Raw genomic sequence first — 55,970 nt, 5'->3', positions numbered from 1 at the left:
TCCCCGATCCAAAGGGCATCAGTGACCGCAAGGGCCGGGGCCACGCTGGGGGTTTCGCCGGAGTGAAGCCGCGCGATGATCTCTGTGATATGCGCCGGGCGAACACAGCATCGCGCGACATCGTGGATCAGAACATGCGAGACATCGCTGCCGTTCGCGGCCAGATACTCAAGCCCGTTGCGCACCGACCCGGCGCGGGTGTCGCCGCCGGTAGTGATCTCGATACGATCACATGGTGGCAAAAGCCCGAGGTCATCGGGGTGAAGCACCACGAGAATGCGATCAATCAAAGGAGTGGCGCGAAAGGCATCCAGCGTCCAGTCGATCACCCGGCGACCGCCAAGCGGTTGCCATTGCTTGGGGCCTGGCCTGCCTGCACGATGGCCTCGGCCTGCGGCAACGATAAGGGCGGCAATTGTCATGCCCTTGATTTAGGCCGCGCCGCGCGCAAGCGCAATGGCCGTGCGGATGCCTAAAAAATAGGCATCCACCCTTTTGGTGTCGCTAATTTAGGCCTGTGATCATTGTTTCAGCCAGGATTCAAAGTTAGAATAGCTCCATTGCACAAGGATTAGGCATGTGACCCTGCACCTGACGGATCAACCGATGACGACACCGGTTTTACTCGCCCCTCTGGCGGGAATCACCGATTTGCCATTTCGCAGTGTCGTGTCGCGCTTTGGCGCGGGTCTTGTTGTCAGCGAAATGATCGCCAGCCAGGAAATGGTTCAGGCGCGGCCCTCTGCGCGCGGCAAGGCCGAGCTTGGCTTTGGCATTGAAAACACCGCCGTGCAACTGGCCGGGCGCGAGGCGCATTGGATGGCCGAGGCCGCCCGCATGGTCGAGGCAAACGGCGCGCGGATGATCGACATCAACATGGGCTGCCCTGCCAAAAAGGTCACAAGCGCGGCGGGGGCAGGCGCCAGCGGATCGGCCCTGATGAAAGACCTTGATCACGCGCTGACCCTGATCGAGGCGGTGGTTGGCGCGGTCAAGGTGCCGGTCACTCTCAAAACCCGGCTCGGCTGGGATGATGCGCTGTTCAACGCGCCGGATCTGGCCAGGCGGGCCGAGGCGGCGGGCGTGCGGATGATCACCATTCACGGGCGCACCCGGTGCCAGTTCTACAAGGGGCGCGCCGATTGGGCGGCGATTGCCAACGTAAAACAGGCGGTTGGCATCCCGGTGATTGCCAATGGCGATATTACCGGGGTGCCAACTGCGCGCGAGGCGCTGCGCCTGTCGGGCGCGGATGGGGTGATGATCGGGCGCGGGGCGCAGGGGCGGCCCTGGATTTTGGCAGAGATCGCGGCGGCGCTTTACGGCATGCGCGCGCCAAAGGTGCCGCAGGGTGCGGCCCTGGCCGATCTGGTGAGCGAACACTACGAGGCGATGATCCGGTTTTACGGCGCCGTTCTTGGGCTGCGCAACGCGCGCAAACATCTTGGCTGGTATATGGATGCGGTCGGCACCGAACCCGCCCTGCGCCGTCGCCTTCTGACCAGCAAACAGATCGACGAGGTGCTTGCCCTGATCCCGGCGGCGATGGCGGATGTAAATCCGGCGCAGGTGGCGGCATGATCGAACAGGATGCCATCTGGGCCTCGTTGCCGGTGCCGGCGCTGGTGCTGGATGACAAGGACATGATTGTGCGGATCAACCCGGCGGCCGAGGGGTTCCTGCTGACCTCGTCCAAGGCGCTGATCGGTCAGCCGGTCTGGGATAAACTGGCGGTGAATGCGCCGCTGGAAGAGGCGTTTGTGAGGGCGCGCGCCAATAATGCGCCGCTTTTTGTCAACGATGTCGATGTCGGCAATGGCGAGCGCGCGCCGATGCAGTGCAATTTGCAGATTTCGCCACTGGCGGGGCAGGCGGGGCATATGCTCATGCTGATAAGCCCGCGCGAATTGGCCGGGCGCATGACCCAGAACAGCAGCGTCAAGGCAGCGGCAAAATCGGCCATCGGCATGGCCGAAATGCTCGCCCATGAGATCAAGAACCCGCTGGCCGGGATCACCGGCGCGGCCCAGCTTTTGTCGATGACGCTTGGCCCCGAGGATCTTGAACTGACCGATCTGATCGTCAGCGAGAGCCGCCGCATCGTGGCCCTGCTTGAACGGGTCGAACAGTTTGGCAATATCGTCGCGCCGAACCTTCAGCCGGTGAACCTGCATGATGTGCTGGACCGGGCGCGGCGCTCGGCGATGCTTGGGTTTGCGGCGCATATGGCGCTTGTCGAGGATTATGATCCCTCGCTGCCGCCGGCGCTTGGTGATGCGGATCAGCTTTTGCAGGTGGTCCTGAACCTGTTGAAGAACGCCGCCGAGGCGTCGGCTGGCAAGCCCGGCACGATCCGCCTGCGCACCTACTACGAGCAATCCCTGCGGGTGCGCGGCGGCGATGGCACCGAAAAGGCGCTGCCGCTTCAGATCGAGATCATCGACGATGGTCCGGGCCTTCCGCCCGAGATCGCCGAGGATGTGTTCGACCCCTTCGTGTCAGGGCGCGAGAATGGCACCGGTCTTGGCCTGGCACTGGCGGCCAAGATCATTTCGGATCACGACGGCTGGATTTCGGTAACTTCGGTGCCCGGGCGCACCGTGTTCCGGATTTCGCTGCAACGGGCATAAACCAACGGATAAGGGAAATTACGCGATGGATGGCACGGTACTTGTTGCTGATGACGACCGCACGATCAGAACGGTTCTGACGCAAGCGTTGACGCGGGCGGGGTGCAAGGTTCATGCCACATCCAGCCTGACCACGCTGATGCGGTGGGTCGGCGAAGGCAAGGGCGATGTGGTGATCAGCGACGTGATGATGCCCGACGGCAATGGCCTTGAGATGCTGCCAAAGATTGCGCAGGATCGGCCCGGTTTGCCGGTGATTGTCATTTCGGCGCAAAATACCATCATGACGGCGATCAAGGCGGCCGAGGCCGAGGCCTATGATTACCTTCCCAAACCGTTTGATCTGCCCGATCTGATGAAACGCACGGCGCGCGCGCTTGAAAGCCGGGTGCGCACGGCGCCACGCACCAATACCGAGGCCGAGCGGCCAGAGGAGCTTCCGCTGATCGGGCGCACACCAGCGATGCAAGCGTTGTACCGCGTCGTTGCGCGGATCATGAACACCGACCTGCCGGTGATGATCTGTGGCGAATCGGGCACCGGCAAGTCGCTGATTGCCAAGGCAATCCATGATTTCTCGGATCGGCGAACGTTGCCCTTCGTGACCGTCAGGCCGGGGGATCTGCGTGATCTCGATGGTCCGGCCAAAATTATGGCACGCGCCAAGGGCGGCACGATCATTCTGGATGAGATCACCGATCTTGCGCCCGAGGCACAGGGCCGGGTGGTGCGGATGATGGATGCGCCCGACGATCATGTGCCGCGTTTCATGGCCACAAGCCAGGCCCAGCTTGGCGGCGCGCTTGAGGCAGGCAAATTGCGCGAGGATCTCTATTATCGCCTGAGCGGCGCGGTGATTGACGTACCTGCCCTGCGCGAGCGGGTCGAGGATATCCCGCTTTTGGCCGAACATTTCCTGGCCCGCGACGAGCGCGACGGTCAGCCGCCCCGGCGTCTGTCGCCCGAGGCCGCAGAGCTTATCCGCGCCTATAGCTGGCCGGGCAACGTGCGCCAGCTTGAAAACGCGGTGCGCCGGATCGGGCTGACGGCCCTGGCCGAAGAGATCAGCCGACCCGAAGTCGAGGCCGTGCTTGGCAATCAGCCGCGCGCCGAGCCGGTGATGGGCCAGCCGCGCGGTGAAAGCCTCTCGGCCTCGGTCGCGGGGCATTTGCAGCGCTATTTCGATCTGCATGGCAATGCGCTTCCGCCGCCGGGGCTTTATGCGCGAATCCTGCGCGAGTTTGAAATGCCCCTGTTGGAGATTGCGCTTGATGCCACAGGTGGAAATCAGGCGAAATGTGCCGACCTTTTGGGGATCAACCGCAATACTTTGCGCAAGAAAATAACCGATCTGGATATTAACGTGACACGCCGCCGCAAGTTGATGTAAAACTGCAACAGGGCTGTGACTATTTGGGGCGTGCTGTCCCGAAGTGTCCAGATGTTGCGGGTGGCATCACGCCACCCCACAATGAGAGGGGGGGCATGCGTGGCAACGCAGACACGCAAATTGCGCACAACGCGCCTGTCCTGGGACAAGATAAGCCGTTTGCGGCGCCTGCAGGAGTTGCAGAACTGGGCCGCCCTGGGGCTTGTGGTTCTGGGGCCGATCCTTGCGCTTTCGACCTATCTGATGATGGGGCCGCTGGATCAGGGCGCGTCGTCCAACGGGCTTCGGCTGGTTCTGCTGTGCGACATGATTTACGTGCTCATGGTCGCGGGCCTTGTGATGCAGCGCGTGGCGCGCATGGTGGCGGCGCGGCGCAAGCGGTCGGCGGGATCGCGGCTTCATCTGCGCCTGACCGGGGTGTTTGCCCTGATGGCGCTTGTGCCCACGGTGACGGTGGCGGTCTTTGCCACCCTGTCGATCAACATGGGCCTTGAGGCGTGGTTTTCCGATCGTGTGGGCCGGGTGGTCGATAGCTCGGTGGCCGCCGCCGAGGCCTATCAGGAAGAGCATCGCCGCGATCTGGTCACGGATATCCGGGTTCTGGCCTCGGTTCTCAACGCCACCAAGCGCGCGGCGGTTTTCATGAATGACGGCGATATCCGTCAGGTCTTGTCCAGTGGACAGCGCGAAATTCAGCGCGGGCTGCGCGAGGCCTTTGTGATTGACGGCACCGGCGCGATCCGGGCGCGCGGCGAGCAGTCCTATCTGTTTGATTTCGAACGCCCGACACCCGCGCAGATCAAGGCCGCCTATGACGAGGGCGTGCTGGTGATCCGCGATTGGGACAATAACGAATTCCGCGCGCTGATGCCGCTTCGGGCGATCCCTGACCGGTTGCTCTACGTGAGCCGCAATGTCGATGGCGCGATCCTGAACCTGCTCGATGACACCCAGGAAACCGCCACCTTCTACAAGCAGCGCGAAAGTGAGCGCGGGCGGGTTCTGTTTGAATTTGGCCTGCTTTATCTGGGGTTTGCGGTCATTCTCATTCTCGCGGCGATCTGGCTGGGCATGTGGTTTGCCGAGCGCTTGTCGCGCCCCGTCGGGCGGCTCACAAGTGCGGCGCAGCGGGTCGGCGAAGGTGATCTCGACACCCTGGTGCGCGAAGAGGACGGTGATGACGAAATCGCCATGCTGAGCACTTATTTCAACCAGATGACCCGCCAGCTAAAGGCGCAGCGCGACACCCTTTTGACCAATACCCAGCAAATCGAACGCCGCCGTCGACTGTTTGATTCGGTGCTTGGCTCGGTGTCTTCGGGGGTGCTTGGGCTTGATGCCAAGGGGCGTGTGACCTTTGTGAACCGATCGGCAGAGCGGCTTTTGGACTGGCAGGAAGATCAGCAATCCGTGGCGCTCAGTGTGGCGGTGCCCGAATTTGGCGCGCTGTTTGAAAAGCTGCGCAAGACCCCGAGCGGCTTCGTGCAGGAAGAAATCAAGGTGTCGCGCGGCAACCGGCAGGAAAACCTGCTGGTGCGCATGTCCACCCGGATCGGTGCCGAAGGGCGGCGCGAGGGCTATGTGGTGGCGTTTGACGATGTGACCGACCTTGTTGCCGCGCAACGCATGGCGGCCTGGGGTGACGTGGCGCGCCGGATTGCCCATGAGATCAAGAACCCGCTGACGCCGATCCAGTTATCAGCCGAGCGGATCAAGCGCAAATTCGCCCGCCAACTTGAGCCGGATCAGGCCGAGAGCCTTGAACAGCTCACCGATGTGGTGGTGCGCCAGACCAATGACCTGCGCCGGATCGTCGATGAGTTTTCGAAATTCGCGCGCATGCCCGAGCCCCAGACCAAACAGGAATGCCTGAGCCGGTTGTTGCGCGACGTGGTCCTGCTTCAGGAAAGCGGCCAGCCGGATGTGCGCTTTGATGTCGATTTTGCCGAAGCGCCGCTCTGGGCCGAGATTGATGCGACGATGATCGCGCAGGCGCTGACGAATCTGATCAAGAACGCTGGAGAAGCGATTGAAAGTTATCAGGAAAAAGACGCACCCGACGGGCATGTGCCCCAGATCAAGATAAGTAGCACCTGCGAGGATCAGATGGCCGTGATCCGGATTTCGGACAATGGTATCGGCCTGCCGCAGGACCGCTCGCGCCTGTTCGAACCCTATGTGACAACCCGCGAAAAGGGCACCGGGCTTGGCCTTCCGATCGTCAAAAAGATTATCGAAGAGCATGGCGGCACCCTAGTTCTGGAAGATGCCGAGCCGTTCGAGGAAGATGCCCATCCCGGCGCCATGGCGGTGATCCGCCTGCCGCTGGTGATGGCATTGCAAGATACAGTAGAGAGCCAAGAGGCCGTATGAGGGACACATGAGTGATATTCTGATTGTCGATGACGAACGCGATATTCGCGAGCTGATTTCGGATATTTTGCAGGACGAGGGCTATACCACCCGCCTTGCGGGCAATTCCGACGATGCGATGGCGGCGATTGCCGCCGAGCAGCCGGCGTTGCTGATCCTTGATATCTGGCTCAAGGATAGCCGGATGGACGGGATTGATATCCTCAAGGCGGTCAAGCGCGACTATCCCGATGTGCCGGTTGTGATCATTTCGGGGCATGGCAATATCGAAATCGCGGTCGCGGCGATCAAGCAGGGGGCGTATGATTTCATTGAAAAGCCCTTCAATATCGACCAGTTGATGGTGGTGATCCGGCGCGGCATGGAAACCAGCCGCTTGCGGCGCGAAAATCAGGCGCTCAAGCGGCGCGACACGACGCCGGCCGAAATGCTGGGCGATTCGCCTGCGTTTCGCACGCTGATCGGGCAGTTGGACAAGGTCACCAAATCCAACGGTCGGGTCATGCTGAGTGGCCCTGCGGGATCGGGCAAGGAGCTTGCGGCGCGCTATATCCACGCCAATTCGCATCGCGCCGATGCGCCCTTTATCAGCGTCGGCTGCGCCTCGATCGAGGCCGACCGGATGGAAGAGGTTCTGTTCGGGCGTGAAAGCGACGAGGGCGTCGTGACGCCGGGCCTTCTGGAAGAGGCCAATCGCGGGGTGATCTATTTTGACGAGGTGGCCGATATGCCGCCCGGAACCCAGTCGAAGATCCTGCGGGTGCTTGTCGATCAGACATTTCTGCGGGTTGGCGGGTCGGAAAAGGTACAGGTCGATCTGCGGGTGATTTCGTCAACCAGCCGCGATCTCGAGGCCGAAATCGCCGCCGAGCGGTTTCGCCGCGAGCTGTTTCACCGCCTCAATGTGGTGCCGATCACGGTGCCGAGCCTGGAAGAGCGGCGCGAGGATATCCCGGCGCTGGCGGAGCACTTTATCCGGATGTTCAACAAGACCCAGGGCCTGCCGCTGCGCAGCGTGAGCGATGAGGCCGCGGCCTTGTTGCAGACCATGCGCTGGCCCGGAAATGTGCGTCAGATGCGCAACGTGATCGAACGGGTGCTGATCCTTGGAGAGGGCAGCGATCCGATTCAGGTGCGCGAATTGCCCGGCGAGACCGGCGCGCCGGTGGATGAGGGGCGTGTGGTTCTTTCGGGGGCGATTGCCACCATGGCCCTGCGCGAGGCGCGCGAGGCGTTCGAGCGCGAATACCTGCTGACGCAGATCAACCGCTTTGGCGGCAATATCAGCCGCACCGCCGAATTTGTCGGCATGGAGCGCAGCGCGCTGCATCGCAAGCTGAAATCGCTTGGCGTGGTCACCAGCGGCAAGGCCGGTGCCCGCAATGGCGATGAAGGCGCGGATGAGCAGGTGGCGGAATAGAGCCGTAAACGGCTCCGCCTGCGGCGCGCGCGGGTGAGGGGCGCTGCCCCTCACACTCCCCGGGATATTTTCGGCCAGAAGAAACGGCGGCTCAGGGCGTGACGATCTGCCAGTTTCCGGATTTCAGCCGGATCGCGCAGCTTTTGGAGGTCAGTGCGGGCAGGGTTCTGGTGGCGGCAAGCGGGGTTTTGCGGGCGGTTTCAGCGTCACATTGCGGCAGCGAAATCGGCCGATAGCCAGCCATGGCCATGCATTGCCCGACGCGTTTGTCACGCAGGTCTGCGTTCGCATCATAGCTTTCGCGGCGCGGCGGGCTGATCATGCGGTAGCGCCTGAAGCAATGCCCGCCAGCGGTGCAGGCGCTATAAGGCGCATATTGCGCAGGAATATAGCGGGTGCGGATATCGCGCGGCACCTCGGCGAGGGCTGAAATCTGGCATTGGGTCAGGTTGACCTCGGATTGGGCCACATCGGCGCCCTCTTTATAATAGATATCGAGCGGCGCGCAGGCGCCGAGCAGGACAAGCGCGCAGAGGGTGAGGCTACGGCAGTTGGGCATGCGGGCAGTATAGCGCAATCGCTTGCCGGGACAAAGGAATTGACCCGCCCGTACCCTTCTGTCATGCAAAACGCTCAGACAGGATGAGGCAGGAAAATGAAGGTCATCATCTGCGGGGCCGGTCAGGTGGGCTGGCAGATCGCACGCCATCTTTCGGGCGAACGCAACGACGTGACTGTCGTGGACAACAACCCCGATCTGGTGCGCCGGGCCACCGATACGCTTGATGTGCAGGGGATCACCGGCTTTGCCTCTTATCCGGACGTGCTTGATCGCGCGGGCGCGCGCGATGCCGATATGATCATTGCCGCCACCTATTCCGACGAGGTCAATATGGTGACCTGTCAGGTGGCGCATTCGGTCTTTGGCATCAACCGCAAGATCGCGCGGCTGCGCAGCCAATCCTATCTTGACGCGATTTATTCCGATCTTTACCGGCGCGATCACATGCCGATTGACGTGGTGATCAGCCCCGAGCGAGAGGTCGCCGTGGCGGCTCTGCAACGGCTTGCCGCGCCCGCCGCATTTGACACCGAGGTTTTCATGGACGGCAAGGCCCAGCTTATGGGAATTCGCCTTGAAGAGGATTGCCCGGTTCTCAACACACCCCTGCGCCAGCTGAGCGATCTGTTCTCGACGCTGCGGGTGGTCGTTCTGGCGGTGCGCCGCGAGGGGCGGCTGTTTGCGCCAGAATCCGGCGATCAGCTTTTTGAGGGCGATGAGTGTTATCTTTTTGCGCCCGTAGAGGATGTGCCACGCACGCTCGACGTCTTTGGCAAATCGCAAAAGAAACAAGAGCGCATAGTGGTCATTGGCGGGGGCAATATCGGCCTTGCGGTGGCGCAGGCGCTTGAGAAACGCAGCGGCGGGCGCATTCGCGCCAAGGTCATCGAGCGCAACCGCGCCCAGGCCGAGCGTGCGGCGGATGCGCTTGAACGCACCATCGTGCTTAACGGCGACGGGTTGAACGCAGCACTTCTGGCCGAGGCGGGGATTGCGCGCGCCGATGCGGTGCTTGCGGTAACAGATGACGACAAGACCAACATGCTTGCCGCGGTGCGCGCCAAATCCGAGGGCTGTCCTTTTGCGATCGCCCTTATCAACGATCCGACGATGATTCCGATGCTCGAACCGCTTGGGATTGACGCCTATATCAACCCGCGCGCCACCACCGTCAGCTCGATCCTGCGCCATATCCGGCATGGCCGGGTGCGCGGGGTTTATTCCATTGGCGATGCCGAGGCCGAGGTGATTGAGGCCGAGGTGATGTCGACCTCATCCATCGCCGGTGCCGCGATCCGCGATATCCGCTTTCCCGAGGGCGTGCTGGTGGGGGGTGTCAAAAAGAGCGACAGCATTGTGAAACCCGCAGGCGGGATGCGGATCGAGGCTGGCGACGTGATTGTTCTTTTCGCATTGGCAGCAGATGTGGCGGCGGTCGAGCAGCTGTTGCAGGTCTCGATAGATTTCTTCTGATCCGATGATCGCCCGGATTCTCACCTTTCCGCTTATTCTGATCCTGGCCGGCATGGCTGCGATCCTGATGCTGCTGCCGACGATTGATGCCTTGATGCGCGATGACACCAGTGTGGCGCGCGCCTTTGGCTATTCCGCCATCCTTGGCATGGCCGCGGTGATGATCGTTGGCCTTGCCATGTCGGGCGGGGATCGGCGCGAGGTGAGCGACAGCCAGAACCTGGTGTCGCTTCTGCTGGCCTATCTGATCCTGCCGCTATATCTTGCGGTGCCGTTTTATGAGGGCGTCGGCAATACCACCTTTCTGAATGCCTATTTCGAGATGGTTTCAAGCTTTACCACCACCGGGGCCACGCTGTTCGGGGCCACGGGGCGGTTGGTGGATAGCCTGCATTTGTGGCGTGCGCTGGTCGGCTGGGGGGGCGGGCTCCTGATCTGGATTTCGGCCTCGGCGGTTCTGGCGCCGCTCAATCTTGGCGGGTTCGAGGTCACGGCCCGCGCCGAGCCGGGTCAAGATGAGACGCGCGTCGGGCGGTTTCAGCGCGCCAATCCGGCCAAGCGGCTGGCCCAGGTCACCGCCGGGCTTGCGCCAGTCTATATCGGGCTGACCGGGGCCCTCTGGGTGATCCTGATGATGGGGGGCGAGCGCGCCTTTGTGGCCATGGTGCATGCGATGTCGACCATGGCCACAAGCGGGATTTCCTCGATTGGCGGGCTGCAAAACGGCGCGGCGGGCTTTGGCGGCGAATTTGCAATTTTCCTCTTCCTGCTGTTTGCGCTGTCGCGGCTGACTTTTTCGTCCGACACCATCACATCGGCGCGTCCCGGTGTGTTTTATGATCCCGAATTCCGGCTTGGGGTGACACTTGTGATCGGGGTGCCGCTTGTGCTTGTCCTGCGGCACTGGATTGCCGCCTTCGAGACGGTTGAGGCCGATAATATCGCCGTTGGATTGCGCGCCTTCTGGGGCGGGATGTTCACGGTTCTGTCGTTCCTGTCGACTACCGGCTTTGAAAGCGCCGACTGGCAGGCGGCCCGCGACTGGTCCGGTCTTGGCACGCCGGGGCTGGTGCTTTTGGGGCTGTCGCTTGTGGGGGGCGGTGTTGCCACCACGGCCGGCGGGGTCAAGCTTTTGCGGGTCTATGCGCTCTATCTTCATGGCAAACGCGAGGTTGAACGCCTGGTGCATCCCTCCTCGGTCGGGCGCTCGACCGGGGCCGGGCGGCGGATACGGCGGCATGGCGCCTATATCGCCTGGATCTTTTTCATGCTCTTCGCACTTTCACTGACCTTTGTGACGCTTTTGCTAGCGGCCTTCGGTCAGGATTTCGAATCGTCGCTGATCCTGACGATTTCGGGGCTTTCCACCACCGGGCCATTGATTATTTCGGCCAGTGAAGCGCCGATCCGCCTGTTGGATCTCAGCGCCGGTGCCAAGCTTTTGTACGGCGCGGCGATGGTACTGGGGCGGCTTGAGACGCTGGCGATGATCGCCTTGCTGAACCCGGCCGTCTGGCGCGACTAGGGCAGGGCGCGCGCCTGCTGCCGCCTGATTGCATTTTTAGGCTGGAAACTCATGCGCGGGCACTACATACTCGCATCATACGCAAGACCCTCAGGCACCGGTTCGCGGTGTGTGCAAGAATAAAGGCTTTGAAGATAAATGGCTTCTGATCGACAAAATTTGCAAGACGCGTTTCTCAATCAGGTTCGCAAGACGAAAATCCCGGTGACGGTTTTCCTGATCAACGGCGTCAAATTGCAGGGGGTTATCACCTGGTTTGACAACTTCTGCATCCTGTTGCGCCGCGATGGGCAATCACAGCTGGTTTATAAGCATGCCGTGTCGACGATCATGCCGTCGCAGCCGGTGAACCTCTACGATGGTGAAGACACCAATTGACAGAACACGCGCGCCCGGTGACACGGGCATGGGTCATCCATCCCGAAATTCCATCCGCTGACACGGATCGCGATCCTGCGCTTGCTCTCGAAGAAGCGGTCGCTCTGGCACATGCCTTGCCCGATCTCGAAGTGGTCGGCGCACAGGTGGCGCGCCTGCGCAAACCTGACGCGGGCAAGCTGTTTGGCAAGGGCAAGCTTGAAGAGCTGCGCCTTGCCATTGAAGGCGCCGAGGTCGACCTGGTGCTGGTCGATGGGCCCGTCACGCCGGTGCAACAGCGCAATCTGGAAAAAGCCTGGGACGTCAAGGTTCTGGATCGCACCGGCCTGATCCTCGAAATCTTCAGCGATCGCGCCGCCACCCGCGAAGGCGTGCTCCAGGTCGAAATGGCGGCGCTGTCCTATCAACGCACCCGGCTTGTGCGCGCCTGGACCCACCTTGAACGCCAGCGGGGCGGATTGGGCTTTGTCGGCGGCCCCGGTGAAACCCAGATCGAAGCCGACCGTCGCGCCATTGACGAGCAATTGGTGCGCCTGCGCCGTCAACTTGAAAAGGTCGTCAAGACCCGCACGCTGCACCGCGCCGCACGGGCCAAGGTGCCGTTCCCGATTGTTGCGCTTGTCGGCTATACCAACGCCGGAAAATCCACTCTGTTCAACCGCCTGACCGGGGCCGAGGTGATGGCAAAGGACATGCTCTTTGCCACGCTTGACCCGACCATGCGGCGCATCAAGCTGCCCGGCGGCGGCCCCGAGGTGATCCTGTCGGATACGGTCGGCTTTATCAGCGATCTGCCGACCGAGCTTGTCGCCTCGTTCCGCGCCACCCTGGAAGAGGTGCTGGCCGCCGATCTGATATGTCACGTGCGCGATATCTCACACCCCGAGACCGCGGCGCAGGCCGAGGATGTCACCACCATCCTCAACAGTCTCGGCGTCAAGGACACGACGCCCCAGATCGAAATCTGGAACAAGATCGACCGGCTTGACGACGACGCCCGCGCCGCCACGCTGACAACGGCCGCCCGGCTCGATCATGTTCAGGCGCTGTCAGCGATAAGCGGTGAGGGCATTGACGGTCTGATCGACGCGATCACCACGGCCCTGGCCGATGTGACCCATGTCACCACGCTGCATCTTGGCTTTAACGAGGGGCGCAGGCGCGCCTGGCTGTTTGAAAAGGATCTGGTCGAGGCCGAAACCCAGACCGAAGACGGCTTTGATCTCACCCTGCGCTGGTCCGCCCGCCAGGAGGCCCAGTTCAAGGACCTCTGATCAAATCCCGCGTTCCGGCTCTTCTTGGCAAAAATACTCAAAATCCCGCCGATGCCCCGGAACGCGCGGGTTCAATATCCCCGCCAGATCCAGCCGCCGCCAAGCACCCGCGTGCTGTCCTGTTCATAAAAAACACAGGCCTGCCCTGGCGATACGCCCTCCTCGGGCACCAGCAACTCGACCTCGGCTTCGGTCTCCGAAATCGGGCGCAGGATCGCCTCGCGCACCGGCCGGGTCGAGCGGACCTTGACCGCGATATGCCACTCGGGCCGTGACATCATCGGCTCGTCGCCAAGCCAGTTGATCTCGCGCAACGGCACCTTGCGGGTCGAAAGCATCTCCTTGGGGCCGACGATCACCTGTTTGGCCTCCACATCAAGGCGCACCACATAGAGCGGGTCGGCAAGCCCGCCGATGCCAAGGCCGCGACGCTGACCGATGGTATAGTGGATCACGCCCTCATGCTGGCCAAGAACCCGGCCATCGGCATGCACGATCTCGCCGGGATCTGCCGCGCCGGGGCGCAGTTTCTCGATTACACTGGCATAATTGCCATCGGGCACAAAGCAGATGTCCTGACTGTCGGGCTTGTCGGCGACCTGCAATCCGTATTTCGCCGCCAACTCGCGGGTGGCCTCCTTGGATGGCAGATGCCCCAGCGGAAAGCGCAGGTATTCGAGCTGTTCGGCGGTGGTCGAGAACAGGAAATACGACTGATCGCGATTCGAATCAGCCGCGCAATGCAACTCTGCGCCATTCAGGCCGGTCTTGCGCTGAATATAATGGCCCGTAGCCATGCAGTCTGCATCAAGATCGCGCGCGGTTTGCAACAGGTCCTTGAACTTGACCCGCTCATTGCAACGGATGCAAGGCACCGGGGTTGCGCCGGCAAGATAGCTGTCGGCGAACTCGTCGATCACCGCGTCGCGAAAAATGTTTTCATAATCCAGCACATAATGCGGAAAACCGACATCCTCGGCGACGCGGCGCGCGTCGTGAATATCAATCCCCGCACAGCAGGCCCCCTTCTTGGCCAGGGCCGCGCCGTGATCATAAAGTTGCAGGGTCACGCCCACAACATCATAGCCCTGTTCCGCAAGGTAAGCGGCCACGACCGAGCTATCGACGCCACCAGACATTGCCACGACCACGCGGGTTTCGCTTGGGTCTTTTGCAAAGCCAAGAGAATTTAGGGATTTATTCGTATCAAGCGCCATATCGGCCTCCGCTCAGGGTGATTCAGAATATAGGAAAATCCTAATTACTCTCAAGCCCCGGTTTCACCTGCCGTTAAGCCTGATGCGGTCATTTTGGTCCACATCAGAAGAAGGGTGAGAGTGATGTATCTGAAGAAAGTAGAAGGGCCAAGGGCCGTCAGCCTGCCGGATGGCACGATATTGAGTCACGCAGACCTGCCCCCCGCCGATACCCGGCGATGGGTTGCCTCGCGCAAACTGGCGGTGGTGCGTGGGGTGGCCTACGGGCTTATTACCCGCCAGGAGGCCATGCAAACCTATGCTTTGAGCGGTGAAGAATTCGACGCATGGGTCACCGCCGTGAGCAGCCATGGCGAAAAGGCTTTGAAAGTGACCGCGCTTAAGACCTATAGACAACCCTAGGGGGAGTTGTCAGAATGTTCCGGCAACGGTAACGGGTGGTTAACCATTTTTGACCAGTGTTGCTCCCAATGAAGCACTGAACTGTGGAGAACCCATATGCGCGTACTACTGGTCGAGGACGATCCGACAACCTCGAAAAGCATCGAATTGATGCTGACTCATGCCAACCTCAACGTCTACACGACCGATCTGGGCGAAGAGGGGGTCGATCTGGCCAAGCTCTACGACTATGATCTGATCCTGCTGGATCTTGGTTTGCCGGATATGAACGGTCACGATGTATTGCGTCAGCTGCGCATGGCGCGGATTGATACGCCGATCCTCATTCTTTCGGGCGCCGATGATACCGAAAGCAAGATCAAGGGATTTGGGTTCGGGGCGGATGATTATCTGACCAAACCGTTTCACCGCGAAGAACTCGTGGCGCGCATTCATGCGATCATTCGCCGCTCGAAAGGGCATTCGCAATCGGTCATCCGCACCGGCAAGATCAATGTCAACCTTGATGCCAAGACGGTGGATGTGGGCGGCAAGACCGTGCATCTGACCGGCAAGGAATATCAGATGCTCGAACTGCTGTCGTTGCGCAAGGGCACGACCCTGACCAAAGAGATGTTTCTGAACCACCTTTATGGCGGCATGGACGAACCCGAACTCAAGATTATTGACGTTTTCATTTGTAAACTGCGCAAAAAGGTCAGCGAAGCGACCGATGGCGCGAATTACATCGAAACGGTCTGGGGCCGTGGCTATGTGCTGCGCGATCCCGATCCCAGCGAGATGGAAGACCAAAGGCTTGCGATTGGCGCCTGAGGGGCGCGTGACATCTGGACCTCTGCCAGACGGGGCCTTATCACTTTGACCTGACAATTCGGAGGTGTGAAACGCCTTCGGCCTAATAGGACAAAGGGGCCCATGAGCGACACGCGCGCAGTTGACAGCCTGAGCAAAGATGAGGCGCGGCATGAGCTGGAACGGCTCGCCGCCCTTATTTCGTCGGCCAATGCGGCCTATCACACCGATGATGCGCCCGTCATGTCGGACGCGGAATTCGATGCGCTCAAGGCCCGCAATGCCGCCATCGAGGCCCGGTTTGGCGATCTCAAGCGCGCCGACAGCCCCAGCGATATGGTTGGTGCCGCGCCCTCCGAGGGGTTTGCCAAGGTCAGCCATGCGGTGCGCATGCTCAGCCTTGGAAACGCCTTTGACGACGAGGATGTGACCGAGTTCGATACGCGCATCCGCCGCTATCTCGGGTTCGGACCCGAGGCCGATCTTTCCTATACCTCCGAGCCAAAGATCGACGGCCTCAGCCTCAGCCTGCGCTACGAAAATGGCCGGTTGATGCAGGCGGCGACGCGGGGCGACGGGCAGGTCGGTGAAAACGTCACCGCTAACGCCCGCACGATCACCGATATTCCCCAAACCCTGACCGATGCGCCCGATATCCTTGAGGTCCGCGGCGAGGTTTACATGAGCCATGCCGATTTCGAGGCGCTCAATGCGCGGCAGGCCGAAAGGTCTGACAAGCCCTTCGCCAACCCGCGCAACGCCGCCGCTGGCTCGCTGCGGCAGCTCGATTCCAAAATAACCGCCGCCCGTCCCCTGAGGTTTTTCGCCTATGCCTGGGGCGAGGTGAGCGTGCCGCTGGCCGACACGCAAATGGGCGCGATTGAACGGCTTGCCGCCCTCGGCTTTCAGATCAATCCGCTCACCACGCTGTGTTCCGGCCCGGAGACGATGCTGGCCGAATATGCCCGCATCGAACAGCGCCGCGCCACGCTTGGCTATGACATCGACGGGGTGGTTTACAAGGTCAACGATCTTGCGCTTCAGGGGCGGCTCGGGTTTCGCTCGACCACGCCACGATGGGCGATTGCGCATAAATTCCCGGCCGAGCTTGCCTGGACCCGGCTAGAGGCGATCGATATTCAAGTTGGGCGCACCGGCGCACTTAGCCCAGTCGCGCGCCTGACGCCGGTCACGGTGGGTGGCGTGGTGGTGTCCAACGCGACCCTGCACAACGAGGATTACATCCTTGGGCGCGACAGCAAGGGCGGCGTCATCCGCGGCGGCAAGGATATCCGGATCGGCGATTGGGTTCAGGTCTACCGCGCCGGTGATGTCATTCCCAAGATTGCCGACGTGGATATCGCCAAACGCCCGGATGATGCCCAACCCTATGTTTTTCCCACAAGCTGCCCTGAATGCGGCTCTGACGCGGTGCGCGAAGAGGGCGATGCGGTGCGCCGCTGCATCGGCGGGTTGATTTGCCCCGCGCAGGCGGTTGAAAAGCTGAAACATTTCGTAAGCCGCGCCGCCTTTGACATCGAAGGGTTGGGCGCCAAGCAGGTGGAACAATTCTACCGCGATGGCTGGATCAGGGAACCGGCCGATATCTTCACCCTTGAGGCGCGCTATGGCGGCGGGATGCAACAGCTTAAAAACCGCGAAGGCTGGGGCGAAAAAAGCGCGAAGAACCTTTTTCAGGCGATTGAAGAGAAAAGAAAAATCCCCTTTGGCCGGTTGTTGTTCGCGCTCGGTATCCGCCATGTCGGCGAGGCCGCCAGCAACATGATTGCGCGGGTCTATACAAACTGGCGCGAGTTCACTGAGGCGATGGATGGCGCGCAAGGTTTTGACGGGCCCGAGTGGGACCGGCTCCTGGGGATCGACGGTGTCGGCGAAGTGATGGCGCGCTCGCTCGTCGGTGCCTTTGGCGAGGCCAACGAGCGCGCCAGCATTGACCGGCTTGTGGCGCATCTTGACGTGCAGGACGCCGCGCGCCCCGACACCAGCAGCAGCCCGGTGGCGGGCAAAACCGTGGTCTTTACCGGCACGCTAGAAAAAATGACCCGCGCCGAGGCCAAGGCGCGTGCCGAGGCGCTTGGCGCCAAGGTTGCCGGAAGCGTGTCGGCCAAAACCGATCTTCTTGTTGCCGGTCCCGGTGCCGGGTCCAAGGCGAAAAAGGCCGCCGAGCTTGGCATCGAGACGCTGGACGAAGACGGCTGGCTTGACCTGATTGGGCAGACATGACGGGGCGCCCCGAAATCCTGTTTCCGCTTTTTGCAGAGCTTGAGACGCTGCCCGGCGTGGGGCCGAAAACCGTACAGAATCTGGCGGCGCTTGATGTGGTGCGGCCGCGCGATTTGATCTTCACGCTGCCCTATACGGGGGTGGATCGACGCAAACGCGCCACGGTGCAGGGCGCCGACCTGCCCGGCGTGGTCACGGTCGAGGTTGTCATCGGCCAGCACCGCGCCCCGAACCGTCGTGGTGGCGCCTATCGGGTGACGGTCGAGGATTCGACGGCCACGTTTCAGTTGGTGTTCTTCCACGCCCGCGACGAATACCTTCGCAAGATCCTGCCCACAGGTGCCCGGCGTGTGGTGTCTGGCAAGGTGGAACTCTTCGACGGCATTGCCCAGATGGTGCATCCTGATCACATGCTGCCGGTGGATGAGGCGGGTGATATCCCGGATTTCGAGCCGGTCTATCCGCTGACCGCCGGGGTCACGCAAAAGATGATGGTCAAGGCTGAGCTGGGCGCGCTTGCCCGCGTGCCGGACCTCGCCGAATGGATTGATCCGGTACAAAAGGCCCAGGTCGGCTGGCCCGACTGGGCGGATGCGGTGCGCGAGGCGCATGCGCCGAAGGATGCGCAGGATTTGTCGCCCGCTCATCCCGCGCGCGAGCGTCTTGCCTATGACGAGTTGATGGCGCATCAGTTGACCCTGGCATTGGCACGTCTGAGATTGCGCCGGGCCAAGGGGCGCGCGACCATCGGCACCGGGAAATTACAGGCGAAAGTGCTGGAAGAATTGCCCTATGCGCTGACCGGGGCGCAAACCCGCGCGATTGCCCAGATCGCCGAAGATATGGCCACCCCTTTGCGGATGAATCGCCTGTTGCAGGGCGATGTCGGCGCGGGCAAAACGCTTGTCGCGTTCAAGGCCTTGCTGATCGCGGTCGAGGCCGGCGGACAGGGGGTGATGATGGCCCCGACCGAAATTCTTGCGCGCCAGCATTTGCAGGGGTTGCGCCCGCTGGCGGAAAGCGCCGGTGTGGTTTTGGAAATCCTGACCGGGCGCGACAAGGGGGGCGAGCGGCGCGCCAAACTGGCGGCCCTGGCGCGGGGCGACATCCAGATTTTGGTCGGCACCCATGCGGTGTTTCAAAAGGATGTGGAATTTTGCGACCTGCGGCTTGCGATTGTCGATGAACAGCACCGCTTTGGCGTGCGTCAACGGCTTGAGCTTGGCAAGAAGGGCGCCCAGGCGGATGTGCTTGTGATGACGGCCACGCCGATTCCGCGCAGTCTGGCCCTGGCGCAATATGGCGATATGGATGTCAGCATTCTCGATGAAAAACCACCGGGCCGCAAACCGATCAAGACCGCCTTGGTCAGCATGGGCCGAATGGACGAGGTGATCGACCACCTGCGCCGCGCGATTGCCGAGGGGCGACAGGCCTATTGGGTCTGTCCACTGGTCGAGGAAAGCGAAAGCGTCGATCTCAGCAGCGCCGAAGAGCGGTTTAGCCGGTTGCGCGCGGTGTTTGGTGAAGGCGTCGTCGGGCTTGTGCATGGTCAGATGCCCCCCGAAGATAAAGACGCCGCCATGGCCGCGTTTCAGCGTGGCGAAACCTCGGTGCTTGTCTCGACCACGGTGATCGAGGTCGGGGTCGATGTGCCCAATGCCTCGATCATGGTGATTGAACGCGCCGAGAGTTTTGGGCTTGCGCAACTGCATCAGTTGCGCGGACGGGTCGGGCGCGGCGAGGCGGCCTCGACCTGTTTGCTGATGTATCAGGCGCCGCTGAGTGAAGGCGGCGAACGCCGACTAAGCACCATGCGCGATACCGATGACGGGTTTCGCATCGCCGAGGTCGATCTGGACATGCGCGGCGCGGGCGATCTTATCGGCACCGCGCAATCGGGCCTGCCGCGGTTTCGGGTGGCCGACCTTGAGGGGCAATCGGCGCTGATGGCCGTGGCGCAATCGGATGCGCGCAAACTGTTGAACGACGACCCCGAATTAATCAGCCCGCGCGGCGCGGCGGCGCGTGTGCTCTTGTGGCTGATGGAGCAGGATCAGGCGATTCGTTTGATATCAGTGGGTTAGCCAGAGGTGTTCCGAATAGTTCACAAATGTTCTTAAAAAGTTCTTTACTTTGGTTAACGGAAGTGAGAACAAAGGGGCAACACAAGGTTTTCAAAAGGAAGCGCCCCATGTTGCACCAGATCAAGACAGCCGCCACCCGGTCGCAGGACACCTTGCTCGCCGATGCCCTAGGCGCCGCGGCGCTGATGATTACCTTGGTCGGGGCGCTTTATTTGCCTGGAGTGTTCTGAGTTTCTGCCTGGCGGGGGGACCCTGTTGTCGCCTGCACCCTTTTTGTCCCAACTTCCGGGTGCCAAAGTTTCTGCCTGTTCCTTTGCTGTTTTCGGGGTTTGCCTCATTCCCCCTGAAATGCGCGACAGGGTCCGGATACCCCGCCATACCTTGCCGCCGCCGTTCATCCGAACGCGCGGCGGTTTTTTTTATGGAAAGGTCCGCGAATCGTTTGGCCCGGCTCTCAGGCGCAGGAGCTATGGGCCTTGGCCTCTTCCAGCGCCTCGACGGCGGCCTCAAGCGTGAGCATGATCGAGGCGTGGCGGTTCTTGTAATCGCGCGCCGGGCGCAGCACCTCAAGCCCGTCAAACGGGGCGGGCGGTGTCGGGCCGTCGTGTTTCAGCATCTCTTTCAGCGCATCACGCGCCGCCGTCACCTCGGCAAGATCGCGGCCGATGATATTCTCGCCCACCACCGAGGCCGCCGCCTGACCGAGGGCGCAGGCCTTGACCTCGGCCGCGTAATCGCCGATCCGGCCATCCTTGCAGGCAATATCGACGGTCACGGTGGAGCCGCAGAGTGGCGCACGGCGCTTGATGGTCGCATCCGGCGCGGCAAGGCGGCCGTGATGGGGAATATCTGCGGCAAGCGCCAGAATGCGCGCCGAGTAGAGTTTGATCAGGTCAGTTTCGCCGCTCATGGCTTTCCCTTTCGGTTCTGACCCCATAAATAGGCTTCAGACGCGCAGATGCAAAAGGTTTTCGACCATGGAATTCGATCCGGCCACACTAAAGTATGACGCGCGCGGGTTGATCCCGGCGATTGCACAGGATGCAACCAGCGGCGAGGTCCTTATGATGGCCTGGATGAATGCCGAGGCCGTGGTGCGCACGCTTGAGACCGGGCGGGTGACCTATTGGAGCCGCTCAAGGCAGGCGTTCTGGATCAAGGGCGAAACCAGTGGGCATGTTCAGGAGCTGGTTGATTTCCGGGTGGATTGCGACCGCGATTGTCTTTTGGTGCGCGTGCGTCAGGTCGGGCCGGCCTGTCATACCAACCGGCGGAGCTGTTTTTACACGGCTGTGCGGGGCGGGGATGAAATCGAGATCATGGCGCCGATGGATAGCGCAGATTGAGTATTTGAACCAAGAAGAAGATCAGAGACCGATCATGCGGCGAATGTCGGTCGGGGTGGCGCCCTCGGTTCGATAGGTTTTGATCGCGCGGGCATCATCGCGTTTGGCAAGGCGTTTGCCATCCGCGTCGCGGATCAACCCGTGATGGTGATAGAGCGGGGTCGGCAGGGCGAGCAGGCGTTGCAGCAGCACGTGGATCTGGGTGGCCTCGAAGAGATCTTGACCGCGGACCACATGGGTTATCGCCTGATCCGCGTCATCTATCACCACCGACAGATGATAGGAGGCGCCCATGTCGCGCCGGGCGAGCACCACGTCGCCGACGCCCTGAGGCATGTTTTGCGGCATGATCGTGCCGGTTTCGCCGTTAGGCCCCTCGCCTGATTCGGTGAAAGTCAGTGGAGCGGAAAGGCGGGCCAGCGCGCGCGCCATGTCGAGGCGCAGGGCGCTGTCGGTGGGCATCTGGCCTGTGGGCGGCGCGTCCGGCCGACAGGTGCCGGGATAGATCAGCCCGTCCGGGCCGTGCAGGCAGGCGCCTTCTTGCGGGGCGGAGGCGGCGGCGCGGATATCGGCGCGGGTGCAGCGACAGGGGTAGAGCAGGCCCATATCCCAAAGCCGCAAGAGAGCCTCGCGGTAGCGCGGCAAGCGGTTTGATTGGCGCAGCACCGGGGTGGGCCAGCTCAGGCCAAGCCAGTGCAGATCGTCGAAAATCTGCGTCTCCCATGCGGGGCGACTTCGGCTTTGGTCGATGTCGTCGATCCGCAGGTAAAACACGCCCCGCGCAGCCAGCGCCATGTCATGGGCGGTGAGCGCCGAAAAGGCATGACCCAGATGCAGGGGGCCCGTCGGTGATGGGGCGAAACGAGTAGAGAAAGTCACGTCTTTTGAAGCACATAAACGTTGGACTTCAACCCCTGGCCGGGCAGGTGGGGGCCGTAATCCTTGCTTAGAAGACGGGCCGCTCCGCAATCGAGCCAGCCGTTGAGCGCGCCTTCATAGATCGGGTCGGCGAGGGCATGATCGTTATAGCTAAAGACCAGATGACTGCCGCGATCAAGCGCCTTCATCAGGATATCCAAGGTCGAGACCGGGGCCGCGCCAGTGCCGATCACGCCGATCGCCGCGATGGCCCTATAGGCGCCCTTCGGGATCGGGGTTTCGTCGGTCACGTCAAGCAATGAGAGGGTGCGATAAACGCTCTTGGCCTTGGCCTGCGCCAGCATTTCGGGGCTTGGGTCAATCCCGTCGATTACCTTGAACCCGGCCAGTTTGAGCGCCAGACCCGAGAGGCCGGTGCCGCAGCCGAAATCAAGCACCGGGATGTCAGGCTCGGGCCATTTGGCGAACAGCGCCCTGGCACAGCGGCCCGGCGTGGCATAGCCGTTTTCCGCGATCTCCGCGTCATAAGTGCTTGCCCAGTCGTTATAAAACTGGCTGGCGTCTTCGGCTGTCTCTAGCCCGTAGGCCCTATCCAGAAATTTGTCAGTCATGCATCAAGAGTGGCCGAAGAGCTACGCCACGTCCAGCAAAGACTGTTGCAGCCAGTCGCTCCAGGCGGCTTTGGCGCGGTCGGTATAGGCCTTGTAGCGGTCTTTGCGGCCACGCCGCCCACCTTTGAGGCCGTCCACCGGCCGGAACAGGCCGAAATTGACGTTCATCGGCTGAAAGGTCTTTGCTTCGGCGCCGCCGGTGATGTGGTGGATCAGCGCCCCCATGGCGCTGTCCTGCGGCGGATCGGCAAGCGGAGCCCCGAGGATTTCGGCGGCGGCCATGCGCCCGGCCAATAGCCCCATGGCGGCGGATTCCACATAGCCCTCGACGCCGGTGATCTGACCGGCAAAGCGGATATGCGGGCGCGAGCGCAGGCGCATCTGATTGTCCAGCAGGGTCGGCGAATTGATGAAGGTATTGCGATGGATGCCACCCAGACGGGCAAAGCTGGCGTTTTCCAGACCGGGGATCATGCGGAGCACGTCTTTTTGCGCGCCGTATTTCATTTTTGTCTGAAATCCTACAATGTTATAGAGCGTTCCTAATGCATTGTCGCGGCGCAGCTGCACCACCGCCCAGGGCTTGATGTCCGGGTGATGCGGGTTGGTCAGGCCGACCGGCTTCATCGGGCCGTGGCGCAGGGTTTCGCGGCCGCGTTCGGCCATGACCTCGATCGGTAGGCAGCCGTCAAAATATGGGGTGGGCTTGGGGGCGGAATCTGCCTCGCCCTCGTGGAACTCGGTCTTGTCGGCGGCCAGAAGCGCGTCAATAAAGGCCTCGTATTGCGCCTTGTCCATCGGGCAGTTGAGGTAAGCGGTGCGCTCTTCCTCGGTTTCGCCCTTGTCATAGCGCGACTGCATCCAGGCGCGCGACATGTCGATGCTGTCATAATAAAGGATCGGCGCGATGGCGTCGAAAAAAGCCAGCGATTCGGCCCCGGTCTCGGTGGCAATCGCCTTGCCCAAGCCTTCAGAGGTAAGCGGGCCGGTGGCGATGATCCAATGGCCATCTTCGGGTAGCGTGTCAATTTCGCCATGCTCAACGGTGATATTGGGGTGTGCCAGAAGGGCCGCCGTCACCGATTGCGCGAAGGGATCGCGATCCACCGCAAGCGCGCCCCCTGCGGGAATGCGATGCTTTTCGGCGGTCTGCATGATCAGCCCGTTGGCGGCGCGCATTTCCCAGTGCAAAAGCCCGACGGCGTTTTGTTCGTCATCATCCGAGCGGAACGAATTGGAACAGACCATCTCGGCCAGATCGCCGGTGCGATGGGCAAAGGTTTTCACCTGAGGGCGCATTTCGTGGAGGACGACGGGCACGCCCATATGGGCGGCCTGCCATGCGGCCTCGGACCCGGCCATGCCGCCGCCGATGATATGGAGTGTTTTGCTCATGGAGTGGGATGTAGGTGATTGCAGGGGCTTTGAAAAGGGGCGCTCATTGATCCCAATCCGGGGCCCGCTTTTCGATAAAGGCGGTGATGCCCTCGGCAGTGTCGTGATCCAGCATGTTTTCAACCATTACTGCACCGGTATGGGCATAGGCCGCATCATGCCCCATTTCGATCTGGTCATAAAAGGCGCGTTTGCCGATGCGCACGGCGCTTGCGAGCTTGCTGGCGACGGTTTCGGCCAAGGCCAGCGTGGCGGTATCAAGATCCTCGAGGGCAACGGCGCGGTTGATCAGGCCAAGCTCTGCGGCGCGGGTCGTGTCGATGAATTCGCCGGTGGTGAGCATTTCAAACGCCTGTTTGCGCGGGATGTTTCGGCTTAGCGCCACCATCGGGGTTGAGCAGAACAACCCGATGTTGACGCCATTGACGCCAAAGCGGGTGCCATGGGCGGCGACGGCCATGTCACAGCTTGCCACCAATTGACAGCCCGCAGCGGTGGCAATGCCATGCGGCGCGGCAATCACCGGCTGGGGCAGGGTGCGGATAGCGCGCATCACGCTTGAACAGCGATTGAACAGATCGGCGAAATAGGCCCGCCCGCCATCGGGCGACTGGCGCCCCGCCGTCATCTCCTTGAGGTCGTGACCGGCGCAAAACGCCTTGCCGGCGCCGGCGATGGTCACGACACGAATGTTGTGATCCCCGGCCAGTTGGTCAAACTGATCCTGAAGCGCGGCCAGCATCGCATCGCTCAGCGCATTGAGTTTTTCCGGCGCGTTCAGCGTGAGGCGCGCGATGGGGCCAGTGTCCTGGCGGTCGAGAATTGGCATCTTGTATCCCTTCATGGCTTGTGGCCATTCTAACGCACGAATGGGCAGGGAGGAAAGCATGGGCCTGAAAATGACGCGTGACGAATTGACGACATTTCTGGATCAGGAATTTCCCCAGGTCGAGGGCGATTTTGCCATCGAGGAGGTGGGCGATATGCGCGTGCGTGTGCGCCTGCTTGTGGGCGAGCGGCATTTGCGCCCCGGCGGCACGGTGTCTGGCCCGTCGATCTTTGCGCTGGCGGATGTGACGGTCTATCTTGCCACGCTGGCGATGATCGGCCCCAAGGCCCTGGCTGTGACCACCAATTGCAGCATTGATTTCATGCGCAAACCCGTTGCCGGCGTCGATCTTATTGCCGAATGCCGCCTTCTCAAGCTGGGCAAGGTTCTGTCGGTCGGGGAGGTTCTGATTTTTTCCGAGGGCATGGAGGCGCCTGTGGCGCGCGCTAGTCTGACCTATGCGATTCCGCCCAGATAGGCGCCGCCGGGGGGCTTTCCGCCCCCCGGACCCCCCGAGAGTAGTTCGACCAAGAAGAAGATCAGGGCAGGAGCCGCGAGACATAGCCGGGCAAGGCGAAGGCGGCCTGGTGCACGGCGGGGGTGTAGTACTCGGGCGCGATCCCGGCGGCGTCAAAGCGGCCCTGAAGCACATCCAGAGGGGTCGCGCGGGCCGCACCGTCTGTGCCCCAGCCAAAGGCCATCGGCCCGCCCGCATAGGTCGGGATCGTGGCAAGGTAGCAGGTGGCATCCACAAACAGCGCCTTGAAGGCCCTCATGGTGTTGTGAAGCTCCTCGCCCTGAAGAAAAGGCACGCCGTTTTGTGTCACCAGAATGCCATCGCCGGTCAGTGCGCGTTTGGCCTGGCCATAGAAGGTTTCGGTGAACAGCACCTCGCCGGGGCCGATCGGATCGGTCGAATCGACGATGATCACATCATAGCCGCCCTTGGTGGAGCGGATGAAATCGGCGCCGTCGGCGATCACCAGTTCAAGGCGCGGGTCATCAAAGGCGCCCTGGCTCAGCATCGGCAGGTATTGCCTGGAGAAATCGACAACGCCTGCGTCGATTTCCACCATGGTGACATGGGCGACGGATCGGTGGCGCAGCACTTCGCGGGCCATGCCGCCATCGCCGCCGCCAATGATCAGCACCCGGTTGACCGCGCCATGGGCGAGGATCGGCAGGTGGGTCATCATCTCGTGATAGATGAAATTGTCGCCCTCGGTGGTTTGCACCACATCATCAAGCGTAAGGACCCGGCCGAAGGTGGCGTTCTGGAACACCTTCAGCCGCTGATGGTCTGTTTCGCTATCGTAGAGCATTTCATCCACGCGCAGGGATTGCGCGTAATCGGGATGGAGCGTCTCGCGGATCCAGGTGCTCATGCCGCGACCCCGGCCTCGGTGACAACGCCTTCGCCGCGCAGCAGCTCTTTGACGCGCACATCGGCCGTGCCAAAGGCCGCCTTGAGCACGTCAACCGCAAGCCAGGGCCGTGCCTCTCCGCACATGAAGACATCGAACGCGCCATAGCCGATTTCAGGCCATGTGTGCACCGAGATATGGCTTTCGGCGAGAACCGCCACACCCGAGACGCCCTGAGGGCTGAACTTGTGGGTATGGATATGCAACAGGGTTGCCCCGCAGACATCCACGCAGTCGCGGAACGCCTGCTGAATGCGGGATTCGTTGTCTAGTCCGTGACCGTTCACAACCTCGATGATAAGATGGGTGCCCGCAAACACACTGCCGTCGCGGCGGATGAAATGATCATCACGGTCCTCGTCCAGCACATCGCGGGTCAAAATGGTATCGTCGTTCGCGGGTGTTAGTCCGCGTGCGGTGTCTTCCTCTTGGGCGCCTGTCTCCAGACCGATCCCCAGTTGGAAGAGGCTGGCGTCGTTCATGGCGCTCCCCTTCGTTCCAGCAGATTGAATCCAGTCGGTCCCTTAGCGCCCCCCCGAACAAGACAGTCGAAGTTGGGATCGGTTCCGATCAAGTGAGGCGCACATAGGGGGGGCTATCGAGTCGTGCAAGGGATTTTTTCGTGGCAGGAGCAGATTTACCCCCGACCGTGGTTTGTTGATTGGCTGAATGATTGGGGTATTATGCTACCTAATTTTTAAGTTGTTGTTAATGCATAATTTAATTGAGGTGAGGGTGGTTGACGTGATATTTTAACCGGTTATAACCCGCCCATCGTATCAGCATCGCCCACTCATGGTCGAGGCCGATCAAGACGAAAGATCAAGCACAAGGTTTTGCCTGAAATGAAAACATTCTCTGCTACCCCGGCAGATATCGACAAGAAATGGATCCTGATCGACGCCGAAGGCGTTGTTCTGGGTCGTCTTGCCTCGATCATCGCCGTTCGCCTGCGCGGCAAGCACAAGGCCAGCTTTACGCCTCACATGGACATGGGTGACAACGTGATCGTCATCAATGCCGACAAGGTACAGCTGACCGGCAACAAGCGCGAAAAGCCGAACTATTGGCACACCGGCCATCCCGGCGGTATCAAGTCGCGCACCACGGGTGAAATCCTGGAAGGGAAATACCCCGAGCGCGTCGTGACGCAAGCCGTCAAGCGCATGCTTCCAGGCAACCGCCTGTCGCGCACGCTGATGACCAACCTGCGCGTCTATGCGGGCGCAGAGCACCCACACGAGGCCCAGAGCCCCGAGGTGCTGGACGTCAAATCCATGAACTCCAAGAATACGCGGGTGGCATACTGATGGCTGACGAAATCAAATCCCTCGAAGGTCTGGAATCGATCGCAGACGGCGTCGTTGCCGAGACCGAAACCATGGTGCGCCACGAACAGGTGCGTGACGAGCTTGGCCGATCCTATGCCACTGGCAAACGCAAAGATGCGGTTGCCCGCGTCTGGATCAAGCCGGGTTCCGGCAAGGTCGTTGTCAATGGCCGTGAAATGAACGTCTATTTCGCCCGCCCGGTGTTGCAGATGATCCTGCGCCAGCCCTTTACCGTGGCCGGTGTCGAAGATCAGTTCGACGTGATGGCAACCGTCAAGGGCGGTGGTCTTTCGGGTCAGGCCGGTGCGGTAAAGCACGGCATCTCGAAGGCGCTTCAGCTTTATGATCCCGCCCTGCGCGGCGCTCTCAAGGCTGCGGGCTTCCTGACACGCGACAGCCGCGTTGTGGAACGCAAGAAATACGGTAAAGCCAAAGCGCGCAAGAGCTTCCAGTTCTCCAAGCGTTAAGCGATCGGGCCGCGTTTGCGTGGCAAAACAATTGGAAAGGCGCAGCTTCGGCTGCGCTTTTCTCGTTTTGGTGGTGCGACTTAGCCGGTAACGCCAAGCCCACGCAGATAGGTGGTCAGCCCGGCCTTTAGCATCTCTTCGGGCGCGGCGTGATCCGAAAGGCCGGCCGAATTGCGCAGGAACAGCTCGACCACGCCATGGCTCATCGCCCAGATATGCGCGGTCAGAAGGCTCGCCTCGGGGCAGCGCTCTGCGGCAATCAGCGGGCAGAGCGCGCCGCAAGCGCCCTGCATCAACGCGCGGGCGCGTCCCGCCGCATCGGCCAGATCGGGCGCGCGGTTGATGTCGATGCTGCTCTCGAACATGGCGATGTAATGGCCCGGATTGCTTTGGGCAAAGGCCAGATAGGCGCGGGCAAGCGCGTGGATCTGCGCCGCACCGCCGGGCGCCGTGGCGCGCGCCGCCTCAAGCCGGTCGGCAAAAACCAGATAGCCCTGGCGCGCCGCCTCTGAAATCAGGTCGTCGCGGCCGGCGAAATGGCGATAGACGGCGGCGGGCGTTACACCGGCGCTTTTGGCGGCCTGTGACAGGGTAAAGCCGGCCGGTCCCTTGGTTTCGATCAGGCTGAGCGCGCCATCGACAAGCGTCTGGCGCAGATTGCCGTGATGATAGCCTTGCTTAGCCATTCCAGATCTCGGGCCCGGCGGCGATGGCCGGGTCAAGCGCACCGATCGCACGCGCGTCCTTGCGGGCATAATCAATCGAGGTGAGCACGCTGCGGATCGCCGCCAGGCGCGCGCGGCGTTTGTCATCGGCGCGGATCACGGTCCAGGGCGCGTGATCGCTATGGCTCCGGGTCAGGGTTTCGGGGATGGCGGCGCTATAGGCCTCCCATTTCTTGAGGCCCTCGACGTCGATCCAGCTTAGCTTCCATTGCTTGAGGGGATCGCCCTCGCGGGCAAGAAAGCGGCGCAATTGTTCGGCGCGCCCGACGTTAAGCCAGAATTTGAACAGATAAATCCCCTCATCGACCAGCATCCGTTCAAAATCAGGTACTTGGGCAAAGAAATGCTCGCGTTGATCGTCGGTGCAAAAGCCAAAAACCTTTTCCACGACGCCTCGGTTGTACCAGCTTCGATCAAAAAATACGATTTCGCCGCCGCCGGGAAGGTGGTCGATATAACGCTGGAAATACCATTGCGTCGCCTCGGTATCCGAGGGCTTGGGCAAGGCCACAACCCGCGCGCCGCGCGGGTTCAGGTTCTCGCGAAACCGCTTGATCGTTCCGCCCTTGCCGGCCGCATCGCGCCCTTCAAAGACACAGACGATCCGCGCGCCGCTTTCGCGGGTCCAGGCCTGAAGCTTGACCAGCTCGATCTGAAGCTTTTCCAGCTCTTTTTCGTAGGCCTTGCGCGGCATGCGCTCGGAATAGGGAAAGTCATGCCCAAGGATATCGCCCTTGTCGGCGCGGCGGATCTCGTTGCGGATCTCGGCGGAAATTCCGGTTTCGAAAAAAGCGCTTATCGCGCCGTCAAAGGGCAGATCCATGTTGCGGGCCTCATAAGGGTTTTTACCCAGTATGGCCGCTCAGGGGGCAGGGCGCAATCCGGCGCGCCGAGCAACGCGGTCAATGGCGGAGATCACCATGCCGGGCACCGCATGCTGTGGCATGTGGCCAATGCCGGGCAGGGGCGTGAGCACGGCATCGCGGATTTGCGCGGCAAGTGGTGCGGAATGAATATGCAGCCCGACGGTGGTATCGGCGGTGCCATGCAGGATTTCGACCGGCAGATCAATTTCGCCGTAACGGGTATGGATCGCCTCAATCTCGGACAGCAGATTGGCGCGTTGCAGGGCATTGGCGCGCAACGAATGCCGCCGCAGCGTGAGTCCCGCACCGATATAATGCAAATATCCGTCGGGGGCGGTCTGTGGCTCGAATATCTCGCCGACGGCGGTTTCAACGCGGCTATCGTCGATAAAGGCGGTGAGAAAGGGGATCACCAGCGGCCCAAGGATCGGATGCGACAGCACCCGGTAATAGGTCGAAAGCCCGGTGTCCCAGGGCTTGGCGGCCCCCGCCAGCATCACCAGCCTGGAAATGTTTTGCGCCCGCGTCACAGCCCAGGCGAGGGCGACAGCGCCGCCATAGCTGTGTCCAAGCACGATGGGGCGTTCGGCGCCAAGCTGTTCTGCGGCTTTCTGCAACAGACCGGCCTGTTCGGTTATGGTCGCGCCGCTCTGATTGATCCGCGCGGTATAGCCAAGACCGGGGCGGTCAAATACGATCACGCGGTAGCGGCGCGCCAGTTTCGGCGCCAGACTAAAGGTCATGTCGCGGGTATTGCCCGAGGCGCCGTGGATCAGCACCAGAGCAGGCGCATCATCCGGCCCCATCACCACCGCATGAACGGCATGGCCATCGACCTGCACCATCTGCCCTTCTGGCGGAAAGGCCGCCTCGGCGCGGGCCTCATGCGCGCGGGCACGGTATTGGACATAGGCCCAGAGACCGGCCAGCAGGAGCGCGATGATCAGAAGGGATTTAACGGCCAATGTCATTCATATCAAACGGTGTGGACTGATAGATCGCATTGATCCAGTTGCCGTAAAGCTGATGGGCATGGCTTCGCCAGCGGTTTTGCGGCGGTTTTGAGGGGTCATCATTCGGGTAATAATTACAGGGCACGTTGATCGGCGTGCCCGCCTCGACATCGCGGTCATATTCCTGTTTGAGCGTGTCGCTGTCGTATTCAAAGTGGTTGAAGATATAGAGCGCGCGATGGGCCGGATCCTCGACCAGAGCGGGACCAACCTCGTCACTGTACAACAGCGTGGTGAGACCTGCGGCGGCGTCGATTTCATCCTGGCGCATCTCTGTCCAGCGGCTTACCGGGATCACGCAATCATCGGAAAATCCACGCAGATAGGGCGAGGCAGGCACAAGGTTGCGATGCCGAAAACAGCCAAAGGCCTTATGATCCAGAATATGTTTCTTGATCCCGTGAAAGTGGTTGATCATCGCCATCCCGCCCCAGCAAACCCCAAAGGTGGATTGCACATGGCTTTGGGTCCAAGCAAACACCCGCTCAAGTTCATGCCAATAGGTGACCGCGTCGAAATCAAGGTGCTCAATCGGCGCGCCGGTTATGATCAGCCCATCATACTTATCGCCCGAGGCCTCGACCTCTTCAAAGGTGCGATAAAAGCTTTCCATATGCTCGGCAGCGGTGTTTTTCGCCTGATGCTCGCTCATCCGGATGAGATGCAGGTCGATCTGAAGCGGCGTCGCGCCGATCAGGCGGGCGAACTGGTTCTCGGTCTGGATCTTCTTCGGCATCAGGTTCAGCAGGCCGATCCGCAGCGGGCGGATGTCCTGACGGGCGGCCTGATCCTCGTCCATGACCATGACGCCTTCGCGCGTAAGCACGTCATAGGCGGGCAGGTTGGCGGGGATCTTGATGGGCATCGCTTTGCGGCTCCTGTAGGGTGTCGGGGTTAGATAGGCGTATCGGCGCGCCGCTCAAGGGCGGTCGCGATCAGGTGATCGAAATCGGCGGGCGTCTTGACCGTTGCAACCTCATCGGCGCTGATGGTGATCCCCCAAGGGGCCATGGCGCGATAACGCGGCTCGCGATGGGCAAGGGCGCGGGCATAGGTCCAGCGGATAAAGCTGTTTGGATCAACATCGCCCGCTTGCAGGTTGTTTTCGCTCAGGTATTCATCCCATGCCCGGTCCAGGAACTCGGGCTGATAGGCCATCGGTTTCGGCGCGCGATCAAACCGGCGGATCAACTCCTTGGTATGCGCCTCGTTGCCCTCGATATAGATCAGCAGGCAATGCTTTGACAGTTCGCACAAGAGCGGATCATGCGGGTCATTGCCATCCACCCATTCGCAGATCGAGCCGCCGGTATCGCAGATGAAATGCGGATAGCCATAAAGCGCGTCGGCACGAGAGATGAAGTGCGCGGTATCCATCAGGGCCGCGATTTCGGCCTGGCGAAACTGTTCCTGACGGCGGCGGTATTCGTCTATCGGCATGCCGCCCCTGGCCGGATCGCCCGGCTTGCCAAGATAGGTCGAGACCGGCGCCAGATTGTCGAAGGTGATGTTCGAGCCGATATAGATCGAATCCGTCAGCAGCAGATCGCGCAGGAACGGCACCTGCATGGCATGCGCCTTGGCGTTATCCGCAATCAGCTCGCCCATGTAACGGGTGCCGATGCGGTAATCTATCGAGTAGTGAAACCAATCACCGCCCTCGCGCAGCATGTTCGAGAGATAAGTCTTGCCGAGACCCGACATGCCATAAAACAACACCCGTTTGTGGGTGGCATTCTGCCAATCTTGTGCCGTTTCATAGATCATTGCCGGTCCCCTTTGGGATCGTGCTACAAACTGCGGTTGCCGGGGTCAATCCAAAGCGGCTTTGCAACGAAAAAACCCCGCCCTGTGATACCGGGGCGGGGCATGAAGGTTCAATCACGCAAACGCTTAGTAGCGATAGGCAACCTTGAAGCCGACGCCAATCGCGTCGTTGTTCTTGAACTTGGTGCGTGGCAGTGCGCCAATGGTGGTTACCGCATCGCCAACGAAAGTATAGTTGATACCACCCGACAGGATCATGCCGTTTTCTTTTTCGTAACGCCCGCCAAGGGTGAAGCCAAGCTTGCCCGATGTCGGCCCGAGGTTTGAAACCGGAGAGCCATCGTCGTTATCCTCATAGGTGACCGAAAGCGACCCGGATATTGCCTTGGTAAAGCGGCGCCCGACACCAAGCGTGTAGGTATAGGTGTCGCTTGTGTAAGACAGGAAGGGCCCACCGGTCAAAGCCTGGTATTGCTGGGGGGTGATCGTGAAACCGGACCAATTGACCCAACGCACACTACCGAAAACAAGGGTGTCCTTGGCGATACCTGACTGAAATTCGAGGTTGACCGATTCAGGGGTTTCGATGGTTGTCTTGCTGGTGGTGGTCCCAAACGCAACAGAGTTTTCGGTTGTCTTGTGCTTTGTCTTGATGGTCGAGTTATAGGTCAATGAGACCCGCAGGGCGATTTCCGGCTTTTCATAAGAAATACCAGCCGCATAGCCGACACCTTCATCTCCTGCGCCGGCGACTGAATAGCCGGCGACAAGTGGCACGGTGGAATCTGCACTGACCTTTTGCACTCTGAGGCCGCCATGAAACCCAAAGCCATTGGCCATACGATAATTCAAGAGGCCGGTGATGGCATCGGCATCAAGCGTTGCCGTGGTGCCGACCGTGGGAAAGTTACCTGCGAGAATATTTCCGATTGCCGTCGCGTTGGAAGTGCCCGCGAAGGGGACAGACGCGCCTTTATAGTTAACGTCAGCCCCAAAAGGTTGGTCATAAATAAGTGCAAAGCTGAGTTGCTCGTTGATCTGGCGCTTGTAGGCCGCACCGACCTGCCAATAGGTTTTCGTGACATTCCCGGAATGGCGTGATCCAAACGGCGTCGCCACTGTCCCTGAGACAGAAGGCCCCACCACGCCAAAGCTTAGTTCGACGTAGTTTCCTTTCTCGAAAAGGACGTTGATGGATTGCCCTGACCGGTCGATGCCTCCGGCTTGTGCGGCGCCTGCCGCAGCAACCAATGCGGTCGCCGCAAGTGTGAGTCTTTTCATTATTCCTCTCCTCCAGAAGGTTGACCGATCTTTATAGGCAGTTTTCTGCCGGTCAATCTTTGACGCGGCGTCACGGATACCACAGAAGCATCGGGTGGCCTGTTGGCCACACTTTATACGAGAAGCTTGGGACGATTGGCGTCTTTTTTGGTTTCTGACCATAGATTCAGATAGTTCGCCCCAAAGATTATCGCCGCGCCAAGGATAACCATTGCATCTATCGGCTCGTTATAGACCAAAAGGCCGATTACCGCGATCAGCGGAAGGCGGGTGAAATCGACCGGGCTCACAAGGGTGGCCGGGGCAATCGACAGGGCCGTGGTCAGGCAGAAATGCGCCACAAGCCCGGCGCAGGCGATCACCAGAAGCCAGGGCGTAGAGGGTAGCGAGGGCAGGGCGATATCGCCGTCAATCCCGGCACAGATCAGGCCAAAGACGCTCTGGCTGAGGGTCATCCAGAACAGGATACAGGTCAGCGTCTCTGTACGCGTCAACCGCTTGGTGACCAGGATCGACCCGGCAAAGCCAATGGCGGCCGCAGCGGCGGCGATGGTGCCAAGGCTCAGCGTCTCGGGGCTTGGGCGCGCGACGATCAGAATCCCGATAAAACCGATGATCGCGGCCAGCACGCGCATGCCTGTAAACCGCTCGCCCAGCACCAGAGGCGATAGCACAAGCACCCAAAGCGGGGCGGTGAATTCAAGCGCAAAGACCTGCGCCAGGGGGATCGCCGTAATCGCATAGAACCAAAGATTTTGCCCCGAAAAGTGAAAGATATTGCGAAAGAGATGGGTGGCGGGACTGCGGGTGGTGATCTGGCGATAGTGGCCGGAAATCCCGGCGACACTCACCACGAGGCACAGGCCGATCAGGCTGCGATACATCATGATTTCAAATGTATCGAGTTCGAAACTCACCGCGCGCCCGGCCACGGCCATGGAGGAAAACGCGATCACGGCGCCCAGCATCCACAAGGCGGCGCGCAAAACGGCGCCCGGATCGCGCTGCGCAGGGGGGGAGGCGATGGTCATTTATCCGCGCCACCAGATGTCAGGCATGCCAATGTCCGGGTTTTCCGGCACATTCGCATGATCCTGAGGATGGGGCAGGGACAGGCCGCCACCGGTCGCCACTTGCGCCAGACGATCGCGACGCTGATAGGTGACTTCAAACACTGGCGCGATCTTTAGTCCACGGCATTCGGCGAGCGCAGTACAATTGTTGGCATGCAGATGCACAATCGCAAACCGGCTATGAATCTTGCGAAACACCGCCTTGATCAACGGCGGGCTGTGACGTTCAAAAATACGCTCCATGCCGTGAAATTCGATCACCATCGAGCGGAACTTGCCAAGCACCTCAACAGAGCTTTCGATCAGAACCTCGAATTCGGCGCCTTCGATGTCCATTTGCAGGATAAGATCATCCCCCGTCGCGTCGCCAAGCTTGTCCGTTATCCAGCGGCCAAGGGTCATGACGGTCGTGTCGTTATGGGCGCCAGGGAATTCTTTATCGAACTCAAACAGAGGGTTGGTGACAGGCGGAGTATCGACGCTGGCATCGGCAAGAAAGGATTTGATCCCATACTCCCGCGCAAGATGCTCTTCAAAATCTGCAATATCGGACACGCCGGGCGAAAAACAATGGCGGACCCCGTCAAGATCATCGGGGATCAGATGACCGCCATCGCCCGCGCCACCAATGCGGATCAGCCGCGCCGCGACATAGGCGGCGCGAAACTCGGCTGTCAGGGCCTCCACCTCAGGGCGCTCAACCGCAGCCTGCCGAATAAAACCGTCTCTCAATAGCTTCGGTCCGACGAGTTTTCTAAGGTTCATGTCCCCCCCTGTTCAGGCGCGGCAAAATTCGACACGCGCACAGGGACGACGGGATGAGCGCCAACAGCCCCCTGGGCGACGGGCTACACCAAGGCCTTCGACAATGCGAGCTAAAATCTGGCGGTCGCCTGGCCGACCAGAGATGTCCCCGACGACGCAAGACCCATGGCGGCTTGCCGTTGGCCCGGATTCAGTTGATGACGCACTCGGCCACACTCATTCCTTCGGACAGGCCGGACGAGGGATAGAGGATCACGCGGTCGCCTTCGGCCAATCCGCTTGTGACCTGTGCCTCGATGCCGTTGTTGGGGCCAATTTCAATAAGGCGGAGCTGGGCGGTTCCCTCGACCACGACAAACACGGCCCATGCGCCACGGCTTCGAAAGAGCGCACTGGCCGGGACGATAAGGGTCTCGCTCCCCTGCCAGACGACGATCCGCGCTTCGACACGAAAGCCATGGCCAAGGCCGACATAGTCTTCGGGTGGGCTTGTAAAGGCGATGACCGCGTTCACACGCTGTTCCTCGACGCCAAGGGCCGAGAACTGCGTGATGCCGAACGGGTCGACGCGGATCACCTTGCCCGCAAGGTCCCTGGAGCCGCCCCAATCGGCAATGATCACCGGATCGCCCACCGTTACCTGCACCGCATCTGTGGACAAAAGCTCAACCACCACTTCAAGGTCGTTTTCGATATTGCCGATTTCCATGATGGGCGCACCAGCGGGCAGCGAGGTCTCGCTTTCCTGAATCACCCGCAGGATGCCGCCATCTGTGGGGGCATAGGTAGAGGGTCAGTTGCTTGTCCGTCATCTCGTTCAGGTTCTGGTCCTGAAAATAGGCCTCGCCTTCGGTCGCGCGATCCAACCCGCCGATAATGTTAAGCAATGTGGATTTACCGCTGCCTGAGGGGCCAAGCAGCACGACGATCTCACCCTCTGGAATGTCCAGATCGACACCGCGCAGCGCATGGACGGCTGACCGTCCCTCCCCATAAACTTTGGTCAGGCCCTTGGTTGAAAAGGTGTTCTTCTTCATGCAATACCCGTGGACAGGGCGTTCAATCCTAACTGAACATACCAGACGGATACGGTGAGCAAGGCTAAGTTGTCAACTTCGCGCCATCGCCGGAGACGCGACGTGAACAGGGCTGAAAGCGGCAGCGCCGCAGAGACGGCCCGGGCAGATTTCATCTGGAAGATCGGCGTTATCGTTCAATCGGAAGGCTTGCCGCGCATCGCGGGCCGGGTGTTGGCGATGCTGCTTTACGATGGGCAACAGGTGTCGTTCAGACAGCTTGCGGATGCTCTTCAAGTGAGCCGGAGGAGCGTCAGCTCCAGTGTGCGTATGCTTGAAAGCCAACGGCTGATCAAACGTGTCGCGAAGGTCGGTGACCGGCAGGATTACTTTCAGGTGGTCGACAACGTCTTTGCCAGTATGGTCGAGGCACAGGCCACGCGCGTGCGCCCTGCAGCTTTGGATATTGAGGAGTCGGTGGAGGACATCCCCGCATCTGAAACGGGCCCCGGCGAGCGCGTCGCCGCCTACGCCGCCTATTACCGCGCGATGGGCGAAGGGTTGGACACAACTGTCATGGCCTTGCGTTCGGGCGGGGTGGGGCGTGTTGCCCTAAAGCATTTGGGAAAACACCATAACCATACGACATTCAAGCATATGGAAACCATTGCATGTGCAAGGTCATTCCCACTCAATCGTGCCGGGGGGTTTGCTTGTCACGTCATAGGTGACGCGGTTGATGCCCTTGACCTCATTGATGATCCGGGTGGCGGTCTCACCGAGAAACTCGTGGCTGAACGGGTAATAATCCGCCGTCATGCCATCGACCGAATTCACCGCGCGCAGGGCGCAGGCGAAATCATAGGTCCGCCCGTCGCCCATCACGCCGACGGTGCGCACCGGAAGAATGGCGACAAAGGCCTGCCAGATATCATCGTAAAGCCCGTGCTTGCGAATCTGGTCGATATAGACCGCATCCGCCTTGCGCAGGATTTCAAGCTTTTCGCGGGTGATCTCGCCGGGGCAACGAATGGCAAGGCCGGGTCCCGGAAACGGGTGACGCCCGATAAAGCTGTCGGGCAGGCCAAGCTCGTGACCAAGCGCGCGCACCTCGTCCTTGAACAGCTCGCGCAGCGGCTCGACAAGCTTGAGGCCCATCTTTTCCGGCAGGCCGCCAACATTGTGGTGCGATTTGATGGTGACACTCGGGCCGCCCGAAAAGCTGACGCTTTCGATCACGTCGGGGTAAAGCGTGCCCTGGGCCAGAAACTCGGCGCCCTCGATCTGGTTGGCGTATTTCTGGAATACGTCTATGAACAGGCGGCCAATGATTTTTCTCTTTGTTTCCGGGTCGCTTACGCCGTCAAGCTCACCTAGAAACAGCTCTGATTCATCGGCGTGGATCAGTGGGATGTTATAGTTGTCCCGGAACATCGTGACAACTTCATCGGCCTCGTTGAGGCGCAGCAAACCATGATCGACAAAGACGCAGGTAAGCTGATCACCGATTGCCTCATGGATTAGGACCGCCGCCACAGAGCTATCGACGCCACCGGAGAGGCCACAGATCACCTGTTTATCGCCGACCTGTTCGCGGATGATGCGAATGGCTTCTTCCTTATAGGCGCCCATGGTCCAGTCGCCGGTGAACCCGGCCAGGCGGACAAAGTTTTCATAGAGCGTCTTGCCGTTCGGGGTGTGATGCACCTCGGGGTGAAACTGAACGGCAAAGAAATTGCGGTTGAGGTCAGCGGTGACGGCAAAGGGCGCATTGGGCGATGTGCCATAGACGGCAAAGCCGGGCGCGAGTTTGCTCACGTGGTCGCCGTGGCTCATCCAGACCTGTTCGCGGGCCTCAAGGAACCAACCGTTGAGCAGGTCGATGCGATCTTGGGTTGGGGTGACATAGGCGCGGCCAAATTCGGCGGTGCCGTGGCCCCGCTCGACATTGCCGCCAAGCATCTGCATCATCACCTGCTGGCCATAGCAGATCCCAAGCACCGGCACGCCGAGGTCAAACACGCCTGCGGGCGGGCGCGGCGAACCGTCGTCGATCACGCTGCACGGGCCACCCGACAGGATCACGGCCTTGGGCGCGAACTCTGACAGGAACGCATCGGTGACGTTCTGATAGGGGTGGATTTCACAATAAACATTCAGCTCTCGCAGGCGCCGCGCGATCAGCTGCGTCACCTGGCTGCCAAAGTCTATAATCAAGAGGCGGTCATGGGTTATCTGGCTCATGCTCGCCTCGTATAGCGCACCCGCGTTTTGCGCAAGAGAAAGCCGCGCCTACCAGCGATAGCTGAGACCGGTCGCGATCTCATGCTGGTGCATTCTGAGGCGCACGGGCTGGGCCACGCCGGTCAGCGCCGGGTTCGATCCGGTAATGCTGTTGGAAAACGCATGGGTATAGGCAAAGGTAAAATCCCAGCGGTCATTGATCTTGTAGCTGCCGCCAACTGAGACGTGCCATTGCGGGGTGGCGGGGGCGATGGTGTTGATGACCACCTCGTCGTTATTGGTGAATTTGGTGGAATAGCTGATCCCGGTGCGCAGCGTCAGGCGTTCGTTTTTGCGATAGATCGCGGCGAGGCGCACAACATCGACATCCTTCCAGCCAAAACCGACGCCATTGCTTGCACCAAGCGGGCCTTGGGGTGGGGCGCTGGTATTGGCGATTGCGTTCACACTACCATAATAGATCCGCTGGTATTCGCCCGTGATCGTCAGTTTCGGCAGGCGCGCGGGCGTATAGGCCGCCCCAAGCGTAAGCATGGCCGGCACGTCGAAATCACCACCCTCGGCGAATAAACCGCGATATTTGTCAAACGACGACATTTGAATTTTGTTGCGATAGGCCGCGCCGAAAGTCCATTGCGGGCTTGCTTCAAACAAAAGCCCTAGGTTGACGCCCACCCCCGTGGACCAGTCATGGCCGCGGTTCGTGACATTGCCGGGCGCGATTGAAAGACCCGAAAACGCCTCAAGCCCGGTGGCCTTGAAGCGCTGCACCGCAAGGATCGGCGAGATGCCAAAGGTCAGGCGGTCGCCAACCTTGCGGGCATAGTTCACGGTGATAAAGGCCTGTTCCAGATTGACCCCCAAAGGCGCCGACCCGGCGCCGAGGCCGGAAAAGAAGTTGGTCTTGTATTCGGTGTTCATCCCGCCATTGGCAAAGACAAAAACGCCCAGGGACGAGCGATCATCAAGCGCCCAGTTGGCGCCACCGCAGGGAATCATAAAGACGTCATTGTCGCTCTTGAACTTGCCGGGGGTGAGGGGGCCGCCGGGCTGGATCGTGACATCGCGGTTGGGGGCAAAGGTGGTAAGGCAGAATGCCGCGCCATTGCCGACCTTGACCCCGGTGGCGGGGTTTTGTGCCATGCCAAGAACGCCGGTGGACACCGCCACGCCGGCCCCGGCCATACCTTTGGATTGGCCGCCATAGCCATTGGCAAAATATCCGTTGGTTGCAAATGCCGGCGCGCTCAGAACACAGAGCCCCAGTATGGCGCAGGCCTGGGCCCCGCGGTTGATCAATGCCTTCATTGTCAATGCCCCTCGAAATGTGCGCGCTTTTATACGTATCAGTCAAATATTGCGCCGCTGTTCCAGCCCCGAGTGCGATGCCGGGGCAAAGAAAAATCAACCGCTGCCAAAACATCACATGGAAAGTCATCAATAGAACCGTAATCGCAGCGAAATCACACCGCGATCTCATCGTGCCGTGCGGCCTCAACAGGGGGAATGTCGCTTTTCCCCCGCATTCGCCGGAATCTTCTCGTATCACAGGGGCGCGAAACGCTATGACCATGTAAACCCGTCAACGCGGCGGGCGTTTGGCGACAGCAATTGATTATATAAAGGTGCCCCATGGCAGAAGCAGAAGCACGCAGCAGACGAACACGGGGTGGCGGCGGGGCCGCGCGCCGTGCCGAACGCACCGCCGTCAGCATCGAGACCGCGCGTTATATCGAGCGCAATATTCCGAACTTCGAGGTTCTGTCCGAAGAGGCGCTTGAGATCATCGAGACCAACGCCGAAACCATCCTTGAAGAGGTCGGCGTTAATTTCGTCGATAATCCCGCCGCGCTTGAACGCTGGCGCAATGCCGGTGCGGATGTCACGGGCGAGCGGGTGCGCATCCCGCGCGGATTGGCGCGCAAGCTTTGCGCGACCGCGCCGTCGCGCATCACCCAGCATGCCCGCAACCCCGAGCGCAGCGTCGAAATCGGCGGCAAGTCGCTTGTGCTTGCGCCGGTCTATGGCCCGCCCTTCGTGCGCGACATGGATGGCGGCCGCCGCTATGCCACGATGGAGGATTTCCGCAAATTCGTGCGCCTTGGCTATATGTCGAAATGGCTTCACCATTCCGGCGGCACCGTCTGCGAGCCGACCGATGTGCCGGTGAACAAGCGCCACCTTGATATGCTGCACGCCCATATGACCCTGTCGGATAAACCTTTCATGGGCTCGGTCACCGAACCAAGCCGGGCGCAGGACAGCGTCGATATGTGCGAGATTCTGTTCGGCAAGGAGTTCGTTCAGGACAACACGGTCATGACCAGCCTGATCAACGTCAACTCACCGATGACCTTTGACGATGTGATGATGGGCTCGCTTGAGGTTTACGCGAGTAACAATCAGGCTTGTATCCTGTCGCCCTTTATCGTTGGCGGCGCGATGGCGCCGGTGTCGGTGATGGGCACGCTGACCCAGGTTCTGGCCGAGGTTCTGGCCGGTATCGCCTATAGCCAGCTTATCCGCCCCGGTGCGCCGATGATCTTTGGCGCCTTTGTAACCTCGATCGACATGAATTCGGGCGCGCCGACCTTCGGCACCCCCGAGGCCGCGCATATCACCTATGGCGCGGGTCAGTTGGCGCGGCGCCTTGGGCTGCCGTTCCGCTCGTCGGGATCGTTCAACGGCTCGAAGCTGCCGGATGCGCAAGCTGCCTATGAAACCGCCAATAGCCTGAACGTGGGCCTTTTGGCCGGTGTCAACTTCATGCTGCATTCCTGTGGTTGGCTTGAGGGTGGGCTCGTGTCCAGCTTTGAGAAATTCGTGATGGATGCCGACCAGCTTGGCACACTGCACCACATCGCGCGCGGCGTCGAAATTGACGAGAACGCCCAGGCGATGGATGCGATCCGCGAGGTTGGCCCCGGCGGCCACTATCTTGGCTGCGCCCATACCCAGGCCAATTTCAAGAACGCCTTCTGGCGCAGCGATCTGCTTGACTACAAACCATTCGAAACCTGGTCCGAAGAGGGCGAGCGCGATACGATGGTTCTGGCCAATGCGCGGGTCAAGAAAATGCTTGGGGATTATCAGCAGCCGCCGCTTGATCCGGCGATTGCCGAGGCTCTGGCGGCCTTTGTGGCCACCAGAAAAGAATCAATGCCCGACGCCTTCAGCTAACCCACGCTTTCAAGACGGGTGGCACGCAACAGGCGCGCTTCACCCATCATCGCGATCAGAACATCCACATGGCGCGCGGCGGAATATCCTGCCGCGCGCTGTGTTCTGTCACGCTCGAATTGCGCCTCGACCTCGACAAGCTGTACAAGGGCCTGACCGCTGCGCGGCAGGGCGCCATAGCCAAGATGGCGGCGCAAATGCGGCCCGCGACGATAATCAGAAACCCCGATCCGCGCTGCACGGATCAAAAGCGGCGGACGGCGCAGACGGTCAAGCGTGGTAAGAATATCGTTCATGTGGCGGGCTCCCAGAGGTTGAATACCCCCTTAGTGACACGGCCCTGCCGCTGTTGCGTTTTGCCCCATGACTCCGCGCGATGGCCTGTGAGGTTGTTTACCATCTGTCAACAATGGTTGATTTTCTGGAAACAATTAACGAACCGGTAATCTTTTGCACGTTTTAATTGTGGATAACTCTGTGGATAGCTCCGGGCTGTATCTCGGGCGTGTTGTGATTGACAAATGGGGAAAGAAAATGCGCCAGGGATGTGCACCAAAACCAAGTTTGCAACAGGTTCCAACCTGGGTGCCCGAAGCGGCGCTGAACTACCTGGCGCATACAGAAACGGGCACCCCGATCCGGGCGCTTGCGTGACGGGCGAGGCGCCATGCCTCGACCGTGCTGCGCCAGATCCGCATGTTTGAAACACGCCGCGACGATATCCTGGTCGATGAGGCGCTGCGCCGCCTCGGCCAACAGGTTCTGCACCTGAAGATTGCCGGTTCTCCTGCCAAGGAGGCCAAGATGACAAGCCACATCACAGAAATGCCCGAAGATGATATCGCGCTGAGCGAGGCGCGCCTGAAATCCGAAGCGCGCCGCGTGCTGCGCCGCCTGTGCGAAACCGGCGCGGTTCTGGCGGTCTCGGTGGGGATGGACAAGGCGGTGGTGGTGCGTGACACGGGCACCGGTCAGCCATCGCGCACGGCGGTGGTGGATCGCGAGGTGGCCGAGGCGATGGCGCTCAAGCATTGGATCACCTGCGAAAGCCCGGGGCGAATCGCGCGCTATCATGTCACCGCCGCCGGGCGCACAGCGCTTGGCTCAATGCTGGCCGAGGCGGAAAATCAGGCTTCCGGCTTTGGCGAGGCAAAGGCCGAAGCCGAAACCATCGAGGCGGGCGACGGCAGGGGACAGGGCGGCAAGCGCCAGCGTTATGGCCTGTCCGAGACGCCGCTCATTGCCCTGGCACGTCGGCGTGACAAGGACGGAAGCCCGTTTCTGGGCGACGATCTTGTGCGCGCGGGCGAGCGCCTTCGCGAGGATTTCGAGCTGTCGCACATGGCGCCGCGCACCACGCAGAACTGGGACCGGTTTCTGACCTGCGTCGATGATCCGGGCAGCGGCCCGGCGCCATCGGGCTATGGCGCGGATGCCGCGCGCGCCCGTGTCACCGGTGCGCTGCGCGACCTCGGGCCGGGGCTTGGCGATGTGGTATTGCGCTGCTGTTGCTACCTGGAAGGGCTTGAGCGGGCCGAAAAGAAAATGGGCTGGTCGGCGCGCTCGGGTAAAATCGTGCTGCGGATCGCCTTGCAGCGGCTGAAACGCCATTACGCCAGCCTTGGCGATGCGGGCGGGATGATCGGTTAACCGCCGACCAGCGCCCCCACCACAAAAGCCACAAGCGCGCAGACCGTGCCGACAAGCACGGTCTCGCCGAGGGTCCGCAACAACCGCTCGCCAGTCGCGCTCCACCGTAACAGGCCGAGCAGGATCAGCGCCCCCAGTGTCGCCGCCACCGACCAGCGCGTGGTCTGCGCCGTGGCATCGAACATGAGATAGGGCACCAGTGGCACAACCCCGAAGGCGACAAAGGCCGAAAAGGTGAAAAGCCCGTTCAAAACAGGGCTTTCATCATCGGGATCCCGCAACCCCAATTCGTAATTGAGAATAAGTTCGGTCATCGCGCCGGGATGACGCGCAAGGATGTTTGCCGTTGTTCTGGCTTCACTGTCCGACAGGCCCCGCGCGGTCAGGATCCTGGTCATGAGCGCGGTTTGCCCTCCCGGATGCTCGGCAAGATCACGCAGGCCAGAGGCCCGGCGCGCGCGGTAAAGATCGTGCTGCGCGCGCAGGGACAAAAACTCGCCCAGCCCCATGCTGACGGCATCGGCAAAAAGATTGGCCAGCCCGAACACCAGCACCGCCAAGCCGCCGATCTGGGCCACGCCTTCGGCCTGTGCGCCGGCAAAGCCCGCGACGATGGCGAATGTGGTGACAATGCCGTCGGTGCCGCCAAAAACGATCTGTTTGAGATGTTCCTGCGCGCGCCCAAGGGTCTGGCCGTCGCGCCGTTCTGCCTGCCTGTCCATGATCGCGCCTCGGGGTGTTTTGCGGGGTTGCGTCAGCATAGGCTGTCGCTCTGGCGCCGCAAGCGGCAAGGCTGCGACATAGGTGCGGGCAGGGCGCGCGCGCAGCGTGATAATCCAGACTTGTAGTTTTTCGGGATTTGCATAACTTTCCGATATGAATATCACGCTTCGCCAACTCAGCTATTTCAAGGCGCTCTCCGAGCAGCGCAATTTCGGCCGCGCCGCCGAGGTGGTCAGCATTTCACAACCCGCCCTTTCCGTGCAAATCCGCGAGATGGAGGCGGCGCTTGGTGAAAAGCTGGTCGAGCGGCGGGCGCGCGACGTGGTGCTGACGCCGTTCGGCCGCCTGATTCTCACCCATGCCACGCGGGTTCTTGGCGAAATGCAGGCGTTGAACGAGGCCGCGCGCTGGCAAGGCGGGCTGACCGGGCGGTTGTCGCTTGGCATCATCCCGACGATCGCGCCCTATATCCTGCCCGCCGCGCTTGAGGCGCTGCGCAGTCGCGACATCTCGCTTGATGTCCAAGTGCGCGAGGCCAAGACCGACCAGCTTATTCAAGAGGTGCAGAGCGGCCAGCTTGACGCGGCCATCGTCGCGCTTCCGGTCGCGGCCGAGGGGTTGACGGAATGGCCGCTGTTCGAGGATCGCTTTCTTTTGGCCGGCTCGGCGGCGCGCTTGGCCGCGCTTGGCCCGGCCGTCGAGGCGTTGCGCCCGTCGGCGCTTGATCAAAGCCCGCTGTTGTTGCTTGAGGATGGGCATTGCCTGACCGATCAGGCGCTGGAGGTCTGCGGGCGCGGGCGCGGTCATGCGCAGATTGATATGGGGGCGTCTTCGCTGGCCACGCTGTCGCGGTTGGTCGAGGCGGGGTTTGGCCTGACCCTGATGCCGGAAATCGCCGCCAGTATCGAACAAAGAGCGGCGCCCGGCATGCATCTGCGTCGGTTTTCCAACCCCGAACCGGCCCGCCGCATCGCGGTTGTGCGACGGAAAAGTTCGCAGAATGAGGCGTGGTTTGCCAAATTGGCAGAGGTGCTTCAGGCGGTCGGTCAATCGCTTATCGACACGGCGCGGCGTCTCTGACCTCCGGGGAGCTTTGGGCCTGAAACACGGGTTACGCGACCCGCCCCCCATCAGGGCACGGGCCGGTAACACTCGGGTCACTTGCTAAGTGCGATGACTACCCTTTACGTGGATGCGGCCACCGGGTAACGGCGTTGCATTACTGGCACTTCCCATCGCCATGTTTTATAGTAGATGAATGTTACCAAACCATTCGCGGGGAAAATTTCGTGCGTGATCTCAAGATACCCGGGCAACGTCACCCCGAAAAGGCGCATCGGCCCGACAATGTTCAGCCCAAAAAGCCGGACTGGATTCGCGTCAAGGCGCCGACCAGCAAGGGCTATTTCGAAACCCACAAGATCATGCGCGAGCACAAGCTTGTCACGGTTTGCGAAGAGGCCGGCTGTCCCAATGCCGGTGAATGCTGGAGCCAGGGCCACGCCACCATGATGATCATGGGCGAGGTCTGTACCCGCGCCTGTAGCTTTTGCAATATTGCGACCGGCAAACCGCCCGAAGACCTTGATGCCTTCGAGCCGGGCCGCGTCGCCGATGCGGTGCAGAAACTTGGCCTGAAACATGTGGTCGTGACCAGTGTGGACCGCGATGATATCAACGACGGCGGTGCCGAGCATTTTGCCCAGACCATCCGTGCCATTCGCCATCGCAGCCCCGGCACCACGATCGAAATCCTGACGCCCGACTTCCTGCATTGCGCCCCCGAGGTGCTTGAGGTTGTCGTCAAGGCCAAGCCGGATGTGTTCAACCACAACCTTGAAACCGTGCCCGGCCTTTACCCAGAGGTGCGTGCCGGTGCGCGTTATTTTCACAGTCTGCGCCTGTTGCAGCGGGTCAAGGATATCGATCCGAGCATGTTCACCAAATCGGGCATCATGGTCGGTCTCGGTGAAGACCGCCAGGCCGTGCATCAGGTAATGGATGACATGCGCGCGGCGGGAATCGATTTCCTGACCATCGGGCAGTATCTGCAACCGACGCCGAAACACCACGCGGTGGATCGCTTTGTTCACCCGGATGAGTTTGCGGCCTATGAAAAGGCTGCCTATGGCAAGGGGTTCCTGATGGTTTCGGCCTCGCCGCTGACCCGCTCAAGCTATCATGCGGGCGATGATTTTGCCCGGCTTCAAGCGGCGCGCAACGCCAAATTCGCCTGAGGTCACAAGGCCCCATCAAAACACAAAGGCCGGTCCAAAGGGACCGGCCTTTTGCGTGTTGCAGAGATGTGAGAGAGCAGGGTTACCGGCCCCAGCTCCGCACAGGGCCGCAATCCATGTGGACGAAATTGCTGCTTGAATAACGGCCAACGCCGCCACCGCCACAGGCCACGCCGGCGCGATAAATCTGGCTGACCGAGCGGCTTCCAAGGCGCAGGTCAGCGGCCTGACCGATCATGTGACGCGAATTCTTGGCCACACCGCGCGACCGGCTGCGCAGCATCGCGTTGGTCTTCGGGCTGCGATATCCGCTTAGCAGGGTATAGGGTTCGCTCGCGTCCAAAAGATTGTGGCTCGCGGCGAGGATATCAATCGTCCGGGTGTCGATATTCTTGACGCCATCGGTGCGCCAGTCGCGCATGAACAACGAGATTTCGCGAACCGCCTCGTGCAGGTATTCGCCTTCGATCCAATAGATGGTGTCCATCTTTTCCCCGGTGCGCGGCGATGTCATGCGGATGCGGCGAATGTCGCCTGCGCCTCGCAGAAAGCCTGCTGCGTTGGAGAAAGTGGGTGCTGCTGCTACTGCGGTGGCTGCAAATGCACCCAATACCGCGCGCCGCGTCATGCTCTGCGAGCTCATAAGCTTCGTCATTGTGTCTAGCGCCTGTCCCGTCGCCTACCTAAGTTGCCACTGTACCGTGGCTTTGCCATATCATCCCCAGATGTCTGCACTTTATTGCACATCAAGAATCATCCACCAAGTCCTGATTTGACGACCTGCGTCAGCATCAAGGGTTTTCGGCAAGTTTTCGCGCAAATATTCGGGTCTGTGTCCGAATTGCGCAATCCACGCTGCATTTTGGCCGCAGTCACGACCCTGCGCATAAAGTTGACAGCAAAGTGTTAGGAAAAAATTGAGAGCCCATTATCTAACAGGATATAATCATATCAGTGAACTGTTTGTTTTAAGGGGAAATCTATGACCTTGGCGAAGACCCGCCGCGATTTTGGCTTGCTGATGGCAGCCGCCGCTATAAGTTTGACCACGGTATTTACCGGCCATCCCGCCATGGCGCAGGTCACCGCCTTTCGCCAGGCCCTGGCCGAAACCGTGGCGAGCGACCGTGATCTTGCCGGGTTTTACAGGGACAATGGGTTTGCCCCGATCTGGACCGGCGATAGCGCCGGGGATCGCGCCCGCCGCAAGGCGCTTGTGCGCACGTTGAGCGAGGTTGATCTGCATGGTCTGCCGGCCGCCCGCTATGATCTTGCGGGCCTGATGGAGCGGATGGGAGCCGCGCGTTCAAGCCGTGATCTGGGCCTGATCGAGGGCGAGTTGAGCCGCACCTTCCTGCGGCTTGCGCGCGACATGCAAAGCGGTGTTCTGGTGCCCTCGAAGGTCGACAACGACATCAAGCGCGAGGTGCTTTATGTCGACCCGATCACCAATCTGACCGGTCTTACCACCACCGAACCGCGTGCATTCTTCCGCACACTTGCGCCGCAGGGCAATGAATATGCCCGCCTGATGAAGGAAAAACTGCGGCTTGAGCATTTGATGGCGCAGGGCGGATGGGGCGCGACGGTGCCCGCCAGCATCCTCAAACCCGGCGCGGCGGGGGCGCCCGTGGTGGCGCTACGCAATCGTCTGATCCGGATGGGCTACCTCGCACGCAGCGCAAGCCAGCATTATGATGCCTCCGTTCAAACCGCAGTTCAGGCATTTCAAGCCGACCATGGGCTTGAGCAGGACGGTGTTGCGGGCGCAAGCACGATTGCCGCGCTCAACGTTTCGATGCAAGAACGCCTTAAATCCGTGATCGTCGCGATGGAACGGGAACGCTGGCTGACGCCGAACCGGGGCAAACGGCATATTCTTGTCAATCTCACCGATTTCAGCGCCCGCATCATGGATGATGATCACCTGACCTTCGAGACCCGCGCCGTGATCGGCAAGAACGCAAGCGACCGGCGCAGCCCCGAGTTTTCCGACGTGATGGAGCATCTGGTGATAAACCCCACCTGGCATGTGCCGCGCTCGATCGCCGTCAACGAATACCTGCCGCAGATGAAGCGCAATCGCAACGCCGCCTCGCATCTTCGCCTCTACGATAGCCGTGGGCGCGAGGTAAGCCGGGGCGCGGTGAATTTCGGTGCCTATAACGCGCGCAATTTCCCGTTTGCGATCAAACAGCCGCCCTCGACGCGCAATGCGCTTGGGCTGGTCAAGTTCATCTTTCCCAACAAGTACAACATCTACCTGCATGACACGCCGCAAAAGGCGCTGTTTGCCCGCGAAAAGCGGGATTTCAGCCATGGCTGCATTCGTCTGCAACAACCGTTTGATTTCGCCTATCAGCTTTTGTCCAAACAGGAAGACGATCCCAAGACTTTTTTCCATTCGGTGCTGAACACCGGTCGTGAGACGCATGTGCCGCTCAAGACCCAGGTGCCGGTGCATCTTATCTATCGCACCGCCTTTACCAAGGCGAAGGGGCGCACCCAGTACCGCGATGACGTCTATGGGCGGGATGCCAGGATCTGGCAGGCGCTCGAAAAGGCAGGGGTTTCGCTGGGCGCGGTTCAGGGCTAAATACTCCTTCAAGCGAAGGGGGCAGCCATGGTCTATACCATTCAACAGATTGCAACGGCGCTTGGGGCGAAGGCCTTTGGCGCCGTTGATCTTGAGGTGGATGGCCTGGCCGAACCCAATGATGCGGGCCCGCGCCATCTGGCGCTTGCGATGACGCGCGCGTATCGCGATGCCCTTGCGCAGGGCGGCGCGGTGGCCGCCGTGATCAGCGCAGGCGACGATTGGCAGGCACTCGGCCTCAAGGCCGCGATAATGGCGCCGCGACCGCGCCATGTGATGGCGGGTCTCACCGCCCTGTTTGATCCCGGTCAGGGCTGGGGCAGGGGTGTTCACCCTTCGGCGGTGATTGATCCCGAGGCCGACCTCGGCGAAGGGGTAAGCGTCGGGCCGCTGGCGGTGATCGGCAAGGGCGCGAGGATCGGCAGGAATTCAATCATCGGCCCGCAAACCTGCATTGGCAACGATGCCCGGATCGGCGAGGGCGCGCACTTGCGCGAAGGCGTGCGGATCGGCGCGCGCGTGGTCATTGGCGCGCGCTTTATCGCTCAGCCGGGGGCGGTGATTGGCGGCGACGGGTTTTCCTTTGTGACGCCGGAAACATCAGGTGTTGAGGCCGCCCGCGCCAGCCTGGGCGATCAGGGCAGAGGCGGGGCGCAAAGCTGGGCCCGGATTCATAGTCTTGGCAGCGTCATCATCGGCGACGATGTCGAGATCGGCGCCAATAGCACGGTGGATCGCGGCACCATTCGCGACACCACAATCGGCACTGGCACAAAGATCGACAATCTGGTGATGATCGGCCACAACGTGAGTATCGGCACCGATTGCCTGCTCTGTGGTCACACCGGCATCGCGGGCTCGGTGCGCATTGGCAACAACGTGGTGCTGGCCGGCAAAACCGGCGTCAGCGACAACATCTTTATTGGCGACAATGTGATCACCGGCGGCGGCACGATCGTTTTGGCCAATATCCCTGCGGGGCGGGTGATGCTTGGCTATCCGGCGATGAAAATGGAGACCGCCATAGGGGCGTTCAAAGGCGTGCGCCGCTTGCGGCGTTTGCTCGATGATGTCTCAAGCCTTAAAAAAACTGTTTCAAAGCCGCCTCATAATACCTAAATCCGGGGTCAAACACCGGTTCACTGCGGAAAGACCAAAACCATGAGCATCAAAGATCGCGTCATCGCCATCATCGCCGAACAGGCGGTATTGGAACCATCGGATGTGGCGCTTGACAACACGCTTGAGGATCTCGGCATCGACAGCCTTGGCCTTGTCGAAAGCATTTTCGCCATCGAGGAAGAGTTCGATATATCCGTCCCCTTCAACGCCAATGAACCAAGCGAAAGCGATTTCGACATCTCATCGGTGCGCACGATCATCGCGGGCATCGAACGGTTGGTAAAAGAACAGTCGTGAAACGCGTTGTCATCACCGGCGCGGGCACGATCAACGCGCTTGGCGCCACGGTGCCGCAGACCCTTGAGGCGATGCGCGAAGGCCGGTGCGGGATTTCCGAGCTTGAATTTCGCGATGTCGAGCGCCTGTCGATCCGCATCGGCGGGCAGGTCAAGAACTACGACCCCGAAACCCGCTTCAACCGCCAGCAGCTTGCGCTGTTTGACCGCTTTACCCAGTTCACCCTGATCGCCGCGCGCGAGGCGATTGCGCAAGCCGGGCTTGAGTTTTCCGGCGAGCTGGCGGCGCGGGCCGGGGTGATCCTTGGCAATTCGGGCGGCGGCATGACCACCCTCGACGAGAATTACCGCTCGGTCTATGAGGACGGCAAGAACCGGGTGCATCCCTTTGTGGTGCCCAAATTGATGAACAATGCCGCCGCCAGCCATCTGTCGATGGAGTTCAACCTCAAGGGACCAAGCTTTACCGTTTCGACCGCTTGCGCCTCGTCCAATCACGCCATGGCGCAGGCGTTTCAGATGGTGCATGGCGGCATCACCCCGGTGATGGTCACCGGCGGGTCGGAATCGATGCTGTGCTTTGGCGGGGTCAAGGCCTGGGAGGGGCTGCGCGTCATGAGCCGCGATGCCTGCCGTCCGTTTTCGGCCAATCGCAACGGCATGGTGCAGGGCGAGGGCGCGGCGATTTTCGTCTTCGAGGACTACGAGCATGCCCGCAAGCGCGGCGCCGAAATCCTGGCCGAGGTGGCGGGGTTTGCCATGACCTCGGATGCCTCGGATATCGTGATGCCCTCAAAGCAGGGCGCGGCGCGGGCGATGCAGGGCGCGCTGAAGGATGCGCGGATCAACCGCGACGAGGTCGGCTATATCAACGCACATGGCACCGGCACCGCCGCCAATGACAAGACCGAAAGCGCCGCCGTGGCCGATGTGTTCGGGGCGCATGCCGACAGGCTTATGATTTCATCGACCAAATCCATGCATGCCCATCTTATTGGCGGCACCGGGGCGGTGGAATTGCTGGCCTGTATCATGGCGCTGCGCGACGGTATCATAGCGCCCACCATCGGCTATCAAGAACCTGACCCGGAGTGCGCGCTTGACGTGGTGCCCAATGTCGCGCGCGAGGCGAAGGTCGATGTCGCGCTCAGCAATGCCTTTGCCTTTGGCGGTCTCAACGCGGTTCTGGCGTTGCGCCGGTTCACCTAAGTCAAATCGGATATCGCCGATTCTGATGCGTTGCCGGGGGCGGTCTTGGCCTAACCTTTGGCGGGCGCCGAGAGGGTGATATCGCTGAACATCCCGTCACTTTGCCCGCCGGTATTGTCGCTGTCGCAAAACACGCCAAGCACCGTAAGTGTCGGTGTGCCGGTGCCTCCGATGTCGCTATAAAGCTGGCGTAGGTCAAGGGATTGTGCATGCCATACATTTATATTGGCATCCAACCCATTGGCAACATAGTGATAAAACGATCCAATGATCTTGTAGTCGCCCGGCTTGTACTTGCGGTTGCTCCAGATGATCTCACTGCCGCGCGTCTCGCCCGCCTCATTGGCAAAGCGCAGATAGAGCCGCAGCGGATGATCGTCGCCCGCCTCTGTGGCCTCATCGACATTGCTCTCGATCGGCCGGGTCACCTTCCAGCGCCAGCTCAGTATCGGCAGGTCGGCGAGGGCGATTCGCGTGTCGCGCGCAAGGATCGACGCGCTCTGCTCGGTGGAACAGCGCAGCACCGGCGTCTCGCCCTCTTTGGTCATCTGGTACTCTGTCGCCGGGATGCGGAAAAACCTCCGATGCGCCCAGCCTTCCGGCAGGTTTTCGGTGTTGAGCCCCTCCAACAGGTGAACAGCATTGCCATTGGCCAGAAGCGGCGTGCCGGTGTCGAACGCATCCGGGCGGGTCACCCAAAAGAGAAAACCGCCAAGGATGACAACACCCAGTCCCAACACCAGTTTCTTCACGCGTCATGCTCCTTTGTCCGCCCGCCTGTCGGCGCGACACTGACGGCGTCGTGACGGCTGCGCAAGGTCCGGGTCCGGAAGGGCGGCGGCTTTGTCCGCATGATCACCGCAATGTGACTGGCCACAGGGCCGACCCAAGAAAAATGCCGCCCGGTGGTTCCCTGGCGGCATTTCAAGTTCGCTTTGTCCAGGCCGCGCGGCCTCGGGGGCGGTTTACTGCTGAAGCACGGAGGCGTTGTCAAAGGCGGCGGTAAAGCCCTTGAGCGAGACGTCAATCTTGACCTTTTGGTCAGGGGCCTGTGCCGGGACGATTTCAAGCGTTGCCTTGACGCCGCGTTTCAGCGCATCAACGTCGGCCTGTGCCAGGCCGATCCGTGCAAAACAACCGGCCATGGAGCAGAATGAATAGGAGTAACTTTTGGCTTTGCCTCCGTCGATCGAAATCTTGATTTCCTCACTCAGAAGCGTGCCAAGCGGCACGGCAACCGTCGCGCCCGCTGCAACCGGCGCGCCTTTCGGCAGGCGATAAAGGCTGAATTCGGCGACCGGATTGCCGGCCTGTTCGGTCAGAAGCTGATACATCTGGCACAGGTCTTCTTCGGTGCCGGTGCGAAAGCATTTCATCTGCCAATCGTCATATGTGGCCTTGATATAAGACGGATCCTCCTGGACCTCGCGACCTAGGTCAAGCCCGTCGGCGGCGATTGCCGCATCGCCTTCGGGGGCAGGGGCCGCGCTGTCGGCGGGGGCCTCAGCCGGGGTCTGTGCGTCGGTGGCCTGTGCGTCGGCTGCCGGGGCCGTCTCGGCTTCGGTCGTGGCCTCTTGCGCACTCAGCGATGTGCCCATTGCCAGAACGGCGATCAGCGAAAGGTTCGAAAAAAATCTAGGCATCGTTTCCCCATAAAACTGGACTGTTTTATGCGCACTATCATGGTCGGGCGGAAGAGTCAGGATCAAATTTCAGCAAAGCCGCCGCACTCTGGCAGGTTTTCGCGGACGCGACGCCCCTATCCACACAGCAAAATACGTCAAACAAAAAGAACAAACAAAAAGAAAGAGGCCTCGCGGCCTCTTTCCTGTCTCTCCCCGTCGGACTGGCCGACTTAGTTATTGGTGCAGACGCTAGGACAGAAGGCCGCACCCGTCAACAGGTGAGTTCGTAAAAACCTGAAAAAACGCCGCACAGGAAAGTCCGCACGAAAAAAGGCCGCACCCGAAGGCGCGGCCAGTCTGACAGGGAGGAAGTCACCCGGCACCAGAGGACAATCGGCCCCGGGACTGAATTGATACTGGCATGAAAACCTTAACTTTGTATGTTCGGCGCGTGACCATTTTGGGACGAGGGGTATCAGGGTGCAGAAAACGCTATTCATAGGCGGCGGCGGGCCGGACTATTCAGAGCCGCAGGATCTGCTGCTGAAATACGGCAACAGGCACGGGCTTATTGCGGGGGCCACGGGCACCGGCAAGACCGTCACCCTGCAAATTCTGGCCGAGGGCTTTTCGGATGCCGGGGTGCCGGTGATCCTGTCGGATATCAAGGGCGATGTGTCGGGCATGGCGGTGGCGGGCGATCCCGGCGGCAAGCTGCACGCGCCCTTTACCGAGCGGGCCGAAAAGATCGGCTTTGTCGATTTCCGCTATGACAGCTATCCGGTGATATTCTGGGATCTGTTCGGCGAACAGGGCCACCCGGTGCGCACCACCATGTCAGAGATGGGCCCGCTGTTGCTGTCGCGGCTGATGGGGCTGACGGATGCGCAGGAGGGGGTGTTGAACATCGCCTTTCGCGTCGCCGATGAAGAGGGCATGCCGCTTCTGGATATGAATGACTTGCAGGCCTTGTTGACCTGGGTCGGCCAGAATGCCGCTGACCTGTCGCTGCGTTTTGGCAATGTCGGGGCCTCTTCGGTGGGGGCGATCCAACGCTCGCTTCTGGTGCTTGAAAATCAGGGCGGCACGCATTTCTTTGGCGAACCGGCGCTGTCGCTTGACGATTTGATGCGCACCACGCCGGATGGGCGCGGCTATGTCAACATCCTTGCCGCCGACCGGCTGATCAACTCGCCCCGGCTTTACGCGACTTTCCTGCTTTGGCTGTTGAGCGAGCTGTTCGAGACCCTGCCCGAGGTGGGCGATGTCGACAAACCCAAGCTGGTGTTCTTTTTTGACGAAGCGCATCTGTTGTTCGAGGACGCCCCCAAAGCGCTTGTCGACAAGGTTGAACAGGTGGCGCGGCTGATCCGCTCCAAGGGGGTGGGGATCTATTTCATCACCCAGAACCCCGACGACGTGCCCGAGGATATCCTTGGCCAGCTTGGCAACCGCTTTCAGCATGCCCTGCGCGCCTTTACCGCGCGCGATCAAAAGGCGCTCAGGCGGGCGGCGGAAACCTATCGCCCGAATCCGCGCTTTGACACGGTCGAGGCCATTCGCGATGTCGGCGTCGGCGAGGCGGTGACCTCGATGCTGCAAAACAAGGGCGTGCCGGGGGTGGTCGAACGCACCCTGATCCGCCCCCCCGCGACCCGGCTTGGACCTTGTGACGCTGCGACCCGGCGCGCGGTGATCGACGCCTCGCCGGTCAAGGGCAAGTATGAAACCGTCTTTGATCGCCACTCGGCGCATGAGATGTTGCTGGCCCGGGCCGAGGCCGCCGCCCAAGAGGCACAAGAGGCAGAACAGGCAGAGGCGCGCGAAGCACAGGCCGCCGAGAAAGACCGCGAATTCAAGGCCGCGCGCCGCTATTCCGGCGGCGAAACCGAAAGCCGCTCAAGTCGGTCGCGCAAAGCCACCTCGTCAGGGGGCTTTGGCAAGGCGCTGACCGATGTGGTTCTAAAAGAGTTGAAGGGCACGACCGGGCGCCGCCTTGTGCGCGGCATCCTGGGCAGTCTGTTCAAGGGGCGCTGATTCAGGCGCTGCGCGCGGCAATCAGATCGTCGCGCAGCGCCCGATACATTTCTTCGGCGCGTTTGATCCGGCCCTTTTTCAGGCTTTTGTTTTCCACCCGGATCAACGCCTCGCACCCGATGAAAAACGGCAGCCAAAGCCCGCGCTCGACACTTGACAGTGCAAAGGCATCCGCAAAAGCCGCAATCCCGACCTGGTCAACGCCAAGCTGGCGCAGCCCCGAGGGGATCATGCCGCGCCGACCCATATGCACCAAAAAGCGCGCGATATCCTTGCAGACCGGCATCCGCGCCGAGCCGCCGATGTCGATACCCGTCAGGCGATCCTCGTTTGTGATCAGGTTGTTGGGGTGAAAATCCCCATGGCAGATGGCAACGCGCCATTCTTGCGTCTCAAGCATTGCGGCCATCCGGCGTAACTCGTCCAGAATCCCGGCCTCAAGCGCACGCAGATTGGCGAAGGGCTGGCTTGCGGCCGCGCGTTCAACCCGCGCGAT

General features: G+C 60.9%; 55 protein-coding genes and 1 pseudogene (2 of these 56 running past the window's edge). 28 read left to right on the top strand and 28 right to left on the bottom strand.

Going from position 1 to position 55,970, the window contains the following annotated elements:
• Positions 1-422, bottom strand: the 5' portion of a protein-coding gene (locus BMZ91_RS01625; protein ID WP_092833578.1) for a bifunctional 2-C-methyl-D-erythritol 4-phosphate cytidylyltransferase/2-C-methyl-D-erythritol 2,4-cyclodiphosphate synthase. Its footprint begins 727 nt before the window's first position; only the first 422 of its 1,149 coding nucleotides appear in the window; the start codon lies at positions 420-422; its stop codon lies beyond the left edge, outside the window.
• A 184-nt stretch (positions 423-606) separates the two neighbouring features.
• On the opposite strand from BMZ91_RS01625, the gene dusB reads away from it, so the two are divergent.
• The 5 genes from dusB (at position 607) to ntrX (ending at position 7,813) form a co-directional block, all read left to right on the top strand.
• Entirely contained in the window at positions 607-1,581 is a 975-nt protein-coding gene (gene dusB / locus BMZ91_RS01620; protein ID WP_092833654.1) for a tRNA dihydrouridine synthase DusB, read from the top strand.
• Positions 1,578-2,630, top strand: a complete 1,053-nt coding sequence (locus tag BMZ91_RS01615; RefSeq protein WP_092833576.1) for a two-component system sensor histidine kinase NtrB — start codon at positions 1,578-1,580, stop codon at positions 2,628-2,630. The genes dusB and BMZ91_RS01615 overlap by 4 nt, the downstream gene beginning before the upstream one ends.
• A 25-nt stretch (positions 2,631-2,655) precedes the next feature.
• Positions 2,656-4,020, top strand: a complete 1,365-nt coding sequence (locus tag BMZ91_RS01610) for a response regulator (RefSeq protein ID WP_092833574.1) — start codon at positions 2,656-2,658, stop codon at positions 4,018-4,020.
• Between the two features lie 99 nt (positions 4,021-4,119).
• A complete protein-coding gene (locus tag BMZ91_RS01605) occupies positions 4,120-6,393 on the top strand; it encodes a sensor histidine kinase NtrY-like (protein ID WP_425441525.1) in 2,274 nt (757 codons plus the stop codon).
• A 7-nt stretch (positions 6,394-6,400) separates the two neighbouring features.
• Positions 6,401-7,813: a nitrogen assimilation response regulator NtrX gene (gene ntrX, locus BMZ91_RS01600; RefSeq protein ID WP_092833570.1), complete on the top strand. Its 1,413-nt coding sequence runs from the start codon at positions 6,401-6,403 to the stop codon at positions 7,811-7,813.
• Positions 7,814-7,904: 91 nt separating this feature from the next.
• Here ntrX and BMZ91_RS01595 read toward each other — a convergent pair whose 3' ends face one another.
• Positions 7,905-8,390: a hypothetical protein gene (locus tag BMZ91_RS01595; protein ID WP_143076280.1), complete on the bottom strand. Its 486-nt coding sequence runs from the start codon at positions 8,388-8,390 to the stop codon at positions 7,905-7,907.
• Positions 8,391-8,468: 78 nt separating this feature from the next.
• On the opposite strand from BMZ91_RS01595, the gene trkA reads away from it, so the two are divergent.
• The 4 genes from trkA to hflX all read left to right on the top strand — a co-directional run bounded on the left by trkA (position 8,469) and on the right by hflX (position 13,025).
• Positions 8,469-9,848: a Trk system potassium transporter TrkA gene (gene trkA, locus BMZ91_RS01590; RefSeq protein WP_092833566.1), complete on the top strand. Its 1,380-nt coding sequence runs from the start codon at positions 8,469-8,471 to the stop codon at positions 9,846-9,848.
• Positions 9,849-9,852: 4 nt separating this feature from the next.
• Positions 9,853-11,373 (top strand): TrkH family potassium uptake protein, encoded by a 1,521-nt coding sequence (locus tag BMZ91_RS01585; protein WP_092833564.1) that lies wholly within the window; start codon positions 9,853-9,855, stop codon positions 11,371-11,373.
• Between the two features lie 138 nt (positions 11,374-11,511).
• On the top strand, positions 11,512-11,751 hold the full coding sequence (gene hfq, locus BMZ91_RS01580; protein ID WP_073194026.1) for an RNA chaperone Hfq: 240 nt from the start codon (positions 11,512-11,514) through the stop codon (positions 11,749-11,751).
• A complete protein-coding gene (gene hflX, locus BMZ91_RS01575; RefSeq protein ID WP_092833562.1) occupies positions 11,748-13,025 on the top strand; it encodes a GTPase HflX in 1,278 nt (425 codons plus the stop codon). Before hfq ends, hflX begins: the two co-directional genes overlap by 4 nt.
• A gap of 71 nt (positions 13,026-13,096) precedes the next feature.
• On the opposite strand, the gene mnmA is transcribed toward hflX, so the two are convergent.
• Complete coding sequence (mnmA, locus tag BMZ91_RS01570) at positions 13,097-14,242, bottom strand: tRNA 2-thiouridine(34) synthase MnmA (protein WP_092833560.1); 1,146 nt, start codon at positions 14,240-14,242, stop codon at positions 13,097-13,099.
• Positions 14,243-14,365: 123 nt separating this feature from the next.
• On the opposite strand from mnmA, the gene sciP reads away from it, so the two are divergent.
• The 5 genes from sciP (at position 14,366) to BMZ91_RS21915 (ending at position 19,997) form a co-directional block, all read left to right on the top strand.
• Positions 14,366-14,644, top strand: a complete 279-nt coding sequence (sciP, locus tag BMZ91_RS01565) for a CtrA inhibitor SciP (protein WP_092833558.1) — start codon at positions 14,366-14,368, stop codon at positions 14,642-14,644.
• Positions 14,645-14,740: 96 nt separating this feature from the next.
• Positions 14,741-15,457, top strand: a complete 717-nt coding sequence (ctrA, locus tag BMZ91_RS01560) for a response regulator transcription factor CtrA (protein ID WP_092833556.1) — start codon at positions 14,741-14,743, stop codon at positions 15,455-15,457.
• Between the two features lie 102 nt (positions 15,458-15,559).
• A complete protein-coding gene (gene ligA / locus BMZ91_RS01555; protein WP_092833554.1) occupies positions 15,560-17,680 on the top strand; it encodes an NAD-dependent DNA ligase LigA in 2,121 nt (706 codons plus the stop codon).
• The gene (gene recG, locus BMZ91_RS01550; RefSeq protein ID WP_092833552.1) at positions 17,677-19,767 is read left to right on the top strand and encodes an ATP-dependent DNA helicase RecG; all 2,091 of its coding nucleotides are present in this window, start codon (positions 17,677-17,679) and stop codon (positions 19,765-19,767) included. Before ligA ends, recG begins: the two co-directional genes overlap by 4 nt.
• A gap of 107 nt (positions 19,768-19,874) precedes the next feature.
• On the top strand, positions 19,875-19,997 hold the full coding sequence (locus tag BMZ91_RS21915; RefSeq protein ID WP_281243306.1) for a hypothetical protein: 123 nt from the start codon (positions 19,875-19,877) through the stop codon (positions 19,995-19,997).
• 224 nt (positions 19,998-20,221) lie between these two features.
• Here BMZ91_RS21915 and BMZ91_RS01545 read toward each other — a convergent pair whose 3' ends face one another.
• Positions 20,222-20,677, bottom strand: coding sequence for an iron-sulfur cluster assembly scaffold protein (locus BMZ91_RS01545; RefSeq protein ID WP_092833550.1), 456 nt, complete (start codon positions 20,675-20,677; stop codon positions 20,222-20,224).
• Between the two features lie 67 nt (positions 20,678-20,744).
• Here BMZ91_RS01545 and hisI point away from each other — a divergent pair, with 67 nt between their 5' ends.
• Entirely contained in the window at positions 20,745-21,113 is a 369-nt protein-coding gene (hisI, locus tag BMZ91_RS01540) for a phosphoribosyl-AMP cyclohydrolase (protein WP_092833548.1), read from the top strand.
• 21 nt (positions 21,114-21,134) lie between these two features.
• Here hisI and gluQRS read toward each other — a convergent pair whose 3' ends face one another.
• The 4 genes from gluQRS to BMZ91_RS01520 are packed head-to-tail and all read right to left on the bottom strand — an operon-like array spanning position 21,135 to position 24,827.
• Positions 21,135-21,992 carry a tRNA glutamyl-Q(34) synthetase GluQRS gene (gene gluQRS / locus BMZ91_RS01535; protein WP_092833546.1) on the bottom strand — a complete coding sequence of 286 codons (858 nt, stop codon included), beginning with the start codon at positions 21,990-21,992 and terminating at the stop codon, positions 21,135-21,137.
• Positions 21,989-22,603 (bottom strand): class I SAM-dependent DNA methyltransferase, encoded by a 615-nt coding sequence (locus BMZ91_RS01530; RefSeq protein ID WP_092833544.1) that lies wholly within the window; start codon positions 22,601-22,603, stop codon positions 21,989-21,991. Before BMZ91_RS01530 ends, gluQRS begins: the two co-directional genes overlap by 4 nt.
• A 21-nt stretch (positions 22,604-22,624) precedes the next feature.
• Positions 22,625-23,998 (bottom strand): methylenetetrahydrofolate--tRNA-(uracil(54)-C(5))-methyltransferase (FADH(2)-oxidizing) TrmFO, encoded by a 1,374-nt coding sequence (trmFO, locus tag BMZ91_RS01525; RefSeq protein WP_092833543.1) that lies wholly within the window; start codon positions 23,996-23,998, stop codon positions 22,625-22,627.
• 43 nt (positions 23,999-24,041) lie between these two features.
• The gene (locus tag BMZ91_RS01520; RefSeq protein ID WP_092833653.1) at positions 24,042-24,827 is read right to left on the bottom strand and encodes an enoyl-CoA hydratase; all 786 of its coding nucleotides are present in this window, start codon (positions 24,825-24,827) and stop codon (positions 24,042-24,044) included.
• A 58-nt stretch (positions 24,828-24,885) separates the two neighbouring features.
• On the opposite strand from BMZ91_RS01520, the gene BMZ91_RS01515 reads away from it, so the two are divergent.
• Positions 24,886-25,305, top strand: a complete 420-nt coding sequence (locus BMZ91_RS01515) for a PaaI family thioesterase (protein WP_092833652.1) — start codon at positions 24,886-24,888, stop codon at positions 25,303-25,305.
• A 61-nt stretch (positions 25,306-25,366) separates the two neighbouring features.
• On the opposite strand, the gene speE is transcribed toward BMZ91_RS01515, so the two are convergent.
• Complete coding sequence (speE, locus tag BMZ91_RS01510) at positions 25,367-26,212, bottom strand: polyamine aminopropyltransferase (RefSeq protein WP_092833541.1); 846 nt, start codon at positions 26,210-26,212, stop codon at positions 25,367-25,369.
• Entirely contained in the window at positions 26,209-26,733 is a 525-nt protein-coding gene (gene speD / locus BMZ91_RS01505; protein ID WP_092833539.1) for an adenosylmethionine decarboxylase, read from the bottom strand. Before speD ends, speE begins: the two co-directional genes overlap by 4 nt.
• Before the next feature lie 363 nt (positions 26,734-27,096).
• On the opposite strand from speD, the gene rplM reads away from it, so the two are divergent.
• On the top strand, positions 27,097-27,561 hold the full coding sequence (gene rplM, locus BMZ91_RS01500) for a 50S ribosomal protein L13 (protein ID WP_092833537.1): 465 nt from the start codon (positions 27,097-27,099) through the stop codon (positions 27,559-27,561).
• The gene (gene rpsI / locus BMZ91_RS01495; RefSeq protein ID WP_092833535.1) at positions 27,561-28,049 is read left to right on the top strand and encodes a 30S ribosomal protein S9; all 489 of its coding nucleotides are present in this window, start codon (positions 27,561-27,563) and stop codon (positions 28,047-28,049) included. The genes rplM and rpsI overlap by 1 nt, the downstream gene beginning before the upstream one ends.
• An 80-nt stretch (positions 28,050-28,129) precedes the next feature.
• Here the strand turns inward: rpsI and BMZ91_RS01490 are convergent, their stop codons facing one another.
• From BMZ91_RS01490 to BMZ91_RS21705, 10 genes are all read right to left on the bottom strand, one after another.
• A complete protein-coding gene (locus tag BMZ91_RS01490) occupies positions 28,130-28,735 on the bottom strand; it encodes a TetR/AcrR family transcriptional regulator (RefSeq protein WP_092833533.1) in 606 nt (201 codons plus the stop codon).
• A complete protein-coding gene (gene ppk2 / locus BMZ91_RS01485; RefSeq protein WP_092833531.1) occupies positions 28,728-29,597 on the bottom strand; it encodes a polyphosphate kinase 2 in 870 nt (289 codons plus the stop codon). The genes BMZ91_RS01490 and ppk2 overlap by 8 nt, the downstream gene beginning before the upstream one ends.
• A gap of 39 nt (positions 29,598-29,636) precedes the next feature.
• Positions 29,637-30,611 (bottom strand): alpha/beta fold hydrolase, encoded by a 975-nt coding sequence (locus BMZ91_RS01480; RefSeq protein ID WP_092833529.1) that lies wholly within the window; start codon positions 30,609-30,611, stop codon positions 29,637-29,639.
• Positions 30,595-31,518 (bottom strand): homoserine O-acetyltransferase MetA, encoded by a 924-nt coding sequence (gene metA / locus BMZ91_RS01475; protein WP_092833527.1) that lies wholly within the window; start codon positions 31,516-31,518, stop codon positions 30,595-30,597. Before metA ends, BMZ91_RS01480 begins: the two co-directional genes overlap by 17 nt.
• 29 nt (positions 31,519-31,547) lie before the next feature.
• Positions 31,548-32,420, bottom strand: coding sequence for an ATPase (locus BMZ91_RS01470; protein WP_092833525.1), 873 nt, complete (start codon positions 32,418-32,420; stop codon positions 31,548-31,550).
• Positions 32,421-32,546: 126 nt separating this feature from the next.
• Entirely contained in the window at positions 32,547-33,701 is a 1,155-nt protein-coding gene (locus BMZ91_RS01465; protein ID WP_092833523.1) for a hypothetical protein, read from the bottom strand.
• Positions 33,702-33,814: 113 nt separating this feature from the next.
• Positions 33,815-34,732: a DMT family transporter gene (locus BMZ91_RS01460; RefSeq protein ID WP_245736177.1), complete on the bottom strand. Its 918-nt coding sequence runs from the start codon at positions 34,730-34,732 to the stop codon at positions 33,815-33,817.
• Positions 34,733-35,539, bottom strand: coding sequence for a class I SAM-dependent methyltransferase (locus BMZ91_RS01455; RefSeq protein ID WP_143076279.1), 807 nt, complete (start codon positions 35,537-35,539; stop codon positions 34,733-34,735). It lies immediately after the preceding gene.
• 190 nt (positions 35,540-35,729) lie between these two features.
• Positions 35,730-36,248: an efflux RND transporter periplasmic adaptor subunit gene (locus tag BMZ91_RS01450; RefSeq protein ID WP_483880081.1), complete on the bottom strand. Its 519-nt coding sequence runs from the start codon at positions 36,246-36,248 to the stop codon at positions 35,730-35,732.
• Positions 36,217-36,576, bottom strand: a complete 360-nt coding sequence (locus BMZ91_RS21705; protein ID WP_092833517.1) for an ATP-binding cassette domain-containing protein — start codon at positions 36,574-36,576, stop codon at positions 36,217-36,219. The genes BMZ91_RS01450 and BMZ91_RS21705 overlap by 32 nt, the downstream gene beginning before the upstream one ends.
• A gap of 54 nt (positions 36,577-36,630) precedes the next feature.
• Between BMZ91_RS21705 and BMZ91_RS22040 the strand changes: the two are divergent.
• Positions 36,631-36,924, top strand: a pseudogene (locus BMZ91_RS22040) (MarR family transcriptional regulator); the annotation flags it as partial.
• 312 nt (positions 36,925-37,236) lie between these two features.
• Here BMZ91_RS22040 and guaA read toward each other — a convergent pair.
• Positions 37,237-38,799 carry a glutamine-hydrolyzing GMP synthase gene (guaA, locus tag BMZ91_RS01440; protein WP_092833515.1) on the bottom strand — a complete coding sequence of 521 codons (1,563 nt, stop codon included), beginning with the start codon at positions 38,797-38,799 and terminating at the stop codon, positions 37,237-37,239.
• 48 nt (positions 38,800-38,847) lie between these two features.
• Positions 38,848-40,107 carry an OmpP1/FadL family transporter gene (locus tag BMZ91_RS01435; protein WP_092833513.1) on the bottom strand — a complete coding sequence of 420 codons (1,260 nt, stop codon included), beginning with the start codon at positions 40,105-40,107 and terminating at the stop codon, positions 38,848-38,850.
• Between the two features lie 324 nt (positions 40,108-40,431).
• Between BMZ91_RS01435 and BMZ91_RS01430 the strand changes: the two genes are divergently transcribed.
• The gene (locus BMZ91_RS01430) at positions 40,432-41,979 is read left to right on the top strand and encodes a trimethylamine methyltransferase family protein (RefSeq protein WP_092833511.1); all 1,548 of its coding nucleotides are present in this window, start codon (positions 40,432-40,434) and stop codon (positions 41,977-41,979) included.
• Here the strand turns inward: BMZ91_RS01430 and BMZ91_RS01425 are convergent.
• Positions 41,976-42,275 (bottom strand): DUF6477 family protein, encoded by a 300-nt coding sequence (locus tag BMZ91_RS01425; protein ID WP_092833509.1) that lies wholly within the window; start codon positions 42,273-42,275, stop codon positions 41,976-41,978. The two genes, BMZ91_RS01430 and BMZ91_RS01425, sit on opposite strands and share 4 nt — an antisense overlap.
• 382 nt (positions 42,276-42,657) lie before the next feature.
• Between BMZ91_RS01425 and BMZ91_RS01420 the strand changes: the two genes are divergently transcribed.
• The gene (locus BMZ91_RS01420; protein WP_245736175.1) at positions 42,658-43,629 is read left to right on the top strand and encodes a DUF6456 domain-containing protein; all 972 of its coding nucleotides are present in this window, start codon (positions 42,658-42,660) and stop codon (positions 43,627-43,629) included.
• Here BMZ91_RS01420 and BMZ91_RS01415 read toward each other — a convergent pair.
• Positions 43,626-44,351: a VIT1/CCC1 transporter family protein gene (locus BMZ91_RS01415; RefSeq protein WP_092833650.1), complete on the bottom strand. Its 726-nt coding sequence runs from the start codon at positions 44,349-44,351 to the stop codon at positions 43,626-43,628. The two genes, BMZ91_RS01420 and BMZ91_RS01415, sit on opposite strands and share 4 nt — an antisense overlap.
• A 154-nt stretch (positions 44,352-44,505) precedes the next feature.
• On the opposite strand from BMZ91_RS01415, the gene BMZ91_RS01410 reads away from it, so the two are divergent.
• Complete coding sequence (locus BMZ91_RS01410; protein ID WP_092833507.1) at positions 44,506-45,432, top strand: hydrogen peroxide-inducible genes activator; 927 nt, start codon at positions 44,506-44,508, stop codon at positions 45,430-45,432.
• A 209-nt stretch (positions 45,433-45,641) separates the two neighbouring features.
• On the top strand, positions 45,642-46,589 hold the full coding sequence (gene lipA, locus BMZ91_RS01405) for a lipoyl synthase (RefSeq protein ID WP_092833505.1): 948 nt from the start codon (positions 45,642-45,644) through the stop codon (positions 46,587-46,589).
• 82 nt (positions 46,590-46,671) lie between these two features.
• Here the strand turns inward: lipA and mepK are convergent, their stop codons facing one another.
• Positions 46,672-47,244 carry a peptidoglycan L,D-endopeptidase MepK gene (gene mepK, locus BMZ91_RS01400; RefSeq protein WP_245736174.1) on the bottom strand — a complete coding sequence of 191 codons (573 nt, stop codon included), beginning with the start codon at positions 47,242-47,244 and terminating at the stop codon, positions 46,672-46,674.
• 327 nt (positions 47,245-47,571) lie between these two features.
• Here mepK and BMZ91_RS01395 point away from each other — a divergent pair, with 327 nt between their 5' ends.
• The 4 genes from BMZ91_RS01395 to BMZ91_RS01380 are packed head-to-tail and all read left to right on the top strand — an operon-like array spanning position 47,572 to position 51,812.
• Complete coding sequence (locus BMZ91_RS01395) at positions 47,572-49,185, top strand: L,D-transpeptidase family protein (RefSeq protein ID WP_092833503.1); 1,614 nt, start codon at positions 47,572-47,574, stop codon at positions 49,183-49,185.
• 27 nt (positions 49,186-49,212) lie between these two features.
• On the top strand, positions 49,213-50,304 hold the full coding sequence (gene lpxD, locus BMZ91_RS01390) for a UDP-3-O-(3-hydroxymyristoyl)glucosamine N-acyltransferase (protein ID WP_092833501.1): 1,092 nt from the start codon (positions 49,213-49,215) through the stop codon (positions 50,302-50,304).
• A 42-nt stretch (positions 50,305-50,346) separates the two neighbouring features.
• Positions 50,347-50,604 (top strand): acyl carrier protein, encoded by a 258-nt coding sequence (locus BMZ91_RS01385; RefSeq protein WP_092833499.1) that lies wholly within the window; start codon positions 50,347-50,349, stop codon positions 50,602-50,604.
• The gene (locus BMZ91_RS01380; RefSeq protein ID WP_092833497.1) at positions 50,601-51,812 is read left to right on the top strand and encodes a beta-ketoacyl-[acyl-carrier-protein] synthase family protein; all 1,212 of its coding nucleotides are present in this window, start codon (positions 50,601-50,603) and stop codon (positions 51,810-51,812) included. Before BMZ91_RS01385 ends, BMZ91_RS01380 begins: the two co-directional genes overlap by 4 nt.
• 50 nt (positions 51,813-51,862) lie before the next feature.
• Here the strand turns inward: BMZ91_RS01380 and BMZ91_RS01375 are convergent, their stop codons facing one another.
• Entirely contained in the window at positions 51,863-52,564 is a 702-nt protein-coding gene (locus BMZ91_RS01375) for a DUF3047 domain-containing protein (RefSeq protein WP_092833495.1), read from the bottom strand.
• 213 nt (positions 52,565-52,777) lie between these two features.
• Positions 52,778-53,455, bottom strand: a complete 678-nt coding sequence (locus BMZ91_RS01370; protein ID WP_425441524.1) for an invasion associated locus B family protein — start codon at positions 53,453-53,455, stop codon at positions 52,778-52,780.
• A 462-nt stretch (positions 53,456-53,917) separates the two neighbouring features.
• On the opposite strand from BMZ91_RS01370, the gene BMZ91_RS01365 reads away from it, so the two are divergent.
• Positions 53,918-55,474: a helicase HerA-like domain-containing protein gene (locus BMZ91_RS01365; RefSeq protein ID WP_092833493.1), complete on the top strand. Its 1,557-nt coding sequence runs from the start codon at positions 53,918-53,920 to the stop codon at positions 55,472-55,474.
• Between the two features lies 1 nt (position 55,475).
• Here BMZ91_RS01365 and BMZ91_RS01360 read toward each other — a convergent pair whose 3' ends face one another.
• Positions 55,476-55,970, bottom strand: partial view of a phosphotransferase gene (locus tag BMZ91_RS01360; RefSeq protein ID WP_092833647.1) — the 3' portion only. Its footprint extends 477 nt past the window's final position; only the last 495 of its 972 coding nucleotides appear in the window; its start codon lies off the right edge, out of view; its stop codon occupies positions 55,476-55,478.

The sequence above is a fragment of the Roseovarius lutimaris genome, from assembly GCF_900115165.1.
GTDB lineage: Bacteria > Pseudomonadota > Alphaproteobacteria > Rhodobacterales > Rhodobacteraceae > Roseovarius > Roseovarius lutimaris.
The sequence above is the reverse complement of the archived record's forward strand: the minus strand, read 5'-3'. Positions and strand labels throughout refer to the sequence as shown.

Excerpts from the sequence above, each read along its gene's own strand:
- dusB (WP_092833654.1), top strand. The coding sequence starts at position 607 with ATGACGACACCGGTTTTACTCGCCCCTCTGGCGGGAATCACCGATTTG.
- BMZ91_RS01615 (WP_092833576.1), top strand. The coding sequence starts at position 1,578 with ATGATCGAACAGGATGCCATCTGGGCCTCGTTGCCGGTGCCGGCGCTG.
- BMZ91_RS01610 (WP_092833574.1), top strand. The coding sequence starts at position 2,656 with ATGGATGGCACGGTACTTGTTGCTGATGACGACCGCACGATCAGAACG.
- ntrX (WP_092833570.1), top strand. The coding sequence starts at position 6,401 with ATGAGTGATATTCTGATTGTCGATGACGAACGCGATATTCGCGAGCTG.
- trkA (WP_092833566.1), top strand. The coding sequence starts at position 8,469 with ATGAAGGTCATCATCTGCGGGGCCGGTCAGGTGGGCTGGCAGATCGCA.
- BMZ91_RS01585 (WP_092833564.1), top strand. The coding sequence starts at position 9,853 with ATGATCGCCCGGATTCTCACCTTTCCGCTTATTCTGATCCTGGCCGGC.
- hfq (WP_073194026.1), top strand. The coding sequence starts at position 11,512 with ATGGCTTCTGATCGACAAAATTTGCAAGACGCGTTTCTCAATCAGGTT.
- mnmA (WP_092833560.1), bottom strand. The coding sequence starts at position 14,242 with ATGGCGCTTGATACGAATAAATCCCTAAATTCTCTTGGCTTTGCAAAA.
- sciP (WP_092833558.1), top strand. The coding sequence starts at position 14,366 with ATGTATCTGAAGAAAGTAGAAGGGCCAAGGGCCGTCAGCCTGCCGGAT.
- ctrA (WP_092833556.1), top strand. The coding sequence starts at position 14,741 with ATGCGCGTACTACTGGTCGAGGACGATCCGACAACCTCGAAAAGCATC.
- ligA (WP_092833554.1), top strand. The coding sequence starts at position 15,560 with ATGAGCGACACGCGCGCAGTTGACAGCCTGAGCAAAGATGAGGCGCGG.
- recG (WP_092833552.1), top strand. The coding sequence starts at position 17,677 with ATGACGGGGCGCCCCGAAATCCTGTTTCCGCTTTTTGCAGAGCTTGAG.
- BMZ91_RS21915 (WP_281243306.1), top strand. The coding sequence starts at position 19,875 with ATGTTGCACCAGATCAAGACAGCCGCCACCCGGTCGCAGGACACCTTG.
- BMZ91_RS01545 (WP_092833550.1), bottom strand. The coding sequence starts at position 20,677 with ATGAGCGGCGAAACTGACCTGATCAAACTCTACTCGGCGCGCATTCTG.
- hisI (WP_092833548.1), top strand. The coding sequence starts at position 20,745 with ATGGAATTCGATCCGGCCACACTAAAGTATGACGCGCGCGGGTTGATC.
- BMZ91_RS01530 (WP_092833544.1), bottom strand. The coding sequence starts at position 22,603 with ATGACTGACAAATTTCTGGATAGGGCCTACGGGCTAGAGACAGCCGAA.
- trmFO (WP_092833543.1), bottom strand. The coding sequence starts at position 23,998 with ATGAGCAAAACACTCCATATCATCGGCGGCGGCATGGCCGGGTCCGAG.
- BMZ91_RS01520 (WP_092833653.1), bottom strand. The coding sequence starts at position 24,827 with ATGCCAATTCTCGACCGCCAGGACACTGGCCCCATCGCGCGCCTCACG.
- BMZ91_RS01515 (WP_092833652.1), top strand. The coding sequence starts at position 24,886 with ATGGGCCTGAAAATGACGCGTGACGAATTGACGACATTTCTGGATCAG.
- speE (WP_092833541.1), bottom strand. The coding sequence starts at position 26,212 with ATGAGCACCTGGATCCGCGAGACGCTCCATCCCGATTACGCGCAATCC.
- speD (WP_092833539.1), bottom strand. The coding sequence starts at position 26,733 with ATGAACGACGCCAGCCTCTTCCAACTGGGGATCGGTCTGGAGACAGGC.
- rplM (WP_092833537.1), top strand. The coding sequence starts at position 27,097 with ATGAAAACATTCTCTGCTACCCCGGCAGATATCGACAAGAAATGGATC.
- rpsI (WP_092833535.1), top strand. The coding sequence starts at position 27,561 with ATGGCTGACGAAATCAAATCCCTCGAAGGTCTGGAATCGATCGCAGAC.
- BMZ91_RS01490 (WP_092833533.1), bottom strand. The coding sequence starts at position 28,735 with ATGGCTAAGCAAGGCTATCATCACGGCAATCTGCGCCAGACGCTTGTC.
- ppk2 (WP_092833531.1), bottom strand. The coding sequence starts at position 29,597 with ATGGATCTGCCCTTTGACGGCGCGATAAGCGCTTTTTTCGAAACCGGA.
- BMZ91_RS01480 (WP_092833529.1), bottom strand. The coding sequence starts at position 30,611 with ATGACATTGGCCGTTAAATCCCTTCTGATCATCGCGCTCCTGCTGGCC.
- metA (WP_092833527.1), bottom strand. The coding sequence starts at position 31,518 with ATGCCCATCAAGATCCCCGCCAACCTGCCCGCCTATGACGTGCTTACG.
- BMZ91_RS01470 (WP_092833525.1), bottom strand. The coding sequence starts at position 32,420 with ATGATCTATGAAACGGCACAAGATTGGCAGAATGCCACCCACAAACGG.
- BMZ91_RS01465 (WP_092833523.1), bottom strand. The coding sequence starts at position 33,701 with ATGAAAAGACTCACACTTGCGGCGACCGCATTGGTTGCTGCGGCAGGC.
- BMZ91_RS01460 (WP_245736177.1), bottom strand. The coding sequence starts at position 34,732 with ATGACCATCGCCTCCCCCCCTGCGCAGCGCGATCCGGGCGCCGTTTTG.
- BMZ91_RS01455 (WP_143076279.1), bottom strand. The coding sequence starts at position 35,539 with ATGAACCTTAGAAAACTCGTCGGACCGAAGCTATTGAGAGACGGTTTT.
- BMZ91_RS01450 (WP_483880081.1), bottom strand. The coding sequence starts at position 36,248 with ATGGAAATCGGCAATATCGAAAACGACCTTGAAGTGGTGGTTGAGCTT.
- BMZ91_RS21705 (WP_092833517.1), bottom strand. The coding sequence starts at position 36,576 with ATGAAGAAGAACACCTTTTCAACCAAGGGCCTGACCAAAGTTTATGGG.
- guaA (WP_092833515.1), bottom strand. The coding sequence starts at position 38,799 with ATGAGCCAGATAACCCATGACCGCCTCTTGATTATAGACTTTGGCAGC.
- BMZ91_RS01435 (WP_092833513.1), bottom strand. The coding sequence starts at position 40,107 with ATGAAGGCATTGATCAACCGCGGGGCCCAGGCCTGCGCCATACTGGGG.
- BMZ91_RS01430 (WP_092833511.1), top strand. The coding sequence starts at position 40,432 with ATGGCAGAAGCAGAAGCACGCAGCAGACGAACACGGGGTGGCGGCGGG.
- BMZ91_RS01425 (WP_092833509.1), bottom strand. The coding sequence starts at position 42,275 with ATGAACGATATTCTTACCACGCTTGACCGTCTGCGCCGTCCGCCGCTT.
- BMZ91_RS01415 (WP_092833650.1), bottom strand. The coding sequence starts at position 44,351 with ATGGACAGGCAGGCAGAACGGCGCGACGGCCAGACCCTTGGGCGCGCG.
- BMZ91_RS01410 (WP_092833507.1), top strand. The coding sequence starts at position 44,506 with ATGAATATCACGCTTCGCCAACTCAGCTATTTCAAGGCGCTCTCCGAG.
- mepK (WP_245736174.1), bottom strand. The coding sequence starts at position 47,244 with ATGACGAAGCTTATGAGCTCGCAGAGCATGACGCGGCGCGCGGTATTG.
- BMZ91_RS01395 (WP_092833503.1), top strand. The coding sequence starts at position 47,572 with ATGACCTTGGCGAAGACCCGCCGCGATTTTGGCTTGCTGATGGCAGCC.
- lpxD (WP_092833501.1), top strand. The coding sequence starts at position 49,213 with ATGGTCTATACCATTCAACAGATTGCAACGGCGCTTGGGGCGAAGGCC.
- BMZ91_RS01385 (WP_092833499.1), top strand. The coding sequence starts at position 50,347 with ATGAGCATCAAAGATCGCGTCATCGCCATCATCGCCGAACAGGCGGTA.
- BMZ91_RS01370 (WP_425441524.1), bottom strand. The coding sequence starts at position 53,455 with ATGCCTAGATTTTTTTCGAACCTTTCGCTGATCGCCGTTCTGGCAATG.